The organism is Streptomyces sp. NBC_00075 (genome assembly GCF_045041225.1).
In the GTDB taxonomy this organism is placed as follows: Bacteria; Actinomycetota; Actinomycetes; order Streptomycetales; family Streptomycetaceae; genus Streptomyces; species Streptomyces adonidis.
Map to the genome: position 1 here is coordinate 7,114,082 of NZ_CP108243.1, position 57,317 is coordinate 7,171,398.

At 69.4% G+C, this 57,317-nt stretch carries 52 protein-coding genes (2 of these 52 running past the window's edge); 27 read left to right on the plus strand and 25 right to left on the minus strand.

What is annotated here, in order from left to right:
• Both speB and OG787_RS31185 read left to right on the plus strand, forming a co-directional pair.
• A protein-coding gene (gene speB / locus OG787_RS31180) for an agmatinase (RefSeq protein ID WP_405537311.1) crosses the window boundary here: on the plus strand, positions 1-779 show its 3' portion. 196 nt of this gene lie to the left of the window's left edge; only the last 779 of its 975 coding nucleotides appear in the window; its start codon lies beyond the left edge, outside the window; its stop codon occupies positions 777-779.
• Positions 776-2,467 (plus strand): thiamine pyrophosphate-binding protein, encoded by a 1,692-nt coding sequence (locus OG787_RS31185; RefSeq protein ID WP_369035971.1) that lies wholly within the window; start codon positions 776-778, stop codon positions 2,465-2,467. The genes speB and OG787_RS31185 overlap by 4 nt, the downstream gene beginning before the upstream one ends.
• 39 nt (positions 2,468-2,506) lie before the next feature.
• Here OG787_RS31185 and OG787_RS31190 read toward each other — a convergent pair whose 3' ends face one another.
• Entirely contained in the window at positions 2,507-3,226 is a 720-nt protein-coding gene (locus OG787_RS31190; protein ID WP_369035970.1) for a TetR/AcrR family transcriptional regulator, read from the minus strand.
• A 100-nt stretch (positions 3,227-3,326) separates the two neighbouring features.
• Positions 3,327-4,553: an FAD-dependent monooxygenase gene (locus tag OG787_RS31195; protein WP_405537312.1), complete on the minus strand. Its 1,227-nt coding sequence runs from the start codon at positions 4,551-4,553 to the stop codon at positions 3,327-3,329.
• A 156-nt stretch (positions 4,554-4,709) separates the two neighbouring features.
• Here OG787_RS31195 and OG787_RS31200 point away from each other — a divergent pair, with 156 nt between their 5' ends.
• Positions 4,710-5,474: an alpha/beta fold hydrolase gene (locus tag OG787_RS31200; protein ID WP_405537314.1), complete on the plus strand. Its 765-nt coding sequence runs from the start codon at positions 4,710-4,712 to the stop codon at positions 5,472-5,474.
• 30 nt (positions 5,475-5,504) lie between these two features.
• Positions 5,505-6,353, plus strand: coding sequence for a S1 RNA-binding domain-containing protein (locus OG787_RS31205; protein ID WP_405537315.1), 849 nt, complete (start codon positions 5,505-5,507; stop codon positions 6,351-6,353).
• 65 nt (positions 6,354-6,418) lie between these two features.
• Here OG787_RS31205 and OG787_RS31210 read toward each other — a convergent pair whose 3' ends face one another.
• Positions 6,419-6,877: an ATP-binding protein gene (locus OG787_RS31210; protein WP_405537316.1), complete on the minus strand. Its 459-nt coding sequence runs from the start codon at positions 6,875-6,877 to the stop codon at positions 6,419-6,421.
• Positions 6,878-7,072: 195 nt separating this feature from the next.
• Here OG787_RS31210 and OG787_RS31215 point away from each other — a divergent pair, with 195 nt between their 5' ends.
• The 3 genes from OG787_RS31215 (at position 7,073) to OG787_RS31225 (ending at position 9,810) form a co-directional block, all read left to right on the plus strand.
• Positions 7,073-7,831 carry a GntR family transcriptional regulator gene (locus OG787_RS31215; protein WP_405537317.1) on the plus strand — a complete coding sequence of 253 codons (759 nt, stop codon included), beginning with the start codon at positions 7,073-7,075 and terminating at the stop codon, positions 7,829-7,831.
• Between the two features lie 143 nt (positions 7,832-7,974).
• Positions 7,975-8,172, plus strand: coding sequence for a DUF397 domain-containing protein (locus tag OG787_RS31220; protein ID WP_405537319.1), 198 nt, complete (start codon positions 7,975-7,977; stop codon positions 8,170-8,172).
• 951 nt (positions 8,173-9,123) lie between these two features.
• Entirely contained in the window at positions 9,124-9,810 is a 687-nt protein-coding gene (locus OG787_RS31225; protein WP_405537320.1) for a hypothetical protein, read from the plus strand.
• Positions 9,811-10,141: 331 nt separating this feature from the next.
• Here OG787_RS31225 and OG787_RS31230 read toward each other — a convergent pair whose 3' ends face one another.
• Positions 10,142-10,489: a hypothetical protein gene (locus OG787_RS31230; protein ID WP_369035966.1), complete on the minus strand. Its 348-nt coding sequence runs from the start codon at positions 10,487-10,489 to the stop codon at positions 10,142-10,144.
• Between the two features lie 232 nt (positions 10,490-10,721).
• Between OG787_RS31230 and OG787_RS31235 the strand changes: the two genes are divergently transcribed.
• On the plus strand, positions 10,722-11,408 hold the full coding sequence (locus tag OG787_RS31235) for an SMI1/KNR4 family protein (protein ID WP_369035965.1): 687 nt from the start codon (positions 10,722-10,724) through the stop codon (positions 11,406-11,408).
• Positions 11,409-11,492: 84 nt separating this feature from the next.
• Positions 11,493-12,095 (plus strand): hypothetical protein, encoded by a 603-nt coding sequence (locus OG787_RS31240; RefSeq protein WP_405537321.1) that lies wholly within the window; start codon positions 11,493-11,495, stop codon positions 12,093-12,095.
• A gap of 235 nt (positions 12,096-12,330) precedes the next feature.
• Here the strand turns inward: OG787_RS31240 and OG787_RS31245 are convergent, their stop codons facing one another.
• The 3 genes from OG787_RS31245 to OG787_RS31255 all read right to left on the minus strand — a co-directional run bounded on the left by OG787_RS31245 (position 12,331) and on the right by OG787_RS31255 (position 16,482).
• Positions 12,331-12,867, minus strand: coding sequence for a hypothetical protein (locus tag OG787_RS31245; protein ID WP_405537322.1), 537 nt, complete (start codon positions 12,865-12,867; stop codon positions 12,331-12,333).
• Between the two features lie 260 nt (positions 12,868-13,127).
• The gene (locus OG787_RS31250) at positions 13,128-13,937 is read right to left on the minus strand and encodes an endonuclease I family protein (protein WP_369035962.1); all 810 of its coding nucleotides are present in this window, start codon (positions 13,935-13,937) and stop codon (positions 13,128-13,130) included.
• A 232-nt stretch (positions 13,938-14,169) separates the two neighbouring features.
• Complete coding sequence (locus tag OG787_RS31255; RefSeq protein ID WP_405537324.1) at positions 14,170-16,482, minus strand: ArnT family glycosyltransferase; 2,313 nt, start codon at positions 16,480-16,482, stop codon at positions 14,170-14,172.
• Positions 16,483-16,689: 207 nt separating this feature from the next.
• On the opposite strand from OG787_RS31255, the gene OG787_RS31260 reads away from it, so the two are divergent.
• The 5 genes from OG787_RS31260 (at position 16,690) to OG787_RS31280 (ending at position 24,659) form a co-directional block, all read left to right on the plus strand.
• On the plus strand, positions 16,690-17,562 hold the full coding sequence (locus OG787_RS31260) for a serine hydrolase (protein WP_405537326.1): 873 nt from the start codon (positions 16,690-16,692) through the stop codon (positions 17,560-17,562).
• 74 nt (positions 17,563-17,636) lie between these two features.
• Entirely contained in the window at positions 17,637-18,680 is a 1,044-nt protein-coding gene (locus OG787_RS31265; protein WP_405537328.1) for an esterase-like activity of phytase family protein, read from the plus strand.
• Positions 18,681-18,773: 93 nt separating this feature from the next.
• A complete protein-coding gene (locus OG787_RS31270; protein ID WP_405537329.1) occupies positions 18,774-22,532 on the plus strand; it encodes an ABC transporter ATP-binding protein in 3,759 nt (1,252 codons plus the stop codon).
• A gap of 221 nt (positions 22,533-22,753) precedes the next feature.
• Positions 22,754-23,077, plus strand: coding sequence for a hypothetical protein (locus tag OG787_RS31275; protein WP_405540644.1), 324 nt, complete (start codon positions 22,754-22,756; stop codon positions 23,075-23,077).
• Positions 23,078-23,207: 130 nt separating this feature from the next.
• Positions 23,208-24,659 carry a S28 family serine protease gene (locus tag OG787_RS31280; protein ID WP_369035957.1) on the plus strand — a complete coding sequence of 484 codons (1,452 nt, stop codon included), beginning with the start codon at positions 23,208-23,210 and terminating at the stop codon, positions 24,657-24,659.
• A 72-nt stretch (positions 24,660-24,731) separates the two neighbouring features.
• On the opposite strand, the gene OG787_RS31285 is transcribed toward OG787_RS31280, so the two are convergent.
• The 6 genes from OG787_RS31285 to OG787_RS31310 all read right to left on the minus strand — a co-directional run bounded on the left by OG787_RS31285 (position 24,732) and on the right by OG787_RS31310 (position 31,997).
• Positions 24,732-25,355, minus strand: coding sequence for an ATP/GTP-binding protein (locus OG787_RS31285; protein WP_369035956.1), 624 nt, complete (start codon positions 25,353-25,355; stop codon positions 24,732-24,734).
• Positions 25,336-25,725 carry a DUF742 domain-containing protein gene (locus tag OG787_RS31290; protein WP_369035955.1) on the minus strand — a complete coding sequence of 130 codons (390 nt, stop codon included), beginning with the start codon at positions 25,723-25,725 and terminating at the stop codon, positions 25,336-25,338. The genes OG787_RS31285 and OG787_RS31290 overlap by 20 nt, the downstream gene beginning before the upstream one ends.
• The gene (locus tag OG787_RS31295) at positions 25,722-26,150 is read right to left on the minus strand and encodes a roadblock/LC7 domain-containing protein (RefSeq protein ID WP_369035954.1); all 429 of its coding nucleotides are present in this window, start codon (positions 26,148-26,150) and stop codon (positions 25,722-25,724) included. The genes OG787_RS31290 and OG787_RS31295 overlap by 4 nt, the downstream gene beginning before the upstream one ends.
• Entirely contained in the window at positions 26,147-28,972 is a 2,826-nt protein-coding gene (locus OG787_RS31300; RefSeq protein WP_369035953.1) for a nitrate- and nitrite sensing domain-containing protein, read from the minus strand. Before OG787_RS31300 ends, OG787_RS31295 begins: the two co-directional genes overlap by 4 nt.
• Positions 28,973-29,143: 171 nt before the next feature.
• Positions 29,144-29,839, minus strand: a complete 696-nt coding sequence (locus OG787_RS31305) for a hypothetical protein (RefSeq protein ID WP_405537330.1) — start codon at positions 29,837-29,839, stop codon at positions 29,144-29,146.
• A gap of 355 nt (positions 29,840-30,194) precedes the next feature.
• Positions 30,195-31,997, minus strand: coding sequence for a glycoside hydrolase family 3 protein (locus tag OG787_RS31310; RefSeq protein ID WP_405537332.1), 1,803 nt, complete (start codon positions 31,995-31,997; stop codon positions 30,195-30,197).
• 513 nt (positions 31,998-32,510) lie between these two features.
• Here OG787_RS31310 and OG787_RS31315 point away from each other — a divergent pair.
• From OG787_RS31315 to OG787_RS31330, 4 genes are all read left to right on the plus strand, one after another.
• Entirely contained in the window at positions 32,511-33,434 is a 924-nt protein-coding gene (locus tag OG787_RS31315) for a peptidoglycan-binding protein (protein WP_369035951.1), read from the plus strand.
• 78 nt (positions 33,435-33,512) lie between these two features.
• Entirely contained in the window at positions 33,513-33,965 is a 453-nt protein-coding gene (locus OG787_RS31320; protein ID WP_405537334.1) for a VOC family protein, read from the plus strand.
• Between the two features lie 27 nt (positions 33,966-33,992).
• Positions 33,993-35,243, plus strand: a complete 1,251-nt coding sequence (aroA, locus tag OG787_RS31325) for a 3-phosphoshikimate 1-carboxyvinyltransferase (protein ID WP_405537336.1) — start codon at positions 33,993-33,995, stop codon at positions 35,241-35,243.
• 151 nt (positions 35,244-35,394) lie between these two features.
• A complete protein-coding gene (locus OG787_RS31330; protein ID WP_369035948.1) occupies positions 35,395-35,796 on the plus strand; it encodes a hypothetical protein in 402 nt (133 codons plus the stop codon).
• A gap of 22 nt (positions 35,797-35,818) precedes the next feature.
• Here OG787_RS31330 and OG787_RS31335 read toward each other — a convergent pair whose 3' ends face one another.
• From OG787_RS31335 to OG787_RS31345, 3 genes are all read right to left on the minus strand, one after another.
• Positions 35,819-38,578: an AAA family ATPase gene (locus tag OG787_RS31335; RefSeq protein ID WP_405537338.1), complete on the minus strand. Its 2,760-nt coding sequence runs from the start codon at positions 38,576-38,578 to the stop codon at positions 35,819-35,821.
• A gap of 405 nt (positions 38,579-38,983) precedes the next feature.
• Entirely contained in the window at positions 38,984-39,784 is an 801-nt protein-coding gene (locus tag OG787_RS31340) for a sugar phosphate isomerase/epimerase family protein (protein WP_369036035.1), read from the minus strand.
• A 31-nt stretch (positions 39,785-39,815) separates the two neighbouring features.
• Entirely contained in the window at positions 39,816-40,751 is a 936-nt protein-coding gene (locus tag OG787_RS31345) for a GNAT family N-acetyltransferase (protein WP_369036040.1), read from the minus strand.
• 261 nt (positions 40,752-41,012) lie between these two features.
• Here OG787_RS31345 and OG787_RS31350 point away from each other — a divergent pair, with 261 nt between their 5' ends.
• On the plus strand, positions 41,013-42,440 hold the full coding sequence (locus OG787_RS31350) for an alkaline phosphatase family protein (protein WP_405537340.1): 1,428 nt from the start codon (positions 41,013-41,015) through the stop codon (positions 42,438-42,440).
• Between the two features lie 88 nt (positions 42,441-42,528).
• On the opposite strand, the gene OG787_RS31355 is transcribed toward OG787_RS31350, so the two are convergent.
• Positions 42,529-43,554, minus strand: a complete 1,026-nt coding sequence (locus OG787_RS31355; protein WP_405537341.1) for a hypothetical protein — start codon at positions 43,552-43,554, stop codon at positions 42,529-42,531.
• Between the two features lie 37 nt (positions 43,555-43,591).
• Positions 43,592-44,428 carry an oxidoreductase gene (locus tag OG787_RS31360; protein ID WP_405537342.1) on the minus strand — a complete coding sequence of 279 codons (837 nt, stop codon included), beginning with the start codon at positions 44,426-44,428 and terminating at the stop codon, positions 43,592-43,594.
• Positions 44,429-44,594: 166 nt separating this feature from the next.
• On the opposite strand from OG787_RS31360, the gene OG787_RS31365 reads away from it, so the two are divergent.
• Positions 44,595-45,266, plus strand: coding sequence for a TetR family transcriptional regulator (locus OG787_RS31365; RefSeq protein WP_369036031.1), 672 nt, complete (start codon positions 44,595-44,597; stop codon positions 45,264-45,266).
• A 44-nt stretch (positions 45,267-45,310) separates the two neighbouring features.
• Here OG787_RS31365 and OG787_RS31370 read toward each other — a convergent pair whose 3' ends face one another.
• Entirely contained in the window at positions 45,311-45,700 is a 390-nt protein-coding gene (locus tag OG787_RS31370; RefSeq protein WP_405537343.1) for a nuclear transport factor 2 family protein, read from the minus strand.
• A 297-nt stretch (positions 45,701-45,997) separates the two neighbouring features.
• Between OG787_RS31370 and OG787_RS31375 the strand changes: the two genes are divergently transcribed.
• From OG787_RS31375 to OG787_RS31385, 3 genes are all read left to right on the plus strand, one after another.
• Positions 45,998-46,780 carry a hypothetical protein gene (locus tag OG787_RS31375; RefSeq protein ID WP_405537344.1) on the plus strand — a complete coding sequence of 261 codons (783 nt, stop codon included), beginning with the start codon at positions 45,998-46,000 and terminating at the stop codon, positions 46,778-46,780.
• Positions 46,781-46,788: 8 nt separating this feature from the next.
• Complete coding sequence (locus tag OG787_RS31380; RefSeq protein WP_369036028.1) at positions 46,789-47,799, plus strand: glycosyltransferase; 1,011 nt, start codon at positions 46,789-46,791, stop codon at positions 47,797-47,799.
• A 315-nt stretch (positions 47,800-48,114) separates the two neighbouring features.
• The gene (locus OG787_RS31385; RefSeq protein ID WP_369036027.1) at positions 48,115-48,738 is read left to right on the plus strand and encodes a hypothetical protein; all 624 of its coding nucleotides are present in this window, start codon (positions 48,115-48,117) and stop codon (positions 48,736-48,738) included.
• A 71-nt stretch (positions 48,739-48,809) separates the two neighbouring features.
• On the opposite strand, the gene OG787_RS31390 is transcribed toward OG787_RS31385, so the two are convergent.
• Positions 48,810-49,274 (minus strand): MarR family winged helix-turn-helix transcriptional regulator, encoded by a 465-nt coding sequence (locus tag OG787_RS31390; RefSeq protein ID WP_369036026.1) that lies wholly within the window; start codon positions 49,272-49,274, stop codon positions 48,810-48,812.
• Positions 49,275-49,337: 63 nt separating this feature from the next.
• Here OG787_RS31390 and OG787_RS31395 point away from each other — a divergent pair, with 63 nt between their 5' ends.
• On the plus strand, positions 49,338-49,706 hold the full coding sequence (locus OG787_RS31395) for a VOC family protein (RefSeq protein WP_369036025.1): 369 nt from the start codon (positions 49,338-49,340) through the stop codon (positions 49,704-49,706).
• A 174-nt stretch (positions 49,707-49,880) separates the two neighbouring features.
• Here OG787_RS31395 and OG787_RS31400 read toward each other — a convergent pair whose 3' ends face one another.
• The 3 genes from OG787_RS31400 to OG787_RS31410 form a co-directional block, all read right to left on the minus strand.
• Complete coding sequence (locus tag OG787_RS31400) at positions 49,881-50,276, minus strand: nuclear transport factor 2 family protein (protein WP_405537346.1); 396 nt, start codon at positions 50,274-50,276, stop codon at positions 49,881-49,883.
• 79 nt (positions 50,277-50,355) lie between these two features.
• On the minus strand, positions 50,356-50,886 hold the full coding sequence (locus OG787_RS31405) for a GNAT family N-acetyltransferase (protein WP_369036039.1): 531 nt from the start codon (positions 50,884-50,886) through the stop codon (positions 50,356-50,358).
• A gap of 363 nt (positions 50,887-51,249) precedes the next feature.
• Positions 51,250-52,296, minus strand: a complete 1,047-nt coding sequence (locus OG787_RS31410; RefSeq protein ID WP_405537347.1) for a LacI family DNA-binding transcriptional regulator — start codon at positions 52,294-52,296, stop codon at positions 51,250-51,252.
• A gap of 424 nt (positions 52,297-52,720) precedes the next feature.
• Between OG787_RS31410 and OG787_RS31415 the strand changes: the two genes are divergently transcribed.
• The 3 genes from OG787_RS31415 to OG787_RS31425 are packed head-to-tail and all read left to right on the plus strand — an operon-like array spanning position 52,721 to position 55,865.
• Positions 52,721-53,878, plus strand: coding sequence for a Gfo/Idh/MocA family protein (locus OG787_RS31415; RefSeq protein ID WP_405537348.1), 1,158 nt, complete (start codon positions 52,721-52,723; stop codon positions 53,876-53,878).
• Complete coding sequence (locus OG787_RS31420) at positions 53,875-55,032, plus strand: dihydrodipicolinate synthase family protein (protein ID WP_405537349.1); 1,158 nt, start codon at positions 53,875-53,877, stop codon at positions 55,030-55,032. Before OG787_RS31415 ends, OG787_RS31420 begins: the two co-directional genes overlap by 4 nt.
• Positions 55,033-55,067: 35 nt before the next feature.
• A complete protein-coding gene (locus OG787_RS31425; RefSeq protein WP_405540645.1) occupies positions 55,068-55,865 on the plus strand; it encodes a sugar phosphate isomerase/epimerase family protein in 798 nt (265 codons plus the stop codon).
• An 85-nt stretch (positions 55,866-55,950) separates the two neighbouring features.
• On the opposite strand, the gene OG787_RS31430 is transcribed toward OG787_RS31425, so the two are convergent.
• Complete coding sequence (locus OG787_RS31430; RefSeq protein ID WP_405537350.1) at positions 55,951-56,967, minus strand: hypothetical protein; 1,017 nt, start codon at positions 56,965-56,967, stop codon at positions 55,951-55,953.
• Between the two features lie 45 nt (positions 56,968-57,012).
• Positions 57,013-57,317 carry the end of a cytochrome P450 gene (locus tag OG787_RS31435; RefSeq protein ID WP_405537351.1) on the minus strand. It continues 1,102 nt past the right edge of the window, so 305 of the gene's 1,407 nt are visible here — the last part of the coding sequence; its start codon lies beyond the right edge, outside the window; it ends in the stop codon at positions 57,013-57,015.

Sequence of the window (57,317 nt, forward strand, 5' to 3'; positions counted from 1 at the left end):
GCGAGGCGTCGCGGCTGCTGCGCCCGTACAACCCGGCGCAGGACGCGTCCCCGTTCGCGCTGGCGCAGGTGGCGGACGCCGGGGACATCGCAGCCAACCCGTTCAACATCAACGAGGCCGTGGAGACGGTGGAGGCGGCGGCCGACGAACTCCTGGGAACGGGCGCGAGGTTGATGACCCTCGGCGGCGACCACACGATCGCGCTGCCGCTGCTGAGGTCGGTGGCGAAGAAGCACGGCCCGGTGGCGCTGCTCCACTTCGACGCCCATCTCGACACCTGGGACACCTACTTCGGGGCCGAGTACACGCACGGGACGCCGTTCCGGCGGGCGGTGGAGGAGGGCATCCTGGACACCTCCGCCCTCTCCCACGTCGGCACGCGCGGCCCGCTGTACGGCAAGCAGGACCTGGACGACGACGCGAAGATGGGCTTCGGCATCGTGACGTCGGCGGACGTGATGCGGCGGGGCGTGGACGAGGTCGCCGACCAACTCCGCCAGCGCATCGGCGACCGCCCGCTGTACATCTCCATCGACATCGACTGTCTCGACCCGGCGTTCGCACCCGGCACGGGTACGCCGGAGGCGGGCGGCATGACGTCGAGGGAGCTGCTGGAGACCCTGCGGGGCCTGGCGTCCTGCAACCTGGTCTCGGCGGACGTGGTGGAGGTGGCCCCCGCGTACGATCACGCCGAGATCACGTCGGTCGCGGCGTCGCACACGGCGTACGAACTGACGACGATCATGTCCCGCCAGATTGCAGAGGCCCGAGAACGATGACTCACGACCACGACCTGGTGCTGAAGCCGACCGCCGCACAGACGGAGGCCGCCCTCAACCCGCCCCCCGGCCGCAACGGCGGAGACCTGGTCGTGGAGACGCTGGCCGGCCTCGGCACGACGACCGTCTTCGGCCTGCCCGGCCAGCACGCCCTGGGCATGTTCGACGCGCTGCGCCGCTCGGACCTGCGGTACATCGGTCTACGGGTGGAGAACAACGCGGGTTTCGCGGCGGACGCGTACGGCAGGGTGACGGGAGAGGCGGCACCGCTGCTGCTGTCGACGGGCCCGGGCGCGCTGACGTCGCTGGCGGCGTTGCAAGAAGCCGCGGCGGCATCGGCCCCGGTGCTCGCGATCAGCAGCCAGATCCCGACTGCCGGGCTGGGCGGGGGCCGACACGGCTACCTGCACGAACTCCCGGACCAGCAGGCGTCGTTCAGGGGTGTGGTGAAGTCGGTTCACACGGTGCGTACGCAGTCCCAGATCCCGTCGGCGATCGCCGATGCCTGGAAGTCGGCACTCACGGTCCCGCACGGCCCGGTATGGGTGGAGATCCCGCAGGACGTACTACTGGCGGAGACCCCGGTCCCGGTGGTGACGGGCGGCGACGCGTTCCCCGAGGAGCTGCCCCCGCGCCCCGAACTGACGGCCCTGGCAGCCCACTTGCTGTCCAACGCCGAGCGCCCGGCGATCATCGCGGGCGGCGGAGTCGTACGGGCGGACGCGTCAGGCAAGTTGAGGGCGCTGGCGGAGCGACTCCAGGCGCCGGTGGTGACGACGTACGGCGGGAAGGGCGCGTTCCCGTGGACGCACCCGCTGTCGTTGCAGTCCTGGATGGAGGACCGCCACATGACGGACTTCCTCGAGGACGCGGACGTGTTGCTGGTGGTGGGCTCGGGGCTGGGCGAACTGTCGTCGAACTACCACACGTTCAAGCCGCGCGGCCGGGTCATCCAAGTCGACGCGGACCTCGGCAAGTTGGAGTCCAACCACCCGGCACTGGGCATCCACGCGGATGCGCGGTTGGCGTTGCAGGCGCTGCTGGAAACGGTGGTGGTGGCACGGGAGGACGAGTCGGCGGGGGAGCGGGTTCGGGGGGTGCTGGAGCGGGTGGGTGAGCGGATCGCCGCTCAGGAACTCACCCTGGAGCAGGGCTTGTTGGCGTCGGTCAGGGCGGCGCTGCCGTCTAGGTCTCCGTCCTTCTGGGACATGACGATTCTCTCGTACTGGGCCTGGGCGGGCTTCGACCCGCGCGGCACGAACACGATGCACTCGGCGCAGGGCGCGGGCGGTCTCGGCTACGCCTTCCCGGCGGCACTGGGAGCGGCGGTGGCGGATCCGACGTACCCGGTACTCGCGGTCTCGGGGGATGGCGGGGCGCTGTACGGGATCGCGGAGTTGGCGACGGCTCGGCAGTACGACCTGAACGTGACCTGGCTGATCGTGGATGACGGTGGGTACGGCATTCTGCGCGAGTACATGACGGACGCGTTCGGGGAGGCGACGGGGACGGAGTTGTCGCGGCCGGATTATGTGGCGTTGGCGGAGTCGTTCGGGGTGCCGGGGGTGCGGACGTCGGCGGAGACGCTGGAGGCGGACCTCGCGAAGGCGTTGGGGGAGCCGGGGCCTTCGGTGGTGGTGCTTCCGGCGGTGTTGCGGATGTTCGCGGCGACGCATCTGGACGACTGACGGCGCTCCGTGCGGCAGGCGGTCATCCGGTGCCGGGGATCACCTGGTTCCTGCGGCGCCCGTCGCGACGAGGTCCAGCAGGTTGTCGTGGATCTCGGTGAACCGGGCGCGTACCGCTTCCGCGGCCTTGGCGACATCGTGTGCGGCGGGGTCGCGAGGCCGTTCGAGCAGCAGTTGGACGGTGTCGGCCAGCGCGGTCTCGGGATCGTCGATGCTGAACGGGCCCGCGTCGTCGGCGTTGCTCATGACGGTGACGAACCCGACCAGCACGGCGTGCAGGGCGTACATCTGCCTGGGCAGCGGGAGGTCGTCGCGCACGATCCCGTGGTCGCGCAGGATCGTCAGGACCGCGTTGCCCATCGCGCTCGTCGTGGCCTCGGCGAAGCGCTGCTGGTCGGTGGGGCGGTGGAGCAGCTGGCGCATGGCGCTGTCGTCGCTCTGGAGCCACCGCAGCCACGGGTTGCTCAGTGTCGTACGGATGAGCAGCGGAGCGAGACGGCGGGGCAGGACGGACCGCGGGTCCTGGGCGATCCGGTCGTTGACGGTCTCGATCCAGGTCAGCACCTCGCGTGCGGCCAGCCCCACGAACAGGTCTTCCTTGGTCTCCCAGTACAGGTAGACCGTGCCCTTGCCCACGGCCGCGGCTGCGGCGATCTCGGCGATGGTCACCTTGCGGAGGCCGTGTTCGAGGGCCAGCTCGCGCGCGCTGTCGAGGATTCTGGCCGCCTTGACGGAGTCGTGTTCGATCAGCCGGCTCACCGTCGTGTTTCCTTCCGTGTCGCTCTTCGCAGCATGATGCCACGGGGGTTCACGTGGGTCCTCGGGGGTTCACGGAGGTGAGCAGGCCAGGGCGGACCGGTCAGGACAGGCCGAGGCCGATGTCGACCGTCTTCATCCGGGAAGCCTTGCTGCGGTGCTCCAGCTTCGAGATGACCGTACGGCCGACCGTCGTCCCCACCACGTGGTCGAAGAGGGACCGGATCTGGTACTCGGTGTGGTCGGCCGGGACGAAGAGCTTGCGCATGGCTATGCCGGTCTCCTGGTGGAACTCGATGAAGGGGCGGAGTTTCGCCTCCCAGGCCCGCAGCGCCCCCGGCACGTCTCCGGGATGCTGCTCCAGCATCGTGCCCAGCATGTCGGCCCCGGCCAGGCCGCTGGAGGCCCCCATCCCGGAGTAGAGGGTCAGGCACCAGGCCGAGTCGCCGACGAGGACCACCCTGCCCTGGTGCCAGGTGTCGAGCCGTACCTGCTCGGCGGTGTCGAACAGGTGGTCCGGTGCCTGCTCGAACTGGTCGAGCAGCCAGCCGAGCGTCGAGCCCGTGGGCTCCGGTCCGAACACGGCCCGCAGCGAGTCGATGGCGGGCCGGGTGAACTCGCCGTCCACATCGTCGGTGCGGTAGTTGAACAGCACCGTCGGGGGCCGGTCGGCGAAGGCGAACACCCATGCCGACCGGCCCTGTTCGGACATGACGATGCCGTCCGTGCCCCGGAAACCGGGGACCGAGCTGGGCAGGGCGCACGCCGCGAGCATGTAGCCGAGACGGTGGATGTGACCGTCATCGGGCCCGAAGGCGAGCCGCCGCACGGTCGAGCGCAGGCCGTCGGCGCCGACGACGAGGCCGAACTGTTCGGTGGTCACCGTCCCCGAGGCCCGGTTCTCGATGTCGACGTGCACGCCGTCCTCGTCCTGGCGCAGCGCCACAGGCACGGACGCGTACCGGATTTCGACGTCCTCGGGCAGGGCGTCGAACGCGGCCTGCTCGACGTCGCCGCGCACGACCGGGCGTGACTCGCCGGCCACGGCCTCGGCGAAGCCCATGCCACGCCGTCGCCTGCCCGCGCGATCGACGTTGTAGTAGGCGATGTCCTCCGAGAAACGGTCCGGCACCTCGATGCCCAGGCGCTCCGCCGCGGTGATCCCGGTGCCGAAGAGAGTGAGGAAGTACCCGCCGCGCCGACGTTCGGCTGCCTTCTCCAGGACGGTGACGTCCCATCCGGCCTTGTGGAGCCGCAGCGCGGAGGCGGTTCCACTGACGCCGAGTCCGACTACGAGGGCCCGCTGTCGCGGGTCGGTGTTCGTGTTCATGCCCCCAGACTATACTCACTGACCAGATTGGTCATTTGGTCAGTCATTGGTTCAGTCGTCTGATTCAGTCACTGCTTGGCCGCCTGGCCGGTCATCTGATCGGACGTGAAATCGGTCGCGAACCTGGTCGCGACCAACACGAAGGGACTTCCCGCCATGCCAACGGTCTTCGTCCACGGGTTCCCTGAGACGCAGGACGTCTGGGAGCCGCTGCTCGTCGAGCTGGAACGCGTCGCTCCCGCCCGCCCCGCCCCGATCCGCCTCTCCCCGCCCGGTTTCGGTGCGCCCTTGCCGACGGGGTTCGACGCGACCGTCGGTGACTACCGGGACTGGCTCATCGGCGAGTTGGAGCGTTTCGCCGAGCCCGTCGACCTGGTCGGACACGACTGGGGCGGCGCACACGCCCTCAACGCGGTGATGGCCCGCCCGGACCTCGTACGCAGCTGGGTCAGCGATGTGATCGGCCTGTTCGACCCGGACTACGTGTGGCACGAGTTCGCCCTGAGCCAGCAGGCGCCGGAGAGCACGGGCCCGGCCTCCGCCGTCCCGCTCGGACCCGACCCCGAGATGCGGGTCGCGATGCTCGTACAACTCGGCATGAGCGAGCCGGTGGCGAAGCGGGTCGCGGCGGGCCAGGACGAGGCGATGGGCCGAGCGGCGTACGCCCTCTACCGATCGGCCGCCCAACCGGTGATGGCCGAACTGGGCCGTGAGCTCGAACGCGCGGCGCAGCGACCGGGCCTGTCCCTGCTCGCCACCGAAGACCGCGTGGTCGGCACGGCCGAACAACGCACCCGCACGGCCCGCCGGGCCGGCGCCCGTACGGTGACACTCGACGGCCTGGGCCACTGGTGGATGACCCAGGACCCGGTACGGGGCGCCCAGGTACTCACCGATTTCTGGAACTCTTTGGACCGCTGACGCGCGGTTCTACATGAGAAGCTGCGCGGTATGGGTGGCGTGGGCGGAGGAGCGTCGGACGACCAGGCTTGCCGGGAGTTCCTGGAAGCGCTCCGAGTGGGCGGCCTCTGCACCGGAACCGTGACGGAGGTCGCGCGGTCTGCCGACGGGGTGACGGTCACTCTGGACGGCTTCCCCGCGCGCCCATTGGGGACGGTGGGACCACGGGACCTGTCCTGGCGCCGCTTCCCGGCTGCGGAGGTGGAAGTGGGCCAGCGGATCACGGCGAAGGTACTCGCCGTCGATCCGGACGAGGGTCGAGTCGAACTGTCCATGGCGGCCGCCGAGAACCCGGAACTCTGGGCGTTCCTCAGCTCACTTCGCTACGGCGAGATCCTCACCGGTACGATCGCGTCGATCGAACGCTACGGGGTCTTCGTCGCACTGGACGGGGGCCCAGACCACCCGGTGTTCCCCGGCGTCGGGTTCGTGTCGTTCCCCGAACTGTCTTGGCGGCGCTTCGAATCGGCCTCGGAGGTCGTCGAGGTCGGACAGCGGGTCTCGTGCGAGTTCCTCCAGTTCGACACGTGGAACGGCGAGGCCAGATTGTCCTTGCGGGCGATGGAGCAGGACCCGTTCCAGACATTCGCCGACGCCACCCCGGTGGGCCGGACCCTGGAAGGACGGGTCACCAGGCTGATCCCGTTCGGAGTGTTCGTCCAGGTCGCCGACGGGATAGAGGGCCTGGTCCCTCTCCGGGAACTCGCATGGACACCGGTGGCAGCTCCGGAGGAGGTCGTCGGGGTGGGCGACGCGGTCAAGGTGACGGTCACGGAGCTCGACCGAGCCCGACGCAGGCTGACTCTTTCTCGGCGACGGGTCTCTCCTGACCTCGGATGACTCTTGTGTCGTTCGCTCGTGTCGTTCGGTGGTGAGGAGAGGCGGTTGCGCGTCAGAGCGTCAGGTCAGCGGGCGGGCGGTGACTGTGGGGGCGTCGTCAGTGCCAGTTCCGCCCACGTCGCCTTTCCGATGCCGTGCAGTCGGGGACAGCATCCCCAACGCTCAGCGAGGGCTTGTACGAGGGTGAGGCCACGGCCTCCTACGTCCTCGGGGCCGGCCTGTCGGGGCGTGGGTCGGCGGTTGTTCGCGTCGGCGACCTCCACGCGCAGGCGCCTGTCGTACGTAGCGAGGCGCAGGCCGATCTTGCGGCCGGGTGGGGTGGAGGCGTGCCGGAGGGAGTTGGTGATCAGCTCCGAGAGCAACAACTCGGCGGTTTCGGCGACTTCTCCGTCGATCTTCCAGGTGATGAGCTGGGTACGGAGGAGTTCGCGGGCGCGGGGGGCGCTGCTGGGGGTGTGGGGGAGCTGCCAGGTGGTCTCCGACCTGCCGGTTGCAGGTTGCGGTGGTGCGGTGTGGGCGGGCATGAAGACCTCCGAGGCGCGGGACTAGGGAGGATCGGAATCCTCTCTAGAGATGCAGCCACTGAAGCGCTCACGACGAGCCTGCGCAATACATCTCTAGAGACGTGAGCGAAATTGCTCGGAGGTGATAGCTGACGGGTGGTGAGGGGGCGGTGAGCGGTGCCTAGGATGTCTAGAGATGATCGGAGGGAGACTTTGATGAGCGGCCGGGGCGCGGGGCGTCAGCCCAAGTACCAGCGCATTGCCGAGGAGCTGCGGGCGGCCATCGAATCCGGTGAGTACGGCCCGGGTGAGAGGCTCCCTGGCGAGAACGACCTCATGGACGCACACGGCGTTGCCCGTATGACGGCCCGGCAGGCTCTCGGTGTTCTTCAGGCGGAGGGCATAGTCGAAGCGCGCAAGGGGGCCGGGGTGTTCGTCCGGGACTTCAAGCCCATTCGGCGTCGGGGTATCCAACGGGTTGCCCACTCCGAGTGGGGCGAAGGCCGGTCCATCTGGGCGACCGACGCGGCAGGCCGTGAACTCGTCGTCGACTCGGTCGAGGTGAGCGAGGAGGAGGCCCCGGCTGTGGTGGCCGGCGTCCTGGACCTGGAGGAAGGGGCGCGGGTCTGCGTGCGGCGGCGCCGCTACGCCCTCGACGGCAAACCGGTGCTACTTGCTACGTCGTATCTGGCGGCCGATCTGGTCTCCGGTACGCCGATCACGCAGCCGGACACGGGCCCTGGCGGCATCTACGCGCGGCTTGAGGAACTGGGCCGCAAGCCTGTCCGCTTCCGCGAGGAGATCCGCTCCCGGATGCCGAGCGGCGACGAGGCCGGGCGACTGGAGTTGCCGTCCGGTGTGCCGGTCGTGCTGGTCGCCCGGACCGCGTTCGATGCCGAGGGCGTGGCCGTCGAGGTGAACGAGATGGTGTTGGACTCGGCCGCGTATGTGCTGGAGTACGGCTTCGAGGCCTGAATTGGTGCTGACGGGAACCCGGCGATTAGTGCTGGGAGGCGCCTTCGACCACCTCCGTGCCGCAGCCCTCGGCGCGATGGAATCCGAGTCCCGGATCATCGAGATCGCCGAGGGGCTGACCGACTCATAAGGAAGAGCAGCACATGTCGCCGCAGCGGACCACTTGGTTCAAGAGCAGCTACAGCGGCCAGAACGGCGAATGCATAGAAATCCGTCTCTGGACAGACGGTATCGACGTCCGTGACTCGAAGCACCTGTCTGGCCCTGTCGTTGTAGTCGGGGCGGCGGCGTGGCTGTCGTTTCTCGCCGGGATGGAACGGGTTGCGGTCGAGGGCTTGTAGCCCCGGTTGAAGCACGGGCCTGTCGCTCGGCGGAGCAATACTCGGTGCTGTCACGAGGAGATGTGGTTGCCCTGGCCACGACGGTGGCGACGTACCGGCGGGGCCTCAGCTTGGGAAGCTGCGGCGCTTTGGGGCTGGGCGGAGCGCTGACCTGGGCGAACGGCCGGGCTGCGGCCTCTGCGGGATGGTCTGCTTTCACCTTGGTTCCCCGCTGTTCTCTGTTGGATCTGGTGCGGTTGTGGTGCCGGCTTCCGAGCGTCGTTTTCTGGGGGCCACCACTCCCAGCCCAGCCGCAATGACGGCTGGCGCAAGGCTCAACAGGTCGGACATGACCACGACCGGGAATGAGGCGTCCAAGGCTCGGAGGAGCTTGCCCAGTGCTGCCACACCGATGACAAGGGGTACCCACACCCTGAAGAAGCGGAAGTGGAGGGGATCTGCTCCCAGACGTATCCGTTCTTGCTCCACGAGGCGCCAGTATCCAGCGGCTACGACAAAGAGGGCTCCTATGCCCACGACGCCCCAGGTCGGTGCTGCCACAATTCCCCCCCACGATGCCGCACGTGCCGCGAAGCTCATCGCGGGCCCTCCACCTGATGGTGACACGCGATGCCCCTGGAGAGTGCGCATGCTTCCCAACTGTGTTGATGGGGCCGTGGGCATCGTTCTGGGCCGTCCACCTGCGTTCATCGACGGTTGTGTCCTGTGCTGCTCCGGGCGGCGGGTCTCATGTGGACGACCGTGATCGGCCCCGAACGAGACGGAGACTGACACGGCCATGACCCTGCAGCCAGTGCTTCGCCTTTCGGGTCAGTGCATCGCCGGAGTCAGTCGCGCCAACTGTGCTCAAGGACACAGGACTTGAGTGCTGTTGAGTCCGGTTTCCCACCTCTGGGTGCCCTGCCTTCCGACATTATGGGACGCGCGTTTAGCCCAGCACGTGGAGTTTGTATGGCAACCGGAACCACAAGCGCCCTCAGCAGCGACGGCCCCGGCGCGCCGGACCACGGAACTCCAGACTCCGCACCCTCTGAGCCTGGCCGGCCGACACCTCAAGCCTCTGCAGATCACCGCCGCAGTGGGCTGAGGCAGCGCATGGAGGCAACGTCCATAGCGACCGCTTTGATAGGGGCGGTCGGTGGGTTGCTTGCCGCACTGATCACAGGAATGTTCACTCTCGCCGGGGCCGATCCTCGCCAGCCTGAAGCTCCTCCTAAAATCAGCCTCGACTCCTGGAGTGAGCGGCCTGGTACCGGCCCGTCAAGCAAGACCTACGAGTTCTCAGGAACTGTGACCCAGGTCCCGCAGGGCATGGTGGTTCACGTCATCGCCGAGGTGCCGCAACCGGACGCCGAAGCGATATCTCCTTCGGGCAGGTCTTACGAGTGGCTGGTCTCTCCCAGGGCAGACATCCTTCAGAACGGTCAGTGGAAGGTCACTTGGACCGTCAAGAGCCCACCGGAAAGTGCGCGCTGGAGGGCCGTTCTCGTCAACACCGAAACCCAGCAGCCCACGTCATGCAGAGACTGCATCATCGATATCCCGTCATACCTCGATGATCTCAAGTCTGAAGGCGTCTACTCCCAACGCGTGCTGGCAACGGCGCGGTCAAGGCAGCTAGACAGGAGTGATGAATAACGGCTCGGGGCAGGTATCGCCTTCGGCCGGCAAGCTGGGACTCAGGGCCAGCCAAGTTGCCAAGAGCCGGCCGATGCTGCCACTTCGGCTTGGGAAGCTGCGTCCTTCTCTGGTCGGTTGAGGCGCCGACCTGAGCGAGCAGTTGGTATCCAGCCTCATCAGACTCGGCGACCCTCACCGTGATTCCCTGCTGCTTCCGCCTGTTCTGGTGCGACCATGATGCGATGTGCTCAGGACTTGAGGATGGATGTCGGCTCGGTGGCGTCGCTCCAGACACGGTTGCTCCGTGGGGTGTCTTTTACCCTGAGGGGCCTTCTGGCCCGTAGCTTCACTACACAATCACCAGGAACAAAATCCACATGATCCCGGCCACAACCGGCATGAGGTACGCCAGAAGGAGTTTGGACTCCAAACCTGGCGAACTCGCGTGAGAGACCGATTCTGCATAGTCGGACATTCGGGACTTGGCGCGATCTTCCAGTCGTTGGGCGAACTGCAGTTGCCGGTGAGCCATGTAGCACCAAGCGGCTGACGTGATAAGGCCGAACGTCGCGAGCGCGCGCAGTATCGCCAGGATTTCGCTGGTTCGGTTGGCGTCGCTTGACGCCAGTAGGGCTGAGTAGGCGACAACGAGGAGTGACTCGGCCAACAGGAAGATGTTGCCGATCTGGAACACCATTCCGCCTTCGTATATGAGCTGTTCCCATAGGCGAGTTTCTTCGGCTCGTCTCTGCTCGTCATTTCCTGAGGCCGACATGCGCTGGGTTTGCCCACCTTGGCGAGGAATAGTCTCCTCCATATACGGTCGTGCGGCGCCTCTTGCCCTGCTGGCATCACTCGCCTAGTCAACCTCCCCTCGGCCTGGCTGGGGTGTGCGCCTGGAGCAAATGCCTCCGCCTACCCTTTGGTCCATGGGGGCGATGAACTGGAGCGGTGTCCGTCAGCGCGTAAAGGCTCTGGCTCGCGCTGACAAGGTGCGGGAAGTCTTCGGAGCATGGGATCGGTACGGCGGAGTGGGGCATCACTTCTGGCTTGCTGATCCGCTGTCGGAGTCGGAGGTCGCCGAGGCGGAGGCTCAGTGGGGTGTCTCGCTGCCCGCGGCCTACCGGGACTTCCTCCTCGAAGTCGGTGCCGGCGGTGCTGGACCGGGGTATGGGCTCACCGTTCTGAGCCGTACTGATGCCGGTGCCGGGTGGCTGTGGAGCGAGGTGGGCGGAGGTACGGTCCACGAGCGATTGCGCTTTGCCTTTCCAGGCGGGGAGGAAAGCGTGCGTGTTCAGGCCGAGCACGAGAGCAAGGAGCCGGTGGAGTCCGACTTCGAGGACGAAGCTGGGTTCCGTGAGGCATATCGCGCCTGGTTGGAACAGGACGAGAAGTTGTTCGACTGGTTCTCTTCCGGTGCCGTGTGCCTCAGCCACGAGGGTTGCGGTTGTTGCCACTGGCTTGTTGTGTCCGGTCCGCAGCGGGGGCAGGTGTGGCTCGATGACCGTCCGGGGGACGGAAGATTCCGTCCCCTCGGGGAGGTCGCATTTGCGGACTGGTATCTCGGCTGGGTCGAGAGGTCTGAGGCAGTCGTCCGGCGGTCTGAACGGTCGTGAACCGGGCTGAAAGACAGGGGAATTGGGGCAGCGTCGCTGCTAACTCAGATGCCGATGCGCCCTCCTTCGCGTTAGCGTGCGCCGGTGATCAGTGAAGAGGGGACGCGGCTGGGTGCGGATGCCGTGCGGCGGCTCGCGCAGACAGGGCTCTACGACTTCGAACCGGGGCTGACCGACGCCGAGTTCGCGCGTATCGAGCGCGAGTACGGCTTCGAGTTCGCCGACGATCACCGTGCGTTCCTTGCCGCCGGGCTTCCTGTCAATGTGCCGCCCGAGGAGGGGCAGACCTGGGCCAAGCCGTGGCCCGAGTGGCGCAGCGGGGATCCGGTCAAGCTGCGTGAGCGGCTCAACTGGCCGGTCGAGGGAGTCCTCTTCAGCGTCGAGCACAACAGGTTCTGGTACGAGGCCTGGGGTGAGCGGCCGGCCGATTACGTGGACGCCCTGGCCACCGCACGACTCCACCTTGCCGATGTTCCGGTGCTCGTGCCCGTCTATGCCCACCGCTACCTTCCCGCAGGCCAGGGGAGCTCCGGGCATCCGGTGCTCTCGATGTGGGGGACCGACATCATCTGCTACGGGCTGGACCTGGCCGACTACATCCACCAGGAGTTCGACGAAGCACGCGGCGACGTCGATGAGAGTTGGGAGCCGAGAGCGACGGTTTCCTTCTGGCGGGACCTTCTCTGACCCGGGGCTCGTGGGCAGCAAGTTGAGGGCATTCAGCCAGTGGCCCCATTGCTGTCCGTTGCCCGCCAGTCGGCAACGGAGGACGTTGACGCCCCCGATGCCCGTCTGCTGCTGCGCTTCCCGACGCTCGGCGATGCGCACCCTTCAATCCCGGCAGTGCTTTCGCTCTGCCCGAGGGCGATGAGGCTCCTTGACATCGGCCAGTCCCGCTCGACGCCGTCACTTGATCGCATGCTCAACCAGAGGTCGGCGGCTCACCGGGGAGGTCGGCGCCGAGTTCGCGCGCCGGGTACATCTGCAGACTGCTCAGCCGGTGCGGTGGTTCGGTCTCGGTCGCTGTCTCGATGCGCAGGTCGGCGAGGTGTGCGCGAAGGGACAGCGGTTCGGCCTCCACGTCTGTGAGGCCCTCGCGCAGTCGCTCGGCGAGCGTGGTGAACAGGTGGGTCACCCAGTCCGTCGGTACGAGGCTCAGGTAACGATCGTCGAAGTGCCGGCGCAGTTCCTCCTCGTCGGGGGGTGTCCATCCCGGGGTGCCGGCTGCCGTGAAGCGCGACATCACCCACCGCAGGTGCGTCAGGGCGTGGCTTGCTGGGTTCTCGGCCTCGATGCGTTCCTTGAGTGCGGTCCAGCTCGGCAGCCCGTGTTCGCGGGCGATGGCCAGCTGGGCTTCGTGAAGTGTCGCGAACTCCCCTGTGGAGAGGCGGCGTTTCGCCTCGATCTTCAGGTACCGGAGGCTGGGCCGGTCGGGGAGACGGCGCGGTTGATCGGACAAGGCAGTCCTTCCTCGGCGCCCGCGGGTCCGCGACATCGGGCTGGAAGATCTGCCAGTGATCCTCATACGCAACCGGTGAGCTTGCAGCTCTGCCCGCGGACCCAGAGGCGGCCGGGAAACCACCAGGACACGACCGTACACCGCCATCCCGGGGCCGCGGCAACGGATTCCGCACCGTCCCACGGCGCTGAATAGGGAGAACGCCCCGTGCATCACGGGGCGTTCAGGGTATGGCGTACGTCCGTCCGCTGCCGGACCGTCTACCAGATCGCCTCGACCCACTCAGGGTGGTCGATGAACGGGTTCCGATTGCCCTGGTAGTTGGTGTAGATGAGGTCGTTGCGGCGCTCCTCGAAGGCGTTGGGCGGGTCCGCCTCGTTCCAGGCCTTGAGGACGGCTAGCTTGCCCATGTACGGGTTGCTGCCGTTGCCCACCTTCTCGTTGGGCTCCAGGTCGGCCCAGCCGTCGTCGCCCTCGTAGCGGACGGTCATGTAGAGGATCATGCGGGCGACGTCGCCCCTGTCCGCGGCGCGCGGTGCGAAGGAGTCGGAGTCGACGGTGCTGCCGCCGCCGTTGGTGACCGTGCTGCCGCCGTTGTCGAAGTCCAGGTTGCCGCGGGTGCTGTTGACCTGGACGTCGCAGGCGCGCAGGTGGTGCAGGTCCGTGCCGGGGCCGACCGCCTCGCCGAAGTCGCCGTGGGACTTGGCCCAGGTGTGCTCGCGGTTCCAGTCGCCGACGTCGCCGCCGTTGAGGGACTTGCTGCGCGAGACACCGCTGTACAGCAGGAGCACGTTGCTGCTGTTGTTCGGGTCCTGGTCGGTCACCTTCAGCGCGTTCCAGACCGCGGAGTACGAGATCTTCGTCTGGCTGCTGATGATCGTGTGCAGCGAGGACTTGAGGCTCGTGCCGGTCTTGCCGATCGCGTTCTTGTAGTACGTGGCGTCGTACGCGGTCGTCGTCGCGCCGGCCGGAGTCGCGGCCATCGTGGGGATGGCGAGGGCGGCCATGACGGTCGACGTGGCGAGCGCCACGGCCTTCCAACGGCTGCGGCGTATCTGCGTCGCGGGCATCGGGGGTGTCCGTTCTACGCGTGTCGATTGAGCGGGACATCCGGGAGCGTGACATGGACATGCGTTTCAGGCAATGAACTGCGCGTGTCCGTTGGGTGACGGAGTCCGGCAACTCGGCTGATTTCGGCTCGATTTGACGCGCGTAGAGCCAAGGGGAGGGCAAGGGATCGTCTGGAAACGGGGTGGCCCCCGACCGGCGTTCCGGTCGGGGGCCACTCGTTGTCCTTCGGGCTCAGCTGACGTCCGACGCGTCCAGGCGGTAGATCGACGACGTGGATTGAGCGCTCGTCTGCGTGCCCGACTCGCTCTCCTCCGTCGTCGAGTTCGACGTCGAGTTCGACGACGTGCTGTACTCGCTCTCCTTCACCGCCGTGCCGTGCTCCTGCACCCACGCCGTGACCTCCGAGCTGAGGCTGGAGCCGCCCATGCCGCCCCCTCCGCCCATACCGCCGCCGAGCTGGATGTAGTGCAACTCGCCCTTCTTCACCAGCTCCTTGAGCTTGGCCAGGGTCATCGCCTTGTCGGTGCCGGTCCAGCCCCACATGGAGATCACCGGCTCGCCGCTGCTCATGATCAGCTGTGCCGCACCCTGCGAATTGGACACCGCCAGCAGCCACTTGGCGCCGTCCTGGTGCTTCTTCAGGTACGTGATCAGCTCGGTGCTGGCGCCGCCGCCCATGCCGCCACCGCCGCCCATACCTCCGCCGCCCATGCCGCCGGGCTGTCCGCTCTGCTGCTGGCCGCCGGCCTCGCCGGTCTCACCGCCGGTGCCGCTCGTGCCGCCCGGGGGCGTACCCATGCCACCGCCCTGCTGACCGGTGCCGCCGGGCGCCCCGCTGGGCATCCCGCCACTGGGCGGCGTACCCATCTGACCGCCCTGCTGGCCGCCCTCGGCCTGACCGCCCTGCTGTTGGCCGTTCTGCTGGCCCTGGCCGCCACCGCCGGGGAAGCCGCCGCCCGCACGATTGCCACCGCCCCCGCCGCCACCCGGACCACCCATGCCGCCACCCGTCGACGGGCCCGCCGTCGGGTTCGTACCGCCCATGCCGCCGCCCGTCGCCGACGTCTCCGCGAAGGAGTACGCGGCCGGGCCGGCCACCGCCGCGACGATCGCCGCCACCACGGAGGCTGCCAGGAGCTGGACTCGGCGTCCGGTACGGAAGACCAGCAGACCCGTGATCGCCAGTGCCATCAGCACCGCGATCGTCGGCCACAGCCACGCGTTCCAGTCGGACGTCCGGCGCAGGAGGACTACCGACCAGACCCCGGTGATGCCGAGGGCCAGCGGGAGTACCCACACCCAGCGCTTGTCCGTGCGGAACGCGCGCAGCAGGAGCACTCCGCCGCCACCGCACAGCGCCGCGATGCCGGGCGCGAGGGCGGTCGTGTAGTACGGGTGCATCGTGCCTTCGGCCATGGCGAAGGTCAGGTAGTGGAGGAGTGTCCAGCCGCCCCACATCAGGAGTGCGGCGCGGGTCGCGTCCGTGCGCGGGGCCCGGCCGATCAACACCAGGCCGCCCACCAGCGCGATGCCCGCGAAGGGGATCAGCCACGAGATCTGGCCGCCCAGGATCTCGTTGAACATCCGGCCGATGCCCGCGGTCCCGGAGAAGCCGCCGCCCCCGCCACCGCCGCCCCCGCCGTTGCCCTCGCCGCCGAAGACGCGGCCGAGGCCGTTGTAGCCCATGATCAGGTTCCAGGCGCTGCCGTCCGTCGAGCCGCCGATGTACGGGCGTTCGTCGGCCGGGACCAGGGAGACCGCCGTCGCCCACCAGAAGCTGGCCACCGCGAGCGCGACACCCGCGAGCAGCAGGTTCACGATCCGCTTCACGAGGCCCAGGTTGGCCGCGAAGAGGTACACCGCGAAGACGGCCGGCAGGGCGATGTAGCCCTGGAGCATCTTCGTGTTGAAGGCGAGACCGAAGCACACCGCCGAGCCGAGCAGCGGCAGCAGTTTGCCGTCACGCGTGGCGCGCAGGGCGAGGGCCGCGCCCGCCACCATCAGGCAGACCAGCAGCGTGTCGGGGTTGTTGTCCCGGTTGATGGCCACGGTGATCGGGGTGAGGGCCAGGACGAGTGCGGCCACGGTCGCCGCCGCGTGGCCGAACACCCGCTTCACGGAGGAGTGCAGGATCCAGATGGTGCCGAGCGCGGACGCGATCAGCGGCGCCATCATCTGCCACGTGCCGAAGCCGAACACCCGGCAGGACAGGCCCATGACCATGAGGACGAAGGGTGGCTTGTCGACGGTGAGGAAGTTCCCCGCGTCGAGCGAGCCGAAGAACCACGCCTTCCAGCTCTGCGTTCCGCTGAGCACGGCCGCGCTGTAGAAGCTGTTGAGGCCGGAGGAGGAGAGGTTCCAGGAGTACAGGACTCCGGCCAGCACCATGATCGCGAGCAGCGCGGGCAGCGACCAGCGCGGCGCCTTCTCGAGCGTGCCGGGCGTGCCTGGCGCGGTGGGGGCCGGTGGAGCCGCGGGGGCCGCGGGATCGGCGGCCGCGGGGGTTTCCGGGGCGTGGGGGTGTGGGTCGGTGGCAGATGTCACCATCGAATCGTCTGGACGGGGGGTGGGTGAGGGCTGTGGCGCACCTGGGGGCCACCTGTGAATACGGGCAACAGTGCGTTACGTGCGGTGCATGCTTTACCCAAAGGAAATCGGGCAGGCGTACAACCATTCGTACGTGCATGTGAGTCAAAGGAGACCAGCGTGCCGGGGGGCCGCTGACGTCTTTCACGGGGATGGGGAACCTCCATGACTCACCACATAGCCAGATCCGCGACATCCAGATCCGCGCGTGCCCGCGCACTCGGTGTCGTCGTCGGCGCCACCACCGCGATCTCGCTGCTCGCCACCGCCACACCCGCCAACGCCGCCACCGCGGCGGTCAGTTGTACGTCGGCCAAGCCCGCCCTCGCCACCAAGCTGAAGCGGGACATCACCTCCGCCCTCGCCGGGCGCCAGGGTTCCATCAGCGTCGGCGTCTTCGACCGCTCCACCAGAACCACCTGTGTGTACCGAGCGCAGACGGCCTTCGACTCCGCCAGTGTCGTCAAGGTGACCGTCCTCGCGACCCTGCTCTGGGACGCCCAGAAGACCGGCCGAGCCCTGACCGCCACGGAGAAGAGCCGCGCCACGGCCATGATCACCAAGTCGGACAACGCCGCCACCACCAAGCTGTGGAGCCAGCTCGGCGTGACGAAGATCAAGGGCTTCCTCGCCGCCGCCAACATGACCCAGACCAGGCCCGGCGCCAACGGCTACTGGGGGCTCACCCAGATCACCGCCCGCGACGAACAGAAGCTCCTCGCGCTCACCACCATCCACAACACGGTCCTGACCGACAACTCCCGTGCGTACATCCTGAAGTTGATGAACCAGGTCATCTCGTCCCAGCGCTGGGGTACGCCGAAGGGCGTGCCCTCCGGTGTCTCCGTGCACGTCAAGAACGGCTGGCTTCAGCGCGCCTCGCACGGCTGGCGGGTGCACAGCGTCGGCTCGTTCAAGGGCGGCGGCCACGACTACATGATCTCCGTGCTCACCCACGGCAACAGCACCTGGAACTACGGCATCACGACCATCGAACGCGTCGCCAAGGTCGTCCACAGGGACCTCGCAGCGAGCTGATCACAGAGCCGATCACAGGCCGACTTCACCGCAGCGCCTCCCGGCCGTCACCGACCCGACCTACGGTGACCGCCATGCGCCTGCGACCCCAGCGATCTCTGCGAACCGTACTCACCACCGTCACCGCCGGCCTGGCGGCGGCCACCTGCCTGACCGCCGCCGGACCGGCGGACGCCAACTCGCACATCAGCAACGCCTGTTCGCCGACCGTCTCCATCGACCGCTTCTCCGACGCCCTCGACAAGACGACGTACGACGGCACCTTCGTCGGCAACTTCTCCGCGCTCGCGGTCGACCGGAACGGCGACCTCGCCGCCCTCTCCGACCGCTCGTCCCTCTTCACCCTCGACCGGCGGACCCTGAGCCCGACGAGCGTCGTCCCCCTCGCCGACGAGACCGGCGCCGCGCTCGACTCCGAGGGTCTGGTCGTCGACCGCGACGGCACCCGGCTCGTCTCCTCCGAGACGGAACCCTCCGTACGCCGCTACTCTCGCGACGGCCGCATCCTCGACCGGCTCCCGGTACCGGACGCGCTCCAGGCCGCCCCGGCCGGCCGCGCCACCGCCAACCAGACCTTCGAGGGGCTCACCCTCCTCCCCGGCGGCCGTACGCTCCTCGCCTCCATGGAGTACGCGATCTCCGGCGACTCCACCGGCATCGTCCGCTGGCAGACCTGGGAGCGGAAGGGCGGCCACTTCGTCCTCGGCGCCCAGTACGCCTACCGCACCGACACCGGCCTGGGCGTCCCCGAGGTCGCGGCCACCCCCGACGGACGCCTTCTCGTCCTGGAGCGCGGTTTCACCTCCGGCGTCGGCAACACCGTCCGCCTCTACCTGGCCGACCCGCGCCACGCCACCGACACGAGCGGCGTCGAGAACGTCACCGGGCAGGACGGCGTACGCCTGGTCAAGAAGACCCTCCTCGCCGACATCGTGAACTGCCCGTCACTGGGAGCGACCGCGAAGCAGCCGCAGCCCAACCCCCTCCTCGACAACATCGAGGGCATGGTCATCACCGGCCGCACCCACGGCGGCCTGCGCGTCCTCCTGGTCAGCGACGACAACCAGAACGCCGTACAGACGACCCGTTTCTACTTCCTGCGGGTCCGTACGGCATAAGCCCTGTTTGTTGCGGAGGGATGAAATCCGCTTCCGCCCGCGTTGGTGCCTACCGGCGGAGTATGGACGTGTGGATCTACGGAAGGCACCGGAGTGACAGACCAGCGGGGGCGGGAGCCGAAACCGGAGCCGGAACAGGCGCAGGGATGGGCGCGGCGGCTGGTCGGATACGCCTGGCGGTATCCGAAGGACGTCGTGCTCTCCCTGGGCGCCTCCCTCGGCGGTATGGCCCTCATGGCGATCGTCCCGCTGATCACCAAGGTGATCATCGACGACGTGATCGCTGACAAGACCCGCTCGATGGCCCCCTGGGCGGGCGCGCTCGTCGTCTCCGCCGTCCTCGTCTACGTCTTCACCTACATCCGCCGCTACTACGGCGGCCGGCTCGCCCTCGACGTCCAGCACGACCTGCGGACGGAGATGTTCGGGACGATCACCCGGCTCGACGGGCGCCGCCAGGACGAGCTGTCGACCGGGCAGATCGTCGGGCGGGCCACCAGCGACCTCCAGCTGATCCAGAGCCTCTTCTACATGCTCCCGATGACCATCGGGAACCTGCTCCTCTTCCTGATGTCCCTCGCGATCATGGCCTGGCTGTCGATCCCGCTGACCCTGGTCGCCCTCGCGGTCGCCCCCGCCCTGTGGATCATCGCCAAGCGCAGCCGTACGAAGCTCCACCCGGCCACCTGGTACGCGCAGGCCCAGGCCGCCGCCGTCGCGGGTGTCGTCGACGGCGCCGTGACGGGCGTACGCGTGGTGAAGGGGTTCGGGCAGGAGGACCAGGAGACCGGGAAGCTCCGGGAGGTCGGGCGGCGGCTCTTCGCGGGGCGGCTGCGGACGATCCGCTTCAACTCCGTCTACACCCCGGCCCTCCAGGCCGTGCCCGTGCTCGGGCAGGTCGCGATGCTCGCCGTGGGCGGCTGGCTGGCCGTGGGCGGGCACATCACGCTCGGTACGTTCGTCGCGTTCTCCACCTATCTCGCCCAGCTCGTCGGCCCGGTGCGGATGCTCGCCATGGTGCTGACCGTCGGCCAGCAGGCGCGGGCCGGTACCGAACGCGTCCTCGAACTGATCGACACCAAGCCCTCCATCTCCGACGGCCACAAGGACCTGCCCGCCGACGCCCCGGCAACCGTCGAGTTCGACGACGTGTCGTTCGGGTACGACCCCGAGCGCCCCGTCCTCGACGGGCTCAGCCTGGAGATCCGGGCCGGCGAGACCCTCGCCGTCGTCGGGTCGTCGGGCTCCGGCAAGTCGACCGTCTCCCTCCTCCTCCCGCGCTTCTACGACGTGACGCGCGGCGCGGTCCTCGTCGGCGGCCACGATGTCCGCGAGCTGACCAGCGACTCGCTGCGGGCCGCGATCGGGCTCGTCCCCGAGGACTCCTTCCTCTTCTCCGACACCGTCCGCAACAACATCGCGTACGGCCGTCCGGACGCCACCGAGGAGCAGATCCTCACCGCCGCGCGCGCCGCACAGGCGGACCGTTTCATCGCCGAGCTGCCCCACGGCTACGACACCAAGGTCGGCGAGCACGGCCTCACCCTCTCCGGCGGCCAGCGCCAGCGCGTCGCACTGGCCCGCGCGATCCTCACCGACCCCCGCCTCCTCGTCCTCGACGACGCCACCTCCGCCGTGGACGCCCGCGTCGAGCACGAGATCCACGAGGCCCTGAAGCACGTCATGGAGGGCCGGACGACCCTCCTCATCGCCCACCGCCGCTCCACCCTCGGCCTCGCCGACCGCATCGCCGTCCTCGACGCCGGACGCCTCGCCGACATCGGCACCCACGAGGAACTCCAGGCCCGTTCCGCCCTGTACCGGCGGCTGCTGACCGACCCGGACGAGCTGGGCGGCGTCTCGCCCGGCCGTGCACTGCCCTCCCTGCCGCCCGAGGACACCTCCGTACGGGACGAGCTGGACGCCGAGTTCGACGCCGAGCGCGGGGTCACCCCCAGGCTGTGGACCGGTGACCGCGAGCGCAAGGACACGGCGTTCGACGGGATGCCGGCCACGCCCGAACTCCTCGCCCAGGTCGAGGCGTTGCCCCCGGCCGCCGACACCCCGGTCATCGACGAGGCCCGCGCGGTCACGCCCGAGGACTCGTACGGGCTGAAGCGGCTGCTGCGCGGCTTCGGTACGCCGTTGCTGGTGAGCCTCGGGCTCGTCGCCGTCGACGCGGGCATGGGCCTGCTCCTGCCGGTCCTGATCCGGCACGGCATCGACTCGGGCGTCTCCCAACTCGCCCTGGGTGCCGTGTGGGCGGCCTCCGCGCTCGCCCTGGTCTCCGTCGTCGTCCAGTGGGCGGCGCAGATCGGCGAGATGCGGATGACGGGCCGTACCGGCGAACGCGTGCTGTACGCACTCCGGTTGAAGATCTTCGCCCAGCTGCAACGCCTCGGACTCGACTACTACGAACGGGAGTTGACCGGCCGGATCATGACGAGGATGACGACCGACGTCGACGCCCTCTCCACGTTCCTCCAGACGGGCCTGGTCACCGCCTTCGTCTCCGTCGTCACCTTCTTCGGCATCATGGTCGCCCTGCTCGTGATCGACGTACAGCTCGCCCTCGTCGTGTTCGTGACCATCCCGGTGCTGGTCGTCGGCACGTTCTACTTCCGCCGGGCCAGCGTCAAGGCGTACGAACTCGCCCGTGAGCGTGTGTCGTTGGTCAACGCCGACCTCCAGGAGTCGGTGTCCGGGCTGCGGATCGTGCAGGCCTTCCGGCGTGAGCGGGCGGGTGGCGAGCGGTTCGCCGAGGGCAGCGACAGCTATCGCCGGGCGCGTGTCCGGGGCCAGTGGCTGATCTCCGTGTACTTCCCCTTCGTACAGCTGCTGGCCTCGGTCGCGGCCGCGGCGGTGCTGATCGTCGGCGCGGGGCGGATCGAGAACGGCACGCTGACGACGGGTGCGCTGGTGGCGTACCTGCTCTACATCGACCTGTTCTTCGCACCCGTGCAGCAGCTCTCGCAGGTCTTCGACGGGTACCAGCAGGCGACGGTCTCGCTGGGCCGCATCCAGGAACTGCTCCAGGAGCGGACCTCCACCGAGGCCGCCGAGGAGCCGCTGGAGGTGCTGTCCCTGCGCGGGGACATCGCCTTCGAGGGCGTGGACTTCGCGTACGGGGACGACGAAGAGGCCCTGAGCGAGGTCGAGTTGACGATTCCGGCGGGGCAGACCGTCGCCTTCGTCGGGGAGACCGGCGCCGGCAAGTCGACGCTCGTGAAGCTGGTCGCCCGCTTCTACGACCCGACCGGCGGCCGGGTCACCGTCGACGGCACCGATCTGCGCGCCCTCGACATCACCTCGTACCGGCATCGCCTCGGGGTCGTGCCGCAGGAGGCGTACCTGTTCCAGGGGACCGTGCGGGACGCCATCGCGTACGGGCGTCCGGACGCCACCGACGCCCAGGTGGAGGCGGCGGCGCGGGCGGTCGGCGCCCACGAGATGATCGCCACCCTCGACGGCGGCTACCTCCACGAGGTCGCCGAGCGCGGCCGTAACCTCTCGGCGGGCCAACGCCAGCTGATCGCACTGGCCCGCGCCGAACTGGTCGACCCGGACATCCTCCTCCTCGACGAGGCCACGGCGGCCCTGGACCTGGCCACCGAGGCCCAGGTCAACCAGGCCACGGACCGCCTCGCAGGCCGCCGTACAACCCTGGTGGTAGCCCACCGCCTGACCACGGCGGCCCGCGCCGACCGGGTCGTACTCATGGAACACGGGCGCGTCGCCGAGGACGGCACCCATGACGAACTCCTCCAACTGAACGGCCGCTACGCAGAGTTGTGGCGCACATTCGTAGGAACCCCGGACCAGGAGGAACCGGTCACATCCTCATCCCGCTGACTGAACGTTGAACGCCCCGCAGGGGCCGTTCTTCAGGGGCGCGGGGAACTGCGCGACCAGCCACAGCGGACCCGCAGCCGAAAGACCACGCAACCGTTCGACACACCCCTCGCGTCCGTACATCAGTACGGTAATCGGCGGTGACGGGAGAGACGACGGTGAGTGGTGGTTCCGTACGACGACGGATAGCCCTCGGGCTGGCCGTGTTGACCGCGTCCGGCATGCTCGCCCTCATGAGCCCGGGGAGCGCCGAGGCGGCCTCGGCGTGCTCAGGGCGCAAAGCACGCACACTCACCTTCTCCACCGGCGAGGTGCACATCTACCGCCGCAGCGGCTACGTCTGCGCAGTCACCCTCTCCAAGCGCCCCGGCGTCCGCCAGTGGATGTCGGTGAGCGTACGGGCGCGCGGCGGACGCCCGGTCGTCGACGAGGGCGAGTTCTCGAAGCGGGCCGGCCCGGTCACCGTGCACGCGGGACGGCGGCATGTGTGGGTGAAGGGGACGGTTGGGCGAGGATCGGTCAGTTCTGGCTGGATTCGGTGTTGAGCCCCTCCCGGCACTCTGCTCACACCCTATTTACCGATCCCCTGCCCGAGGGATTTCCCTATCTCCCCTGGTGCGTCCGGCAGTTGCTCCGATAGCTTCCGGCGCACAGATGTTTCATAGGGGAGGGTGCATGCGCAAGGCGCTCAGATGGCTGCTGGCGCTCACCGTGCTCATCGGCACGTTGAGTACGGCGGGAGCGGCGACCGCCGCTCAGCCGGAGGCCACCGGCACCACACAAACGACCAGTAGCGCGGACATCAAGGACCAGCTCCTCGCGATACCGGGCATGAGCCTGATCCAGGAGAAGCCGTACACCGGCTACCGGTACTTCGTCCTCAACTACACCCAGCCGATCGACCACCGGCACCCGTCCAAGGGCACGTTCCAGCAGCGCATCACCGTCCTGCACAAGGACGTCGCGCGCCCGACGGTGTTCTTCACCAGCGGGTACTTCGTCAACACGAACCCGAGTCGCAGCGAGCCGACGCGGATCGTCGACGGCAACCAGGTCTCCTTGGAGTACCGCTTCTTCACGCCGTCCCGGCCCGACCCGGCGAACTGGTCCAAGCTGGACATCTGGCAGGCGGCCAGCGACCAGCACCGCGTCTTCACGGCGCTGAAGAAGATCTACGCCAAGAAGTGGCTGTCCACGGGCGGTTCGAAGGGCGGCATGACCGCCACGTACTACGAGCGCTTCTACCCGCGTGACATGGACGGCGTCGTCGCGTACGTCGCCCCCAACGACGTGGTGAACAACGAGGACTCGGCCTACGACCGGTTCTTCGCCACCGTCGGCACCAAGGAGTGCCGCGACCGGCTGAACGGCGTGCAGCGCGAGGCGCTCGTCCGCCGGGAGCCGCTGGAGAAGCGGTACGCGGAGTTCGCCGCCGCCGAGGGCTTCACCTTCGACACCATCGGCAGCCTCGACAAGGCGTACGAGGCCACCGTGCTCGACTACGTCTGGGGCTTCTGGCAGTACAGCCTGCTCGCCGACTGCGAGTCCATCCCGGCCGACGCGAAGAACGCGACCGACGACGACATCTGGACATCGATCGACACGATCGCCGGGTTCTCCTTCTACACCGACCAGGGCCTGGAGCCGTACACGCCGTACTACTACCAGGCGGGCACCCAACTCGGCGCGCCCACCATCAAGTTCCCGCACATCGAGAAGAAGTACATCCGCTACGGCTACATGCCGCCGCGGGAGTTCGTCCCCCGGGACATCTCGATGAAGTTCCAGCCGCGGGCGATGCGTGACGTCGACAACTGGGTCAAGCACCGCGCCAACCAGATGCTGTTCGTGTACGGGCAGAACGACCCGTGGGGCGCCGAGCAGTTCCGTCTCGGCAAGGGCGCGAAGGACTCGTACGTCTTCACCGCCCCCGGCCTGAACCACGGCGCGAACGTCGCGGCTCTGGTCCCCGAGCAGAAGGCGTTCGCCACGGCCCGCATCCTGGAGTGGGCGGGCGTCGCCTCGACCACCGTCCAGTCCAACCCGTCGGCGGCCAAGCCGCTGGCGACGTACGACGCGAAGCTCGACAAGCGGAACATCGAGCGGGAGCCCACGCTGCGGCCGTAACGGCTGTGGAGAGCATGGGTAGTTGAATGCGACGCGGGCTCGACGGCGGCTGCCGTCGAGCCCGCGCTCGTGTCAGCCGCCGATCGCCGCCGGCGGCCGCCCCGCCATCAGCAGATTGACCAGGGCCAGCAACAGGTCCCGGCTGTCCAGCCGCTCCCGGAGGTCACCCATGACGACCGGGACCCCCGGGTCCAGGTCGAGCGCGTCCCGTACCTCCGCCACCGTGCGGTCCCGCATCCCGTGGAAGCAGTTGACGCCGACCACGAACGGCACGCCACGGCTCTCGAAGAAGTCGATCGACGCGAAGCTGCTCTCCAGCCGCCGGGTGTCCGCGAGGACGACCGCGCCGAGCGCCCCGTGCACCAGGTCGTTCCACATGAACCAGAAGCGTTCCTGGCCGGGCGTCCCGAACAGGTAGAGGACCAGCTGGCTGCTCACCGTGATCCGGCCGAAGTCCAGCGCCACGGTGGTCGTGGTCTTCCGCTCGACCCCGTCGAGGTCGTCGACCCCGAGGCCCGCGACGGTCAGCTGCTCCTCGGTGTGCAGCGGCGGGATCTCGCTCACGGAGCCGACCATGGTGGTCTTGCCGACGCCGAAGCCGCCCGCGATCAGTATTTTCACCGCGGCGGGCGCGGTGGGCGTCCCGGCCGCGGACGCCTGTGACCCGGCCTGTTCGTCAGAGTCTGAGTAGGGCATCCTTCACCGCCTGAAGAAGAGTCATGTCCGGTTCCTGGCCGACGGCCACCGCGAGCGGCGGCCGGGCAGTCACCCGGTCCAGCGTGATGAGGTCGCCGACGAGGATCTTCGTCACCGCCACGGGCAGATTCAGCCCGGCGGCGACCTCGGCGAGCGCCACCGGCGTACGGCACTGCCGCAGGATCACCCGGTGCTCGGGCTGTAGCCCCCGGTCGGCGGGCCGTTCGGCCGGCGAGACGGTGGCGATCACCGTGATGAGGGTGAGGTCGTCACGTACCGAGGCCGTACGCCCATGGGTGATCGTGTACGGCCGGACGAGACTCTCCTCGGCATCGTCGTCGTCCGGCGACGCGTCCGCCCAGTGGCTCACTCACGCCCCCCGCCCTCCAGGCGCTGGACCCGCACCTCGGTCCCCAGCCGCTGCCCCACCTGCTGTACGAGGGTGTCCATCGCCACGGCCATGATCTCGGCGTCGACCTCCTGGTCCGCCACGACCGCCAGGTGGGTGCCCCGGCCGGCCGAGCTGATGAACAGCCAGAGTTCGTCCAGTTCGATGATGACCTGGTGGACGGCACCGCCGCCGAAGACCTCACCGACACCGCGGGCCAGGCTCTGCTGACCGGTGGCGATGGCGGCCAGGCGTTCCGCGTCGACCCGGGCGATGCTGTTGGACTGGCTCACCACCAGCCCGTCGTCGGACAGCACGATGGCGTTCCGGGTGCCCGGAACCTGGTCGACCAGACGGTCGAGCAGCCAGTCGAGGTCGGAGTTGGTGGCAGTGGTTCGCAGAGTCATCGTCCGTCTTCCTTCCGGGCCCGGTCGGGTCCCGGTGAGGGGTGGGTGGGCTGGTGTTCGGTCTGGTGTCCGGGCTGACTGTCCGCGTCGGGCCTGAGCCGGGAGGCCCGCGACTGGCGCTGGAAGGCACCGACGGTGGCGCCGGACCTGCCTCCCTTCCGACGGGGCAGGGGCGGCGCGGAAGCGCCGGCGGGGCCGGTGCGCGGCTGTTCGGCGGCGGGGTACGAGGGCGGCTCCCGGAGTTCGGTGACGAGGCTCGCCTGCCGGACGCGCCGGGGGAGCGGATTCTGGCTGCCGTTGGACGCCTGGGCGGGGGCCTGCGGGGGGCGGGCCGACGGCGCCGCCGACCCGGACGCCGACCCGGACGGTGCCGACGGCGCGATCCAGGGGCCGATGAGCGGACGGGCGTACCCCTCCTGCTCACCGGCGTGCGCGCCGCGCGCCCGGGGTGCGGGGCGAGTGGGGGAGTCCGCCGGGCCGGAACGGTCGGGGGCTCCGCGGAGTGTGAGCGGGTCCGGGAAAGGGGCTGCCGGGGTGCCGGAATGGTCGGAGGTTCCGTGGAGTGGGAAGGGGGCTGCCGAGGTGCCGGGGCGGTCGGAGGTTCCGCGGGGCGTGAGCTGGTCCGGGAAGGGGGCTGCCGGGGGGCCGGAACGGTCGCGGGTTCCGCGGGGCGTGAGCGGGTCCGCGAAGGGGGCCGCCGACGGTGCGGGGGCGTCCGCCTGCCCGGGGTACGAGGGTGCGCCGTGGAGCGTGAGCGGGTCCTGGGCCTCCGGGTACGTGGGGCGGGCGGTCGAGGCGCGCAGCGCGAGGCGGTCCGGGACCGGTGCCGACGGGGAGGCCGGCAGCGAGGCGGGCCGCGCCGGGACCTGCTGGCCGCCCGTGATCAGCTCCGCGGGGACCAGGACGACGACCCGGGTGCCCCCGAACGACGAGGGCCGCAGCTCCACCTGGAGGCCCAGGTTGGCGGCGAGCCGGGCCACGACGTACAGGCCGAGCCGGGCGTCGTCGGCGCGGGACATCACGTCCATCCGGGGCGGGCTGGCCATCAGCTCGTTCGCCTCGGCGTACTGCTCCGGGTCCATGCCCATGCCGCGGTCCTCGATCTCGATCGCGATGCCGCGCCCCACCTGGGAGGCGGTCACCTCGACCGGGGTCGGCGGCCGGGAGAACGACACCGCGTTCTCCATCAGCTCCGCCAGCAGGTGCACCATCGGGCCGACCGCACGCTCCGACAGCCAGGTCTCGCCGTCGGTGTCGATCCGGATGCGCCGGTAGTCCTGCACCTCGCCCTGCGCCGAGCGCAGGATGTCCAGCAGCAGAACGGGCCTGCGCCAGCGCCGCTGCGGTGTCCCGCTGCCGAGGATGACCAGGTTCTCCTCGTAGCGGCGCAGCCGGGCCGCCAGGTGGTCGAGGTCGAACAGCCCTTCGAGGACCTCGGGGTCCTCGTGCCGCCGCTGCATCTCGCCGAGACGTTTCAGCTGCATACCGATCAGCAACTGGGTGCGCCGGGCGATACGTTGCAGCAGCCGCTCGAAACCGCGGTACAGCTCGATCTCCCGCACGGCGGTGTCCAGGGACGAGGTGCGGGCCTGGTTGAGGGCCTGGCCGAGCTGGCCGAGTTCGTCGTCGCCGTGCCGGATCTCGGGCAGTTCGGCGTCGGTGTCGACCTTCTCGCCGTTGCGCAGCCGCTCCACGATGTCGGGCAGCCGCTCCTGGAGCTGGAGTGCCTCGGCACGCAGCCCGAAGATCCGGCGGCGCAGCATGCCGGTGAGGCGCAGCGAGATGACCAGCATCAGCAGCACGGCCGCCGTGCTCACCGCGCTGTTGACCATCATGTCGGTCATCAGACCGCCGAGTTCGTCCTCGGTGGAGGCGACGAGGTCGTCGGAGTAGGCGCTGCTGGCCTGCAACAGCGCGGGGGTCATCCCGGCGAGGCTCTGCTGCCACTGCTTGCCCTGCGCGGCGGAGACGGCCGTCCGGCCGCTGCCGTCGGCGTCCGCCGTGTTCAACAGGCGCTGCTCGACCGAGGTCTTCCGCTTCCAGTCGGCGCCCGACAGCACGGCCCGGTAGGCCTTGGCCCGGTCGGCGGGCAGCTGCGGCACGACCTTGTCGCTGTAGATGTGCTGCTCGCTGCCGATCGTCTCGGCCAGCTGGAAGCGCTCCTCGGCGGTGAGCCGCCCGCTCGCCGCTCCGGCGGCGATGATCGCGTCCTCGCGCGAGAGCATCTCCAGGCCCCACTGCGCGTCGAGGGCCGGGCGGACGAGGACGGACGTCTCACCGAAGCCGACGTTGCTGAAGTCCTCCAGCAGATGCAGGCTCGACGCGATCACGCTCGTGTAGGCGTCGAACGTCTGCTGCCGGCCGGCGGACCGCCGGTCCACGGCGTCCCGGTAGTCGGGCAGCTTCTTCAGACCGAGGGTGACCTCCTGGAAGGCCTCGGTGAGAGAGGACGGGGCGGTGCCGACCGCTTCGAGGCTCTGTACGGACTTGTCGGTGCGCGTGCGCTGCCGGGTCAGCTCGGTCTCGTCGGCCTTGGGGTCCGCGAGCGCCGCCGCGCTGAGCCGCCGCTCCGCCTGGAGGTTGTAGAAGACGGTGACGATCGGGGTGCCGAAGCGTTTCCCCTCCTCGTTGCGGTCATGGACGGTCCGCCAGTCGCCGTAGAGCTGGGCCGAGTTCATCGCGCCCAGGGCCACCAGGGCGAGACAGGGCACCAGGGCCAGGACGAGCAGGATCGTCCGTAGCGACAACTGGCGCTTCGGAGCCGCCTGAGCCTTCGGAGCCCGGTCCTGCTGCTGTTGTGCCGTGCGTGCGTGGAGTGCCACAGAGGTTCCCGGCATGTAAGTGGTGGCGGACTGTCCGAAAAGAAGGGGTCCGCGCCATGACAGGGGGAGCCTACCGATTCACGAATTCATCACAACAGTTGTTCCAGTGAATGGGAGCGACTCGTTATTCGCCCGACATTCGTCCGACCTTGCCCGAAAAAATGGAATCTCTCACACCGCTTTCGCGCAGCCCACCGGCCGTTCCCCGCCCAGTTGTACGTAAAGGGCCGTGGAGGCAGGGCAGTTGACGCGTTTGACGACCGCCTCGGTCACCTCGTACTCCGGCTTCTTCTCGCCCGTCCCGTCGCACGCCGTCTCACGTACCTCCCCCTGCCCGGCGCTGTACACGCAGTCGCCGACGATCGTGCGCGGACCTCCGCCGCCGCCCGGGTCGCCGGGGTGCGGGGCCTGGAGGTTGCGCATGCAGGAGTAGCCCTGCGGGACGGCCCCGTCGCCGTCCTCGTCGGCGGCGGGCCGCTGTTCGCTGATGTGCAGCACGAAGTCGGTGGTCGCCGGGCACGCCGGACCGGCGCTCACCTTGCCGTCGTACCGGGCCACGACCCGGGCCGCCGCCCGCTCGCTGGTGCAGGGCACCTCGGTGAAGCTGGTGGTGCCGAAGGAACTGCACTCGTCGACGGAGAGGAAGACGGTGCCGTAGCCGGTGGGCCGGGGCGGCGCCGGCCGCTGGTCGACCGCCGTTCCGTCGGCGGCCCCGGAGGTCCCCGCCGCGGGGTCGTCCGCCGAATCGCCGTCCGACGCCAGCTGGCACCCCGTCCCCATGAACAGCGCGACCACGGCGAGCAACGCGCAGGCGAACACCCGCACGCGCACCACTTCCGTGGACCCCACAGAACGCCTCTTGCGCATCGCATCCCCCCGAGTACCCCCGCTCAGCGTGGCCCTCGCCGCCCGGGCCACGCCAGATGTCCAGAGGATTTGCGCCTATTGGGGGTGGTGCGCCGGTTGTGCGACGTACGACGTGTACGCCGCATTGCTTCTCTTTCCCGAGCGGGTTCGGCGAGATCAACTACGGTTCGGCAGCGGGCTGAAGGGGGGCGTTGTCGGCTGCGGGCCCGGTGGGGGCTGGTCGCGCAGTTCCCCGCGCCCCTTAAAAGCGATCGGTGCCGATCGCCTACCTGGGGGCGCGGGGCTGTATTGAATCTGCGGCTACCGCCGCGTGGGCGCGACCAGCCACGACGGCGCCGCAGTGCACCGACAACCGTCAGTACGACAGCCCGTGGCCGATCGGATACAGCACCCGCGTCGGATCCTCCGCGTCCAGCACCGGCACCGGCAGCTTGCCGCGCGGCCGGACCCGGCCCGCGATCACCCGTGCGGCGGCCCGGAGTTCGACGTCGGTCCAGGAGTAGGAGGCCAGGTAGGCCGGTACGTCGGGCAGTTGGGCCACGTCGTAGGGGTTGCGGACGGCGACACACACCACCGGCCGCCCGGTGGTGAGGAGTTGGGCGACCAGCGTCCGCTGACTGCTCGTGGCACCGACGTTGTACGTCCCGACGACCACCGCGTCCACCTCCCCGGCGGCGGCGACCGCCCGGGCGATGACGGCGGCGGAGGGCGCGGTGCCGGTCGAGAGGGCGGTCGCGGTGAAGCCCAGCTCGGTGAGAGCGCCCGCGAGGACGGTGGTCGGCGGCCCGGTCGTACCGGACGGCGAGGCGGGATCGGCCCCGACGACGAGCACGGTCTTCTGCGTGCTCCTCGAAAGGGGCAGCAGCTTCCGCTCGTTGACGAGGAGGGTGGTGGTCCGCTCGGCGATCCGGTCGGCGGCGGTGAGGTGGCCGGCGACCCCGACGGCCCGGTCGACGCCGGCATGGGTGACGTACGGCCGCTCCAGCAGCCCGAGCCGGTTCTTGAGCCGCAGGACGCGCAGGATCGACGCGTCGAGCCGCGCTTCGGTCAACTCCCCCTGCCGTACGGCCGTCAGCACGGCGTTCCAGGCGATGTCGAGGGAGGGCGGGTTGAGGAGCTGATCGACCCCGGCCTTGAGCGCCAGCACCGGAACCCGGTCGTCGCCGTACTTCTCCCGTACGCCCTGCATGCCCAGCGAGTCCGTCACCACGACCCCGTCGTAGCCGAGTTCCTCGCGCAGGATGCCGGTGAGGATCGGCCGGGAGAGGGTCGCGGGGTCGCCGGAGCCGTCGAGGGCCGGGACCATGATGTGCGCGGTCATGATCGAGTCGATGCCGGCGCGGACGGCGGCGCGGAACGGCGGAGCGTCGATGGCGTTCCATTCCTCCCGTGTGTGCCCGATGACGGGGAAGCCGTAGTGGCTGTCGACAGCGGTGTCCCCGTGTCCCGGGAAGTGCTTGGCGGTGGCGGCGACGGAGGCCCGCTGATAGCCGGTGACCTGCGCGGCGACCAGCCCCGCGACGGCGGCCGGATCGGCGCCGAACGACCGTACGCCGATCACTGGATTGGCCGGGTTGACGTTCACGTCGGCGACGGGCGCGTAGTCCTGGCGGATGCCGAGGGCACGCAGTTCGGCGCCGCTGATGCTGCCCGCCGTACGGGCGTCGGTGCGCGAGCCGTTCGCGCCGAGGGCCATGGCGCCGGGGAGGAGGGTGGCGGGTTTTCCGACGCGGGCGACGATCCCGTGCTCCTGGTCGGTGGAGATGAGCACGGGCAAACCACGGGGAAGGCCGAGGGAGGCCTTCTGGATCCCGTTGCTCAGATCGGCGATCTGATGTGGATCGCGGGTGTTGTGCGCCCAGGAGAAGTAGATGATCCCGCCGACCCGGTACCTGGCGATCAGCTCGGCCGCCGTCCGGACGCCGATCTCCGCGAGGTTGGCGTCGATGTCGGCCTGGTCGGGTGCGGTGGCGGAGTGCCCGTACACCCGCATGACGAACAGCTGACCGACCTTCTCCTCCAGGGTCATCCCGGCGACGATCCGCCGCAGCCGCGCGTCACTGTCGTACGGCTGTGCCTCACCCCCGAGGGCGAGCGCGGCGCCGGTGCCGGCGGTCGCGGCGAGAAGAGCACGTCTGGTGGTGCCGGAGTCGCGCACGGGGGCGCTCCTTCCCTCGTGAAGGAAACTTCCGAGAAGTTACGAATAACCGGGAAGTTTCTTCCAGTCAAGGGTGCGCACGCTAACGGGAGATGGCCGCTTTTCCCCGGAAGGGGGCCGTCACCGGCGCATCGGAGGGGGGCGCGCCGGTGACGGCTCGCTGCCGGCCGCAGGCGGCTGGAGAGGGTAGGTCAGCGATCGCAGCCAGCAGCGAGGCCGACACCGCACCACGGTGACTCATCCGGCAGTCGTGTCGGTTGGACGGGGGTGGGTCGGGGTGGGTTCCCGAATCCGGCCGAAAACGGGAAGTTGGTACGGGGGTGGACGGCGGGGCGGGTGCGATACCCACGCGGGGCAATCCGTAACCGGACCGACACGCGGGAATCGCGTCAACCCTCTTCCATTCCAAGCCGGTTGGGCGATGATCCCACCAACGCCCTGCATGCTCTCTCGCTTGCAGCAGCGCCTGTCGGGGGACCGGCCAGGGGGAAGCCGAGACACAGGAGACAAGGGATGGCAACGAAGACAGGACCTCAGAGATACCCGGGCGCCAGCCGGGCGAACTGGTACCAGGACGACTATCCGGGCGACCCGATGCAGGTCGACGTCGTCGTCCTGCACACCACCGAGGGGCGCAGCCTGCCCACGTACAGCGGTGGATCGATCGCGCCGAACCTGACGGCGGTGCCGGACCTCGCCGCGAAGAAGCTGAAGTGGTACCAGCACTTCGACATAGAGACCTCGTCCCGGGCCCTTGCCAACAAGCGGGGCGGTGTCGAGACCAACACGCTCAACGTCACCCAGGTGGAGCTGGTCGGCACCTGCGACCCCAAGACGCACAAGAAGTGGACGACGGCGGACCAGGCGCACATCTACTGGCCCGAGGCCCCCGACTGGGCGCTGAAGTCGGTCGCGCGGTTCCTGGCCTGGATGCACGAGGAGCACGGCGTGGCGCTGTCCGGCCCGAAGGCATGGCCGGACTACCCGACCTCGTACGCCGACGGCGGCGGCCAGCGGCTGTCCTTCGCCGAGTGGAAGGCGTTCAAGGGCGTCTGCGGACACATGCACGTCCCGGAGAACGACCACGGCGACCCGGGCGGGATCGACTTCTCCGCGATCGTCAAGCACGCCAAGGCCGAGCTGGACGTCGACGACGACACACCGACTCCGACTCCGACCGTGCCCAAGCCGGTCGTGGTGCCCGCCTACCCGGGCCGCAAGTACTTCAAGGAGGGCGCCGTGAACGACCACGTCCTCAAGCTCGGCAAGCAGCTCGTCAAGCGAGGCTTCGGCGACCACTACAAGGTCGGCCCGAGCCGCAGCTGGGGCGAGGCCGACCGCCTCAACGTCCGGGACTTCCAGAAGTCCCGCAAGGAACTACGCGGCGACGCGGACGGCTACCCGGGGCCACTGACGTGGCGCCTGTTGTTCTCGTAACACGATTCTCGTAGCCCGATGGGGCAGGGCTCTCCCGCACGTGGAGCGGCGGGGGAGCCCCTCCAGGAAGACCGCGTGATGCCGGAAGAGCGAGCTGCCCCGCCGGGCCATGGAACGCTGCACCACATCGAGATCTGGGTGCCGGACATCGACCGGGCGGTGGTCCAGTGGGAGTGGCTGCTGACGGCGCTCGGCCATACGCCCTTCCAGAGCTGGGAGCGCGGCCGGAGCTGGCGGCTCGGCCCCACGTACCTCGTCCTCGAACAGTCGTCCGCGCTGACCGGAACCCGGCACGACCGCCGTGCACCCGGCCTGAACCACCTCGCCTTCCACGTCCGGGACGACACGGCGGTCGACGCGCTCGTGGCGCAGGCGGTGCGCCATGGCTGGACGCTGATGTTCCCCGACAAGCACCCGCACGCGGGCGGCGAGCAGCAGTACGCGGCCTATCTGGAGAACACCGACGGGTTCGAGGTCGAGCTGGTGGCGCTCACCGTTCATGGTCCATTTCGCGGACGTTCCGGCGCGTGAGGCACAGGCCGGGCCAGCATAGGGGCCATGGCCGACGTACAGATCCCCGGTTCCAAGTCCATCACCGCCCGCGCCCTGTTCCTCGCCGCCGCAGCCGACGGGGTCACCACCCTCGTACGCCCCCTGCGCTCGGACGACTCGGAGGGCTTCGCCGAGGGGCTGGTCGGCCTCGGCTACCGGGTCGGCCGGACGCCCGGTGCCTGGCAGATCGACGGCCGTCCGCAGGGCCCCGCGGTCACGGAGGCGGACGTCTACTGCCGTGACGGCGCCACGACCTCCCGTTTCCTGCCGACCCTCGTCGCCGCCGGCCACGGCACGTACCGCTTCGACGCCTCCCCCCAGATGCGCCGCCGCCCCCTGGCCCCCCTGACCCGCGCCCTGCGCGACCTGGGCGTGGACCTGCGGCACGAGGAGGCGGAGGGGCATCACCCGCTGACCGTCGCGGCGGCGGGCGTCGAGGGCGGGGACGTCACCCTGGACGCCGGTGAGTCGTCCCAGTACCTCACCGCGCTCCTGCTCCTGGGCCCCCTGACCCGTAAGGGTCTGCGCATCCACGTCACGGACCTCGTCTCGGCCCCCTACGTGGAGATCACCATCGCGATGATGCGGGCGTTCGGGGTGGAGGTGCACAGGGACGGCGCCGATTTCGTGGTCCCGCCCGGCGGCTACCGGGCCACCACCTACGCCGTCGAGCCCGACGCCTCCACCGCCAGCTACTTCTTCGCTGCGGCGGCCCTCACCGGCGGCGAGGTGACGGTCCCCGGCCTCGGCACGGACGCGCTCCAGGGCGACCTGGGCTTCGTCGACGTACTGCGCCGGATGGGCGCACGGGTGGAGACCACCGCCGACCGTACGACGGTCACCGGCACGGGCGAACTGCGCGGCCTCACGGTCAACATGCGGGACATCTCGGACACCATGCCGACCCTGGCGGCCCTCGCCCCCTTCGCCTCCGGCCCCGTACGCATCGAGGACGTGGCCAACACCCGCGTGAAGGAGTGCGACCGCCTGGAGGCCTGCGCGGAGAACCTCCGACGGCTGGGGGTACGGGTGGAGACCGGGCCGGACTGGATCGAGATCCACCCCTGTCCGCCCGGTACGGCTCCCGCGCAGGGCACGGACATCAAGTCGTACGGCGACCACCGCATCGTCATGTCCTTCGCGGTGACCGGCCTGCGCGCCCCCGGCATCACCTTCGACGACCCGGGCTGCGTACGGAAGACGTTCCCCGGGTTCCACGAGGCGTTCGCGGAACTGAGCACCGGGCTGCCGCGCTAGGGCCGTGCCCGGGGTCGCCCCTGGGGTCTTCCCTGAGGCGTACCCCGAGGCGCGGCGGTCCGCGCTGTCCCTAATGTCCCTGTCGAGGGATGCGGAGAGCGCCCGGCAGGGGGCCGGGCGACACGCCTCCCGAACGAGGGAGATGATCGCTGTGGGACCGAACGACGTCGAGATCGTCCGGGTGTTCGCCCGGAACACGACCAGCCCGAACGCCGACCCGACCCTGGACCCCGACAAGAACGCCGAGATCGCCGTGGAAGCGGAGGCGGGCGACGCCGTCTTCCGGATCGGGGCGCCGTACGAGGTCGAGATCACCGTCAAGGACCTCTTCGACGGCACGAACATTCCGACGACCACGGCCAACGTGGTCAGCGGGCTGCTGAGCAAGGCCCCCTGGGACAAGCAGTCGGTCGAGTTCGTCTTCGGCATCGCCGCGGCCGAACTGGCCAAGCACCGGGGGCACCAGTGCGAGGTCTACGCCTCCGTGTACATGGGCCTGACGGACCCGGACGCGAGCTTCGCGACCAGCCCGCGCTTCCTCATCCAGCGCTGACGCGTAATCCAGCGCCGACGCGTCATCCGGTGCCGACCGGGCCGGGCGGGAGTCTCGTGGCCAGCCCGACCCGGGAGGAGATGCCGAGCTTCGTGTAGGCGTGGCCCAGGTGGTACTCGACCGTCTTCACGCTGAGCAGCAGTTCCCGGGCTACTTGGCGGTTGGTGAGACCGGAGGCGGCGAGCCGGGCGACGGCCAGTTCCTGCGAGGTCAGCACGGGGCCGCGGTCGGGTGGCGACGGGGGACCACCTGCCGCGCGGGCCGTTCCGCAGGCGGCGAGTTCGCGGGCGCAGCGCTCCAGGAGGGGAACCGCACCGAGTCCCGTCAGGGTCTCGTACGCGGCCTGGAGCGCCTGCGCTGCGGCGGCCCTGCGACCGGTCCGGCGCAGCAGTTCGCCCGACGCGAGCTGGAGCCGGGCCCGTTCGTACGGCGCGGTGACCCGGGCGGCGTGCGCGAGTCCGGTGGCGAACATGCCCTCGGCGGCCCCGGGTTCGTGCCGGGCGGCCAGCAACTCGCCCCGGATCCGGCAGCCGGCGGCCAGGGCGGCCGCGTGTCCACGATCGGCGGCCAGCGCCTCGAAGGCGGTCAGCGCGTGGTCCGCCTCGTCGAGACGCCCGAGCCCGATGAGCGCCTCGGCCAGCAGATCGCGCCACGGCCCGGTCATCGGCTCACAGAGCCCCTCGGCGGCGTCCGCCTCCAGAAGCGGCAGCAACTCCGCCTCGGCGGCGTCCGGTTGCCCCCGTAGGAGGGCGAGGAAGGCGCGGGTACGCCGGGACTCGGTCATGACCGTCCCCAACGTGACCGGTATGTCGGGCACTTGGCGCAGATGCCACTCCGCGCGCTCGTAGTCCCCGAGGGCGGCGACGACCCAACCGGCTGCCCCGTGCACCGCCGAGTGCAGCTCGTTGCCGGTGTCGTCGTTGAGGGAAGCGGCCGATTCCAGGCGCTGCGCGGCCTCCTCCCAGGCACCCAATGCGTACTGGGTGAGGCCGAGTTGGAACATCGCGACGATGCGCAGCATCATCGGCCCGTCCCGGCAGATGAACAGGGCTTCCCGCAAGTCCCGTTCGGCGTCCGCCAGTTCGCCGGACCACATCCTCAACAGGCCGCGTCCGCAGAGCAGATCCACATCGGCCGTGGTGACGAGCGAGGCGTCCGGCAGCCGCGCGGCCACGGCGAGTCCGCGCCCGATGTCACCGCTGAGGCCGTAGCCGGTCATCCGGGCGAAGCGCAGCATGGTGCTGGAGGTGCGCCGGCCGGACAGCCGCATGGCCTGTTCGGCCCATTCGGCGGCCTGCCGGCCGTGGCTGAGGGACAGCGCCATGACGCTGAGCTGGCCGGCGATGTACGAGGCCAGCTCCGGGTCCGCCGTGCGGTCGCAGCAGTTCCAGGCCTCGCGCAGCAGGGGTTCGATATGGCCGAGGTCGCCGCCGAACGGCAGTATCAGGGCCCGCGCGTACCGATGCGCGGCCGAGCGGCCGTCCCCCGGCAGCTCGTCGAACACCGCCTGCGCCTCGTCGCGCCGCCCCTCCCACAGCAGCGCCTCGACCGCCTCGACGCCGTACCGCTCACGGTCCCGCTCCGTACGGGCCAGCCGGGCGGCGTCGCGCAGCAGCGGGGCGGCGCTGCCCCAGCGCCGGGCGGCGGCCTCGGTGCGGGCGGCGTCGGCGAGCTGTCCGGCCAGTGTGTCGTCCGGGCCCTGCGCGGCGTGCACGAGGTGCTGGAGGCGGCCGTACGCCGAGTCCGACTGCCCGGCGGCGGCCTGGTGCAGCGCGTGCCGCCGTACGGGCCCGAGCGTTCGGTAGACGGTGGCGCGCAGCATGGGATGGGGGAAGGACACGCGAGGGCCGCCCGGCTCCGGTGTCTCGTCGAGCAGCCCGGCGCCGACCGCCTCGTCCAGCGCGGGCAGCGGATCCTTCAGCTCCGCGAGCCGGGCGGCGCTGTGCAGCGGGCAGGACATGCCGAGCACGCTCGCGGCGGCGGTCAGGGCCTGCGCCTCGGCGGTGCAGTCCGCCAGCCGCTGTTCGATCAGCCGCGCGTACCCGAGCGGCGCGGGCAGCGGGAACGCCGTGGACATCAGGCGGGCGGGCGGTACCTGTTCGAGCAGCGCCTTGACGTGCAGCGGGTTGCCGTCGGTGTGGTCGAGCAGCCGTACGACAGCGGTAGGCGGCAGCGACCCGCCGCGGGCGGCGGCAAGCTCACCGACCTCACCCGCACTCAACCCGCTCAACGACACCCGCAACGTCCCCTCACCGGTGAGCAGCCGCCGCAACCCCTCGGGCAGCGCCGGATCATCGGCCTCCCGTACGACGACGACCGTGAGCACCCGGTCGGCGCGCAGTCGGCGCAGGGCGAAGGTCAGCGCCTGGAGGGACGAGGAGTCCGCCCAGTGCGCGTCGTCCACGACGAGGATCAACGGCCCGGCGGTACGGGTCTGGAGTTCACCGAGTACGTCGAGCAGCCGGGCGCCGGCGGTCGGCGCGTCGGCCGCCGGGGGCCGGGGAAGGGCCTGCTCGTCATGCTCGGCGGGGGAGAGGAGCTGGTCGAGCAGCCCGAGCGGAAGCCCGGTCTCGTTCTCCTCCCCGCACGCCCTCAGCACCTCGGCGTCCGGGTGCGCGGCGACGAAGTGCCTGATCAGCGCGGTCTTCCCGATCCCGGCGGGCCCGTCGACCAGCACGATCCGGGACGCCCCGGCGACAACGTGCGCCAACTGCCCGTCCAGAGCCGAGAGATGACGGCCCCGCCCGACGAACGGACCGCCCTGATCCCCCAGTTCCCCCATACCGGTCACTCCCCCAAGCTCCCGCCGCCGCCCCTGCCACCCTCGCGTACGGGACACCACCGCTCAAGGGCCCACCTGGACCAATCCGGGGCGCTACGGACATGGAGAACACGGTCGGCCAGCAGACGTACCCCACACGGAGGCCGGCCAACTCCACGTCCCACAAGCCCAGTTGCTCCGGCACGCCTCCAGTACCGGATTTTCCTTCGCCCCCGCCGCCCCTACCCGTCCCATCCCTGGGGGCTGCGCCCCCAGACCCCCCTTTGTCCTCAAACGCCGGACGGGCTGAAATACCTAGCCTCTCCGGCGTTTGAGGAGCGGGGGTTCGGGGGCGGAGCCCCCGAGGATGGGACGGGTAGGGGCGGCGGGGGCGAAAAAGGTCCCGACCGAGGTGGACCAGGCAGCTCAGGCCGACTCGTTGAGCAGCCGGGCGAGGTGATCGTGGCCGGCGCCCAGCAGCCCCTCCAGGGGCGCGGCGGCCTCGTACCACCGCTTCTCGTACTCCCAGCACAGCCACCCGTCCCACCCGTGCCGGGAGAGAACCTCGACGCACTCGGAGAGCGGCAGGACACCGGCGCCCAGGGCCAGCGGGGTGGTGTCCTCGGCCGAGGCGATGTCCTTGACCTGGACGTATCCGAGGTGCGGGGCGAGCGCCGCGTAGCTCTCCGAGGGCTGCTCGCCGCCGAGCCAGGTGTGCATGACGTCCCAGAGCGCCCCCACCTGCCGGTGCCCGACCGGCCCCAGGACGCGGATCGCGGCGGCGCCCGTGCGATGCGAGTCGTGGGTCTCCAGGAGGATGCGTACGCCGAGGTCGGCCGCGTACTCGGCGGCCGTACCGAGCCTGCGGGCCGCCGCCGCGTCGGCCTCCTCGGGGCTCTGCTCCGTACCGCCGCCCGGGAACACCCGGACGAAGGGGGCACCGAGGTCACGGGCCAGTTCGAGGAGCGCGCGGAGGTCGGCGAGCACGGGCTCGTCGGCACCGGGGGCCGCGACCCGGACGTACCCGGCGAGACCGAGGATCTCGACGCCGGACGCCTTGAACTCGGCGGCCACATCGGCCCGTTCGGCCAGGGTGAGACCGAGGTGGACGGGCTCTTCGGGGTGCGTGCGCAGCTCGACGCCGTGGTAGCCGTGGGCGGTCGCGAGACGGAGGACATCGGGGAGGGGGAGACCGGGGACGCCGAGGGTGGAGAACGCCAGTTTCATGTCCACGGACCCTACCCGTCGCTCCGCCACTTCACCGGTCCGTCGCGCCGTGCAGGTCGAGGCGCCAGTCCTGCCCCAGCAGATCCTTGCCGAAGGAACGGTGGGGCTTCTCGGTGGTGAGGACGAAGCCGTGGCGCTGGTAGATGTGGCGGGCGGCGGTGAGTACGTCGTTGGTCCACAGGACGACGTCGCGGTAGCCGACCTCGCGGGCGAAGCCGACGACGGCCGCGACGAGCCGGTCGCCGATACGCAGGCCGCGCGCGTCCGGCTCGACGAGCAGCAGCCGCAGCCGGGCGGTCCCGGGCGCCTCGTCCCGTACGCACATCACGCACCCGACCGGCCGCCCGTCCAGCTCGGCGATCCACACCCGCTCCAGATGCGGGTCGTGGTCCTCGGCGAAGTCGGCGACGATCCGGGCGACCAGCCCCTCGTAGTCGGTGTTGAAGCCGTACTCGGACGCGTACAGCGCCGCGTTGCGCTGCACGATCCAGCCCAGGTCGCCGGGGGCGGGATCGCGCAGCAGGACGTCCTCGCGGCGCGGCGGCCGGCCGTCGGAGAGGAGCGAGCGGACCGTGTGCAGTGCCTCCGCGAGCCGGGGCCGGTCGGCGGCGGGCACGGTGGCGAGGAGGGAGGCGATGGCCTCCGTGGAGCGCTCGTTCAGCAGGTCGGCGGTCTCGCGGCCCCGGCTGGTGAGCGTGACGCGCCGCCGCCGGGGGTCACGGTCGGAGGGCGCCCGCTCGATCAGCCCGTTCTCCTCGAACTTGTTGAGGATCCGGCTCAAGTACCCGGCGTCCAGGGTGAGTTCGGCACGGAGATCGGCGGCGTCGGTACGGGGGGAGTGCGCGAGTTCGTAGAGGACGCGGGCCTCGGTGAGGGTGTAGGGGGCGTAGAGGCTGCTGCTGTAGTCGAGCGCGCCGATCACGTTCGTGTAGAAGCGGTTGAAGGAACGGATGTCCTGGACGGTCACGAGCCACCTCACCGACGGAATGATCGATATCCGATATCTGACTCAGTCAGAGATGTTGCCGCTTCGAGGGTAGAGCGCGGGCGATGTGTTCCTCAAGGCCCGGCAACGGAGCGGCAATGCCCTTCTCCGGCATCCCATGGCTTGGCCAACCCCATGCCACTCGTTGCTCACTTGTTCATCCGCCGCCCCTGACGCCCCTCGCCGCCCGCGGCGAAGAGTGAAGCCGAAAGCTAGGCCTACCAGGCTCAAGAAGGGGCAATCATGGCCGAGTTGACCCGTCGTAGACTCCTTGGCTCCGCCGCCGGCACCCTCGGTGGCGCCGCGGCCCTCTCCCTCCTCCCGCCCAGCGTCCAGCAGGCCGTCGCGGCCGGACCGCCGCGGCACGGCTCGCTCGACGACATCGAGCACGTGGTGATGCTCATGCAGGAGAACAGGTCCTTCGACCACTACTTCGGCACCCTGTCGGGCGTACGGGGCTTCGCGGACCCGCACGCGCCGAAGCTGCCCGACGGCCGCCCGGTCTTCTACCAGCCGGACGCCGTGAACCCGAAGGGGTACCTCCTCCCCTTCCACCTCGACACCCACACGTCGAGCGCGCAGGCGATCCCGTCCACGAGCCACGCCTGGTCGGTGCAGCACGAGGCGTGGAACGGCGGGAAGATGGACCAGTGGCTGCCGGCCCACCGCAAGGCGGACGGCGTCAACGGCCCCTATGCGATGGGCTATTACACGCGCGACGACATCCCGTTCCAGTTCGCGCTCGCCGAGACGTTCACGATCTGCGACAACTACTACTGCTCGGTGTTCGGCCCGACCTGGCCGAACCGCCTGATGTGGATGACGGGGACGATCGACCCCGGCGGCAAGCAGGGCGGCCCGATCACCAGCAACGTGGCACCGACCCCGTACCGCTGGACGACGTACGCCGAGCGCCTCCAGGCGGCGGGCGTCAGCTGGAAGGTGTACCAGCAGGACGACGACTACGGCTGCAACATGCTGGAGCAGTTCGCGACGTTCAAGCAGGCGGCGCCCGGATCGGAGCTGTATGAGCGGGGCGTACGTCCGCAGCCGGAGGGCACGTTCGAGGACGACGCCCGCAACGACCGTCTCCCGACGGTGAGTTGGATCATGCCGACGAGCTTCCAGTCGGAGCACCCGGACTACCTTCCGGCGGCGGGCGCGGACTTCGTGGCATCGAAGATCGAGGCGATAGCGTCGAACCCCAAGGTGTGGAGGAAGACGGCCTTCATCCTCAACTACGACGAGAACGACGGCCTGTTCGACCACGTGGCCCCGCCGACCCCGCCGGAGGGCACGGCGAACGAGTTCATCGGCGGCCTGCCGATCGGCGGCGGCTTCCGCGTCCCGGCGATCATCATCTCGCCCTGGACGGTGGGCGGTTGGGTGGCCTCGGAAGCCTTCGACCACACCTCGGCACTCCAATTCCTGGAGCGCTTCACGGGAGTCGAGGAACCGAACATCACCGACTGGCGCCGTGAGACCTTCGGCGACTTCACCTCCGCCTTCCGCTTCCGCGACTCCCGCCCCCGCCCGCCACGCCTGCCGCACGACACGGCGGAGCAGCTGGAACGGGCGAAGGAGGAGGTGGCAACGTTGCCGAAGCCGACGCTTCCCGGGGCCGCGCAGTCGTTCCCGAGGCAGGAGCGGGGGAGGCGGCCGCACGTGTGAGGTGAGGTGATGGGCGGGGCGTCCGAGTCGTCGTCGGGGCGCCCTGTCCCACTTCGGCGAGAGTGGGGCCGAAGGCGGTCCGGCGGAGTCACGTGGCCGTGCGGGTTCGCCGGGCCGTGGTGATCCGGACGAGGTGTTCGGTCTGGGCGTCGACGGCCTGGGGTCCGTTGCCGGTCAGCAGAGTGTGCGCGTCGTCCCAGACGACCTTGGCGGCGGCGGGGTTCAGGGTGAGGCCGACGTCGTACCCGGCCGCGTCCAGGGCGACATCGACGTAGTAGGGCAGACGGGTGGCTTCGCCGGGCACCTTGGGGTACTGCACCTCCAGCATCATCCGCTCGCCGTGGCGGGGGACCGTGGTGACGCGTGCGCCCTTGTACAGGTGCTGTTCGTCGGTGGTGACGGCGCCTTCGTCGTCGACGCGGTAGCGGGCGGAGGTCAGCGCGACGGGCGCGTGGCAGATGAGGGAGACCGGCACGGCACTCTCCCGGAGGGTGCCCAGCAGCTCGCCCATCCACGGGTTGTCGTGGAAGTCGACCATCGGCGCGTGTCCGCCGGGCATGTGGACGAACGCGAGGTCGTCGAGGGAGAAGTCGTCGCCCGAGTCGCGGTGCCGGCGGATCAGTTCGGGGATCGAGTGGTACTTGCGCTCCGGCAGGGATGCGAAGTCCGCGGCGACCTCGTCCCTGATGGAGGCGGCCTCACGGTCGGTCCTGGGCAGGGCCTCGGAGACCGGGATACGTCCGAGATGCCGCCGGGCGAGGGCCAGTTCGGCGTTACGTCGTTCCAGCAGGGCGGGGTTCTTGGCGCGCAGCGTCTCGGGGTCGGCGTGCTTCGCCGCGCTCTGGATGGTCGTACGAGCGGTGGCACTGCCCAGGCTGCCGGCCGCGTGGAAGTTGAGGGCGAGGCCGTTGATGTCGAGCTGGGGCGGGTTGCCGTCGGGAGTGGCGAGGACGAAGTCGTAGTCGTTCTCGAACTCCGCCATGACCGCGGCGAGTTCGACCAGGAAGAAGCCGGTGGGGAGGCCTGGGTGACCGGCCGGCCTGCTCAGCGGCAGGGTCCGTGCGGAGGACAGGACGAACAGGGCTTGGGGGCGGGGCTCGACGGGACTGGACACCAGGGTTCCTTTCCTTGCGGTTGGTGTGGGTCGAGGGTCAGGCCGGTACGCCGGAGCCGCGCTTGATGAGGGCGTCGAAGGCGCGGGCGGGCAGCAGCCGGCTGAGCAGGATCAGCGGGCGGGCGCCGAAGCCGACGCGGTAGCGGATGTGCGGACGGCGGCTCGTGGCGGCCTTGACCACCGCGTCCGCGATCACGGAAGGGGGAGAGGTCATCCGGGCCCCGTCCCGGGAGCTGCTCTCCAGGGACTTGGCCATGGCCTCGGCCTGTTCGGCGTACGGCCCGTGACCGGAGGTGACGCGCAGCTTGTCGGCCGCGATGGCGCCCCACTCGGTGTGGATCGAGCCGGGCTCGACGAGGACGACGTCGACGCCGAACCGCTTCAGTTCGAGCCGGAGCGCGTCGCTGAGCCCTTCCACGGCGAACTTGCTGGCGTGGTACCAGACCCCCAACGGCGTGGCGAAGCGCCCGCCCATGGAGCTGATGTTGACGATCGTGCCGCTGCGCCGGGTGCGCATGTGGGGCAGCACGAGCTGGGTGAGGTGGGCCAGACCGAAGAGGTTGACGTCGATCTGGGCCCGCGCCTCGTCCAGGGGTACGTCCTCCAGGGCGCCGTAGGAGCCGTAGCCGGCGTTGTTGACCAGGACGTCGATACGCCCCTCGTCCTCGATGATCCTGTCGATCGCGGCCTTCGCCGAGGCGTCGTCGGTGACGTCCAGGGCCAGGGTGCGTACGCCGGCGGCGGCGAGGGCGCCCATCCGGTCGACGCGCCGCGCGGCGCCGTAGACGACGAACCCGGCCTTCCGCAGCCGGAGTGCGGTGGCTTCACCGATACCGGAGGAGGCGCCGGTGACCAGTGCGACTTTGTTCGACATGAGAGTTCCCTTGTTCGTGGCAGGCCCGCTGTGCGGGCCGTCGGCCGGGTGGGCTTCGCGTTGCCACAAACATAAGAGACCGTCGGTCTAAAAACAAGAGACCGGCGGTCTGAAATTTGAGGACTGCAAGGGGCTGCAAGAGACTGCCAGTCTGTAGACTCCGGGCATGACCACGTTCCAGCGGGCGAGGAGTGAGGAACAGCGCCTGGCGCGCAGGCAGACGATCCTCCAGACCGCCGCGGCGATGCTCGTCGAGATGCCGGTCTCCGCGATGAGCCTCAATGAGCTGAGCCGCCGTGTAGGGCTCGCCAAGTCCAACGTGCTGCGCTACTTCGAATCGCGCGAAGCCGTGCTGCTCGACCTGCTCGACCAGAGCGCCCGCGACTTCCTGACGGAATCGGGCGGACAACTCCGCTCACTGGTCGACGAGCGCGACCCTCTGGACGTGAGGACCGAAGCGGTGGCATCCGGGCTGGCCGCGTCCTTCGCCGCCCGGCCGATGCTGTGCGAACTGCTCAGCGCGCAGGCCGGCGTACTGGAGCACAACATCTCCGTCGAGGTCGCGACCCGATACAAGGAGGGCGCCCGCGACAGCCTGCTGGGCCTGGCCGGGTTGCTTCGTGACCTCTTCCCCGAGTTGGACCGACCGCGTTCCGAGCAGGGCGCCAACCTGATCATCGTCCTGATCAGCGGCCTGTGGACCCACACCCACCCCGCGCCCGCGGTACGCGCGGTCTACGACGCCGACCCGAGCTTCGCGTTCATGGACTCGACTTTCGCGGACGCCTTGCATCAGGCGTTGTACGTACTGCTCACGGGCCTGCTGGCCCGTAGATGACTGCCCCCCGGTGGCCCGGAGGGTTCGGAAGACGGGCCTCAGGCTCAGAACTCGTTGCTGCGGTCGATGTCCTCAAGGCACTCGTCGAGGTCGGTGATCCTGTCCCCGACGACCCGGAAGACGATGGAGGCGATCTCGTCGATCCGCCTGCCCTGGCGCTCGGCGGTGAACCGGTGCACGGAGACCGCGTGCCCGCGCCCGTCGACAAGGACGTTCAGCAGTATGGCGCGCAGGGTGCCGTCCGTCTCCTCGGCGAGCCGACGGTACAGGCCGATGATCGCGTCCTGCCCCTTGAAGTCCCCGGAGAGCGGGTGACTGCCAGGGACATGCTGAGCGGCGTCCTCCGCCAGCAGGGTCCGCATGGTGTCCATGTCCCCGCGCGAGAAGGCGTCGTACCCCTTGCGCACGAGGGCTGCGTGCGGGTGCTCAGTCATGGTGATCGCCACCTTTCGGCGTGTGGGCGATGTCCGACTGACGGGGACCATTCTCCTCGGGTTGGGGGTGGTGCGCAGGTCAGGGGCGGGGCCCGCACTGGAGGGGAGAACCAGGGCAAGGCCGGGCGCGGCTTGCGGCACGTCGTTTGCCGGCGTACGCGCGTCCACCGCCGCGGACTTCTCGCCGAACGCCAACTCTCCGTCGGCCACCTGGAAGCAGCATGCGCCACATGGAATCTCGCCCTGGACGACTATCCGTTCGTTCGGCCAGGGCGCGTGGATCAGCGACTACGGAACATGTTCAAGCTGATCCGTCCGCACAGGGGTAATTCGGCGGCGCGGGAACTCTACGAACACGCACGGCTGGTGACTCCCTGCGGCAAGTGCATGCCGGCCGACCAGCTCAGTTGGGGAATCGGTCGAGACACACTAGAGCGATTCGTGCAGCGCCGCTACAGTTGCCGGGTGGCTGAATCCGAGCGGACAACGGACACCAGCGACCTCGGTGAAAACGCACTGGTCGCGGCAGAATACGTGAGTCTACGTTCTGAAATCGTCAAACTCATCGAGCTGCAAGCGCAGTTGGTCTCCCTCACGGTGATCTCAGTGGGTGCCGTGCTCGGCGTCGCGGTCCAGGTCAACAACGCCAGTCTCGCCTTCGTCTACCCGGTACTGGCGCTCATACTGGGCATAGCCTGGCTCAACCATGCGCTCGCCATCCACCGATGCGCCAGATATCTCTCCCAGGATTTCGAACCACGCTGGGGCGACGGCGTGTTGGGGTGGGAGAGGTTTGTCCGCAGGAACCCACTGAGGTTCGGCATGTTCGGTTACTGGGGCATACGGTCAGTATTCATGGGTAGCTCGGTGGTGGCCACCATGATTGGCTGGAGCATGATCGAGGCGGACGCCCTGCAGTTGACCATCGGAGTCATCTCTACTCTTGTGACCGTTGCTACATTGGTCATGTTTGTGATCTGGCGAGAGGATTCACCACAGGATCTGCTCGCCCAAGAGATCGATGTAACCGGTCTGGACACCCCAGTCACACGTGACGATCTGGAACTCGACAATGGTTGAGAATTGATGTGATCGGCTACTACGTTCACCACCTCGGTTCCGGGCATGTGAATCGCGCTGCCGCGATCGCCGCAAGAACCGAGACCACCGTGGCCGCGTTCTCGACCAGCCCCCCGCCGGTGGACTGGGCGGGCCCGTGGATCGCCCTTCCCGACGACGCCGCCGTCCCGGATCAGTTGCTGTCCGACGTCACCGCAGGTGGCACGTTGCACTGGGCTCCACGGCGGCATGAGGGTCTTCGAACCCGGATGGGGATTTTGGGCGACCACCTTGCCCGTGGCGAAATTCGGCTCATGGTCGTCGACGTCTCGGTAGAGGTTTCCATGTTTGCTCGGTTGTACGGAATTCCCGTCATCGTGGTGGGCCAACCCGGCGATCGAAGTGACAGGCCGCATCGAGTGGCTTACGACATGGCCGAGCGACTGCTCGCCCCGTGGCCCGAGTTCGTCGCATCGAACTGGCCCAAGAGGTGGCAGGAGAAGACCGTCCATCTGGGCGCCTTCTCCCGCTTCGACGACAGGGCTGCTGTGCGGACGGAGAGCGGTCGCCGGATCGTGGTGATGTGGGGTTCCGGAGGTTTGGACATCGGGATCGATGACATTCGCCGTGCCGCCAAGGCCAACCCCGACTGGCAGTGGGACGTCCTCGGCCCGTCTGTCACCGGCGCCGGTCTGCCAAACCTTGTCTGGCATGGCTGGGTGGACGATGTCTGGTCGCGCCTCGGCGCAGCCGACATCGTCGTTACCCACGCCGGCCAGAACGCGATCGCAGAAGTCGCCGCCGCCCGGCGTCCAGCCATCGTGGTCCCGCAGAATCGCCCCCACGACGAGCAGCACGCCACCGCTACCGCGCTTCACGACAGCGGAATCGGAGTTGTCGCCACAACGTGGCCGCAGCCGGAGGAGTGGCCGAGCCTGCTGGATCGAGCAATTGCCGTGGGAGGTGCCGGGTGGAGCCGGTGGTCACCCGGTGACGGCGCCCAGCGAGCGGCCACCGTGCTCGACGAACTGGCCGCGTAGCTTTGTGAACGGGCGGCCGTACGAGGCTGCTCCGGTTTCCTCGGCCAGGGCACCGACCCTGAGGCCGAGAGGCCGAGAGGCCGAGAGGCCGAGAGGTCGCGAAGTCCGGCCGAGCGCCGAAAGGCCGGCCAGGGAAACAGCGTCAGAGGGCGGGTAGCGGCCAGGCCGGTTCCAACTCGTGGGCGGTCGGCGAGGCTGTCTCGCGGAGTTGGCCGGCCTCGGCTCCGGGGCCCAGTTCACCATCCCGCTCGGTCGGCAAGCGTGATCCCTTAATGCAGAAGCCCCTGACTCCGAGGGGTTGTAGCGTCAAGCACCGTGAGTACGGATATCCACGGCGCTATCGAGTTCCGCCATCCCGGCGTCGGTACGGACTACTACGAGGACGAGCCCTGGGTCTGTGCAATGGATCTTTGGCCCCTGTACGACCAGACCGACTATGCGGCCTTCGGATGCCTTTTCGGGGTGCGCAACTACGCGGGTTACCGGCCCCTGGCCGCGGAACGTGGCCTGCCCGACGACTTGTCGAGCGGACTGCGCGAGCGACTCCAACCCTGGGTCGCAGAGGGCCACATGTCAGATGCCACCTGGGTCATGTGGGCCGAGATCGCGAGTCTGGATCCCGCAATTGCTCCAGAGCACTACGTTGGCCGGCTCGCATGGTCGTCCCTGGCCATGCCCTCAATTCTCCATCAGCAACTCGTCCCGGCTGAATGGCCCCCCGAGCTGATTGCCACGGTGGGTCCACGACCAGAGCAACTCGAACGAAGCGACCACCATGGCGAGTGGATCAGCGGAGACCTGCTCTGCCGGTACGAGTCGTTGACAGCCGGTTCCATCCTGGGGCCCAGGTCTCATTGGCCGCATGTGTTTGCCGTGATGAAGGCTCTGGCGGATCGCTTCGGTGAGGACGCCGTTCGACTTGTCGTGGCCTTCGACTGACCAAAAGCTCGTGATGGCGCGAAGCGGCACCGCAGGCTCCCTTGAGTGGCTCATCACAGAGATCGCACGAGCTACGCACCCTCGTTGTCACCGTCGCCGCGCAGGGAACGGATCATGCTCTGGAGGATCCGGAACGCGTCCGACTGCTCGGTCTCGGTCAGGCCGGCCAGCATTCCGGCCTCGACGGACCGGACGGCCGCGCTCGCCTTCTCCAGGCTTCGCCGGCCGCGAGGTGTGAGCCGCGTGGGAAGCACCTTCCCGACGGGTGCCGCCGCGGGCCTGGTCACGTAGCCGTCTCGTTCCAGGGCCTGGAGCAGCACGTTCATCGTCTGCCGTGTCACGAACGCGCCCCGCGCCAGCTCGGAGTTGGACAAGCCCGGTCGCTGCGCCAGCAGTTCGAGGCAGGAGTAGTGCGTCACGCTCATCCCGAGCGGGCGCAGCACTTCCTCCATGGCCGCGCGGAGGGCGCTCGACGCCTCTTTGAGCAGGTAGCCCAGTGACGTCTCCAGGTCGACGCCGACACCTTCTTGACTCATGTCAGTATTCTGACATAGCTTGCTGCGTGTCAGGAAACTGACACGACAAGAAGGAGCGTCATCATGCCCGCCACCGGTCCCGACTTCATCTCGCTCCAAGTGCGCGACCTCGACGCTTCGCAGGCGTTCTACGAGCGGTACCTGGGCCTCGTCCGTTCGCCGGCCGGACCTCCGCACGCCGTCGTCTTCGAGACGAAGCCGATCGCGTTCGCACTCCGCGACATCATTCCCGGCACCGACCTCGCATCCGTCGCCCAGCCCGGCATCGGCGTCGCGATCTGGCTCCACGCCACCGACGTCCAGGCCATCCACGACGCGCTCGTCGCCGACGGCCGCACCATCGTCTCCGCACCGATCGACGGCCCCTTCGGCCGGACCTTCACCTTCGCCGACCCCGACGGCTACCAGGTCACGCTCCACGACCGCGCCTGACTGACCCGACGCCACTGGGCGACCGTCGGCGGTTGCGCCCGCGACAGGGTCGACGCGCTGGATGATGGGCGCGCGATGTGCCGTCCGACGGGCAAGGCGCCCGCAAGCATGGCTCGGCTCGGGCTCGGGCACCCCACCCGGACAGTCCGGAAGTCGGAAGAGGGGGGCGGGGACTCAGGCCCAGAACTCGTTGGCCCGGTCGATGTCCTCGACACACTCGTCGAGGTCGGTGACCTTGTCCCCGACGATCCGGAACACGATGGCGCCGGGCTCGTCGATCCGCCTGCCCTGACGCTCGGCGGTGAAGCGGTGCACGGCGACCGCGTGCCCCCGGCCGTCGACGAGGATGTTCATCAGCACGACACGCATACTCCCGGCCGTCTCCTCGGCGAGCCGACGGTACATGTCGATGATCGCGTCCTGCCCCTTGAAGTCCCCGGAGAGGGGATGGCTTCCGGGCACGTGCTGGGTACAGTCCGCCGCCATCAGGCCGCGCAGTGTGTCCATGTCACCGCGCGAGAAGGCGTCGTAGCCCTTGCGCACGAGGGCTGCGTGCGGGTGCTCAGCCATGGTGATCGCCACCTTTCGGTGTGTGGGCGATGTCCGACTGACGGAGACCATTGTCCTCGGGTTGGGGGTGGTGTGCAGGTCATCCCTCACGAACGGCCGGCGGTGCACCGTACAGAGGAGCGACGAATTCCGCGAGATCGCGGAGATACGACAGACCTGGGCGCCCTGAGAGCTGCCTCTCGCCGACGACCGCGAACCCCGAACGGGCCAGCACAGCCCGCGACGCCGCGTTGTCGAGCGTGGTCGCGGCACGCAGGGTGGTCAGCCCGTAGCGATTGGCGGCGAGACCGCACAGTGTCCGTACGGCCCAGGTGGCCAGCCCTCGACCGGCGGCGCGCTCTGCGATCCGGTACCCGAGATCGGCACCGCCGTCCGCCACATCCACGAGATTGACCCGCCCCAGCACCTCACCCTCGGCACCGACGAGCACGTGGAAGTAACAGACCCCGGCCTCCTGCTCGGCGAGCAGCGCACGATGCCGCTCATCGAACCGGGCGAAGTAGTCGTCCCCTCGGTCAGGGATGGACGCGGCGAAATAGCCCCGGTTCTCCTGCTCGAAGGCGAGCAGCGCGGGGGCGTGACCGGGTCGGAGCAGCTGGATCTCGGGCATGGACACGCTCAGGAATATAGGCACCCTGACCACCAGCCGGCCTTCGCTTTTTCCGACACTCCCCCCAGCGTCGACCGCCACGATCCAGCCGGTCCGGCATCTGAGGACGAGCGAGTTCGGCCCGCCTCTTCCCGCCGACCCACCCCACCGCACTTCAGCTCCGGCCGTCACCCTCCAGCCGGTCCGGCGTTTGAGGACGAGCGAGTTCGGCCCGCCTCTTCCCGCCCACCCTGCCGCACCACCCACTCAGCCTGTCCGGCGTTTGAGGACGAGCGCGTTCAGCGCGACAAGGGGGGTCTGGGGGCGCAGCCCTCAGGGATGGGATGGGACGGGTAGGGGCGGCGGGGGCGAAAAACCCACCCCTTACCCCCGAGGCACCCCCGAAGACCCCCGAACCATCAACTCCCCCCGAACCGTCGCGATCCCCCCAGGCGGCGGCTCCTCCCGCCCCATCGCGATCCGCCCCGCCCGAGCCCCCGCCTCCGACAACGGCAACCGCACAGTCGTCAACGAAGGCACCGCATCCACACTGAACGGCAGATCATCGAACCCGGCGACGGACACGTCGTCCGGAATCCGCCGCCCCGAGTCCCGCAGCGCCGCACACGCCCCGATCGCGACGGAGTCGTTCGCGGCGACGACAGCAGTCAAAGAAGGATCCCGCCGCAGCAGCTCCAGCGTGGCCTCGTACCCCGACCGCCGGTCGTACCGCCCATGAACAGTCCACCGGGGATCTTCGGCAATCCCATGGCCGGCCAGCGCCGCCCGGTGCCCCTCCAGCCGATGCCGCGTCGTCGTCCGCTCCTCCGGCCCCGCGATGTACCCCAGCCGCCGATGCCCCAGCCCGATCAGGTGCTCGGTCAGCTCCTGACCCCCACCCCGGTTGTCGAACGTCAGCGCGATGGCGGACGTGTCCGGCGCCGGCGGACGCCCGCACAGCACCACCTTCGTGCCCGCCTCCTCCAGCCGCCGCAGTTTCGCCGAGACCGCCGCGAGGTGCGGCTGGTTCTCCACCGCGCCGCCGGTCAGGACGACTGCCGCCGCACGCTGCCGTTGCAGCAGGGTCAGATACGTCAGCTCACGCTCCGGCGAGCCGCCTGTGTTGCACACCACAGCCAGCCGCTCGCCGCCCGCACGCCCGCCCGGCCCCGACACCTCCGACTGGATCGCGCTCGCCATGATCCCGAAGAACGGGTCGGCGATGTCGTTGACCAGAATCCCGACCAGGTCGGACGTGGCCGCGGCGAGCGCGCTCGCGGGCCCGTTGAGCACGTAGTCCAGCTCGTCCACGGCCCGCAGCACCCGCTCGCGGGTGGTTGCGGCCACGGGGTAGTTCCCGTTCAGTACGCGCGACACCGTCGCGGGCGAGACCTGCGCGCGGGCCGCCACGTCCGCCAGGGTCACCGTCATCTCGTCGTCCTCCGGTCGCGCATCTTGTGATCCGTCGCGTCGCTCACCGCGTCGCTGTAAGTTGTCGTATTTTGCGTCTTCGCGTCCATACAGATGCAGACCCTATGACCTTCGAAGGACCGCCGACGGACTTCGACGGACCTTCGAAGGACCGCCGACGGACCTTCGGCGGAGCCTCGACCGGCCGTCGAGGAACCTGCGGCCCCCCGATTGTTCGCACCCCCGAACAATTCGGCCTCTCTGTGCTCTTGTCCAGACCGCTGCACAGAGGCTAGCTTCTCCCTAGATAGAAAGCGCTTGCTGTAACGCTTGCCAGTAGAGCTGCCGGGGGCGGCTCTCCCACCGGGCGTACGCGGCGCGTCGGCGCGTACAACCGGGTAACCCCGCTAACCCCGCCCCCTGTGGCACCTACGAAGGGAAAGACGTGACACGCAAGACGGTGCGTATCGCCATGAACGGCGTGACCGGGCGCATGGGCTACCGCCAGCACCTGGTCCGCTCCATCCTCGCCATCCGCGAACAGGGCGGTCTCGACCTCGGCGACGGCACCGTGCTGTGGCCGGAACCGATCCTGGTCGGCCGCCGCGAGCATGTGCTCAAGGGCCTCGCCGAGCAGCACGGCCTGGACCCCGCGAACGTCTCCACGGACGTCGACGCGGTCCTCGCCGACCCGACCGTCGAGATCTACTTCGACGCCCAGGTCACCTCCGCCCGCGAGGAGTCGATCAAGAAGGTGATCGCCGCCGGCAAGCACATCTACACCGAGAAGCCGACCGCCACCGGCCTCGACGGCGCCCTCGAACTGGCCCGCCTCGCGAACGCCGCCGGTGTCCGCCACGGCGTCGTCCAGGACAAGCTGTTCCTGCCGGGCCTGCTGAAGCTCAAGCGCCTCATCGACGGGGGCTTCTTCGGCCGCATCCTCTCCATCCGGGGCGAGTTCGGCTACTGGGTCTTCGAGGGCGACTGGCAGAGTGCCCAGCGCCCCAGCTGGAACTACCGTTCCGAGGACGGCGGCGGCATCGTCGTCGACATGTTCCCGCACTGGGAGTACGTGCTCCACGAGCTGTTCGGCCGCGTCAAGTCCGTCCAGGCCCTGACCGCCACCCACATCCCGCAGCGCTGGGACGAGAACGACAAGCCGTACGACGCCACCGCCGACGACGCCGCCTACGGCATCTTCGAGCTGGAGGGCGGCGCGATCGCCCAGATCAACTCCTCCTGGACCGTACGGGTCAACCGCGACGAACTGGTGGAGTTCCAGGTCGACGGGACCGAGGGCTCGGCCGTCGCCGGGCTCCGCAACTGCCGTGTCCAGCACCGCAGTTCCACGCCCAAGCCGGTCTGGAACCCCGACATCCCGGCGACCTACTCCTTCCGCGACCAGTGGCAGGAGATCCCGGACAACGCCGAGTTCGACAACGGCTTCAAGGCCCAGTGGGAGCTGTTCCTCAAGCACGTCTACGCCGACGCGCCCTACCAGTGGGACCTGCTGGCCGGCGCCCGTGGCGTCCAGCTCGCCGAACTGGGCCTGAAGTCCTCCGCGGAGGGCGTCCGTCTCGACGTACCGGAGATCGCGCTGTGACCATCCAACTCCCGGACACCAGTGGAGCGTTGAGCGCGTACGAGCCGCGCTCGACCCCCCTCGCCCTCAGCCCAGGCACCCCCTTCACCTCTCGTACGGTCTACTCGGCGGCCCACGTCGTCGCCGACCCGTACGCCGACGTGTCCCCGGACTCCCCGGCCGCCGTCGACTGGGACGCGACCCTCGCCTTCCGCCGCCACCTCTGGTCCCACGGCCTCGGCGTCGCGGAGGCCATGGACACCGCCCAGCGCGGCATGGGCCTCGACTGGGCGGGCGCGGCCGAGCTGATCCGCCGTTCGGCGGCTGAGGCGAAGGCCGTCGGCGGGCTCATCGCCTGTGGTGTCGGCACCGACCAACTCACCGCCCCCGGCGCCTCCTTGGCGGACATCCGCAAGGCGTACGAGGAGCAGCTCGCCCTCGTCGAGGAGGCGGGCGCCAAGACGATCCTGATGGCGTCCCGGGCCCTCGCCGCCGCCGCGAAGGGGCCCGAGGACTACCTCGACATCTACGGCCACCTGCTCCGGCAGTCCGCCGAGCCCGTGATCCTGCACTGGCTCGGCCCGATGTTCGACCCGGCCCTGGAGGGCTACTGGGGGACGAGCGACCTCGACGCGGCCACCGACACCTTCCTGGACGTCATCGCCGCCCACCCCGACAAGGTCGACGGCATCAAGGTGTCGCTGCTCGACGCCCAGCGCGAGATTGACATCCGGCGCCGCCTTCCGCAGGGCGTGCGCTGCTACACGGGCGACGACTTCAACTACCCCGAGCTGATCGCGGGCGACGAGAAGGGCTTCAGTCACGCCCTGCTGGGGATCTTCGACCCGTTGGGGCCGCTGGCGGCGGAGGCGGTGCACGTCCTCGACACCGGGAACACGGCCGGCTTCCGTGAACTCCTCGACCCCACGGTCGAGTTGTCCCGCCATCTCTTCCAGACGCCGACCCGCTTCTACAAGACGGGGGTCGTGTTCCTGGCCTGGCTCGCGGGCCACCAGTCGCACTTCACCATGGTCGGCGGATTGCAGTCCGCCCGCTCCCTCCCGCACTTCGCCCGCGCCTACCAACTCGCCGACGGCCTGGGCCTGTTCCCCGACCCGAAGCTGGCGGAGGAGCGGATGAAGAACCTGCTGTCCCTGTACGGAGTGGCCCAGTGAGCACCGACGACCTCGCCCGCTTCAGCATCAACCAGATGACGGTCAAGCAGCTGTCGATGCCCGAACTGGTCGATGCCTGCGGCCAGTTGGGCATCGGCAACGTCGGCCTGTGGCGGGAGCCCGTCCAGTCGTACGGCCTGGAGGCGACGGCCAAGCTGATCCGCGACGCGGGCCTGACCGTCACCACCCTCTGCCGCGGCGGCTTCTTCACGGCCATCGACCCGGAGGAGCGGGCCAGGGCGCTGGACGACAACCGCCGCGCCGTCGACGAGGCGGCGACGCTCGGCACGGACACCCTGGTCCTGGTCTCGGGCGGTCTCCCGGCCGGTTCCAAGGACCTGTACGGCGCCCGCGAGCGCATCGCGGACGCCCTGGCGGTCCTGGGCCCGTACGCCGAGAGCCATGGAGTGAAGCTGGCCATCGAGCCGCTCCACCCCATGTACGCCGCCGACCGCTGCGTCGTCTCGACGCTCACCCAGGCCCTCGACCTCGCGGAGCGCTTCCCCGCCCACCAGGTCGGCGTCACGGTGGACACGTACCACATCTGGTGGGACGACAACGCGCCCGCGCAGATCGCCCGCGCCGGCGCCGGTGGCCGTATCCACACCTTCCAACTCGCCGACTGGACAACTCCGTTGCCGGAGGGTGTCCTCAACGGCCGGGGGCAGATCGGCGACGGCTCGATCGACATGCGGGAGTGGAAGACGTATGTCGAGGCCGCCGGTTACACCGGTGCCATCGAGGTCGAGCTGTTCAACGACGCGCTGTGGGCCCGGGACGGGCGCGAGGTGCTTGCGGAGACCGCGGCGCGGTTCGTGGAGCACGTGGCGTAACGGTACGGCCGTCCGTGCCCGGTGAACAGGCGGATCACCGGGCGCGGACGGTTCCCTCTGCTGATGACAACCGCCGCCGACGACTTCAGGCGCGGATCTCGATGCCGTGGGACCGGTCGTCGGTCAGGATCTCCATCAGTGCGCGGTGTTCGGTGCGCAGCCGGTCCACCTTGCCGGTGACCTTGTTGCGGACCTCCAGTTCACAGCTGGTGATCTTGGTGTTGAGGCAGTGCTTGATGCCCCCGGGCGGGTTGTAGTAGTTGAGCCCGACGAACTGCTCCTTCGTGGCGAGGAAGCGGCCGTTGACCGTCACGGTGTCGTCGCCCGTGCTGAAGTCCCAGTGGAAATAGCTGAATTGGGCCTTCGCCGTCAACGCCCGCCGCATCGAGACGAGTTGGTACTCACGGTCGTCGTGACGCAGGACTAGGAAGGTCGCCAGCGGGGTCCGTACCGGGCCGATCTTCGCCCGCGCTGTGACGATCTCCAGGAAGCTGTCGGGGGCGTCGTCGAACCCGGCGACCTGCCCGAAGGCGTAGTAATCCGTGTGCTGGCTCCCCCAGTTGTGGTTCTGGCTGCCGGTCCAGCCGTCCACCTCGACCGTCTCGCCGTCGACCGTCAGCGATCCGTCGAAGCGGGCCAGCGGCATCCCGACCAGGCTCTTGGCCTTGGGGAAGCCGCCCGCGTACATCTTCTGCGGCAGCAGGAACAGCGGCGGCTCGGTGCCCTCGTACGTCAGGTCCCAGCCGATGCCGCCGTTCGGTCCCGTCGCCTCGCCCTTGAGCCGGCCCGGTTCCAGGACGCGGTCGGCGACGCGCGCGCCGAATGCCCCGCGCCGGAAGTCGCATTCGGCGATCGGATGCTCCTCCTTGGCGACCACGTGCCGGCCCGTCACCCCGTCGAAGTACACCGCCCACAGCTCACCGATGGCCGCCTCCGGCATCCCGGCCGGGCTGAAGACGGTGTAGCGGATCCAGAAGGCGCGCGGCTCGGTGGGATGGTTTCCACGCTGGTAGAAGCTCTCGTAGTGGCCCTGCGGCCGGGCCGGGTCGTACTGGACCGTGTTGAGCGGCAGGGTGTGCGGATCGTCCTGGCGCGGCACCATCAGAGGCTCCAAATGCGTTGCTGTGGAAGGGGGGTCGGGGCTGCACTAATGAACGGGATGGCGTGGGCGTCGGTCGTGCAGGGTCATCACCATGCCGTAGCGGGGGCGCAGGGTGATCGTCGCGTGGTCGACGACCCGGTGGGACGGGACGTGCCGGAACTCGTAGCGCTGTAGCAGCGCGGCGAGCAGGAGGTGCGCCTCCATGAGCGCGAAGTGCTTGCCGATGCAGAGGTGCGGGCCCGCGCCGAAGGGCATGTAGGCGAACCGGTGCCGTTTCGGACCGGAGTTCTCCCGGGCCCGGAAGCGGCCGGGGTCGAAGCGTTCCGCGTCGGGCCAGTGCGCCGGATGGC

Excerpts from the sequence above, each read along its gene's own strand:
- OG787_RS31390 (WP_369036026.1), bottom strand. The coding sequence starts at position 49,274 with ATGAGTCAAGAAGGTGTCGGCGTCGACCTGGAGACGTCACTGGGCTAC.
- OG787_RS31285 (WP_369035956.1), bottom strand. The coding sequence starts at position 25,355 with ATGCCCTACTCAGACTCTGACGAACAGGCCGGGTCACAGGCGTCCGCG.
- OG787_RS31230 (WP_369035966.1), bottom strand. The coding sequence starts at position 10,489 with ATGGTGTTCCAGATCGGCAACATCTTCCTGTTGGCCGAGTCACTCCTC.
- OG787_RS31225 (WP_405537320.1), top strand. The coding sequence starts at position 9,124 with ATGGCAACCGGAACCACAAGCGCCCTCAGCAGCGACGGCCCCGGCGCG.
- OG787_RS31250 (WP_369035962.1), bottom strand. The coding sequence starts at position 13,937 with ATGCCCGCGACGCAGATACGCCGCAGCCGTTGGAAGGCCGTGGCGCTC.
- OG787_RS31220 (WP_405537319.1), top strand. The coding sequence starts at position 7,975 with ATGTCGCCGCAGCGGACCACTTGGTTCAAGAGCAGCTACAGCGGCCAG.
- OG787_RS31425 (WP_405540645.1), top strand. The coding sequence starts at position 55,068 with ATGACGGTCAAGCAGCTGTCGATGCCCGAACTGGTCGATGCCTGCGGC.
- OG787_RS31210 (WP_405537316.1), bottom strand. The coding sequence starts at position 6,877 with ATGCCCGCCCACACCGCACCACCGCAACCTGCAACCGGCAGGTCGGAG.
- OG787_RS31295 (WP_369035954.1), bottom strand. The coding sequence starts at position 26,150 with ATGACTCTGCGAACCACTGCCACCAACTCCGACCTCGACTGGCTGCTC.
- OG787_RS31375 (WP_405537344.1), top strand. The coding sequence starts at position 45,998 with ATGTTCAAGCTGATCCGTCCGCACAGGGGTAATTCGGCGGCGCGGGAA.
- OG787_RS31395 (WP_369036025.1), top strand. The coding sequence starts at position 49,338 with ATGCCCGCCACCGGTCCCGACTTCATCTCGCTCCAAGTGCGCGACCTC.
- OG787_RS31275 (WP_405540644.1), top strand. The coding sequence starts at position 22,754 with ATGCTCGCCCTCATGAGCCCGGGGAGCGCCGAGGCGGCCTCGGCGTGC.
- OG787_RS31260 (WP_405537326.1), top strand. The coding sequence starts at position 16,690 with ATGACTCACCACATAGCCAGATCCGCGACATCCAGATCCGCGCGTGCC.
- OG787_RS31350 (WP_405537340.1), top strand. The coding sequence starts at position 41,013 with ATGGCCGAGTTGACCCGTCGTAGACTCCTTGGCTCCGCCGCCGGCACC.
- OG787_RS31400 (WP_405537346.1), bottom strand. The coding sequence starts at position 50,276 with ATGGCTGAGCACCCGCACGCAGCCCTCGTGCGCAAGGGCTACGACGCC.
- OG787_RS31360 (WP_405537342.1), bottom strand. The coding sequence starts at position 44,428 with ATGTCGAACAAAGTCGCACTGGTCACCGGCGCCTCCTCCGGTATCGGT.
- OG787_RS31320 (WP_405537334.1), top strand. The coding sequence starts at position 33,513 with ATGCCGGAAGAGCGAGCTGCCCCGCCGGGCCATGGAACGCTGCACCAC.
- OG787_RS31335 (WP_405537338.1), bottom strand. The coding sequence starts at position 38,578 with ATGGGGGAACTGGGGGATCAGGGCGGTCCGTTCGTCGGGCGGGGCCGT.
- OG787_RS31410 (WP_405537347.1), bottom strand. The coding sequence starts at position 52,296 with ATGACGGTGACCCTGGCGGACGTGGCGGCCCGCGCGCAGGTCTCGCCC.
- OG787_RS31305 (WP_405537330.1), bottom strand. The coding sequence starts at position 29,839 with ATGCGCAAGAGGCGTTCTGTGGGGTCCACGGAAGTGGTGCGCGTGCGG.
- OG787_RS31265 (WP_405537328.1), top strand. The coding sequence starts at position 17,637 with ATGCGCCTGCGACCCCAGCGATCTCTGCGAACCGTACTCACCACCGTC.
- OG787_RS31200 (WP_405537314.1), top strand. The coding sequence starts at position 4,710 with ATGCCAACGGTCTTCGTCCACGGGTTCCCTGAGACGCAGGACGTCTGG.
- OG787_RS31195 (WP_405537312.1), bottom strand. The coding sequence starts at position 4,553 with ATGAACACGAACACCGACCCGCGACAGCGGGCCCTCGTAGTCGGACTC.
- OG787_RS31370 (WP_405537343.1), bottom strand. The coding sequence starts at position 45,700 with ATGACTGAGCACCCGCACGCAGCCCTCGTGCGCAAGGGGTACGACGCC.
- OG787_RS31315 (WP_369035951.1), top strand. The coding sequence starts at position 32,511 with ATGGCAACGAAGACAGGACCTCAGAGATACCCGGGCGCCAGCCGGGCG.
- OG787_RS31365 (WP_369036031.1), top strand. The coding sequence starts at position 44,595 with ATGACCACGTTCCAGCGGGCGAGGAGTGAGGAACAGCGCCTGGCGCGC.
- OG787_RS31405 (WP_369036039.1), bottom strand. The coding sequence starts at position 50,886 with ATGCCCGAGATCCAGCTGCTCCGACCCGGTCACGCCCCCGCGCTGCTC.
- OG787_RS31185 (WP_369035971.1), top strand. The coding sequence starts at position 776 with ATGACTCACGACCACGACCTGGTGCTGAAGCCGACCGCCGCACAGACG.
- OG787_RS31430 (WP_405537350.1), bottom strand. The coding sequence starts at position 56,967 with ATGGTGCCGCGCCAGGACGATCCGCACACCCTGCCGCTCAACACGGTC.
- OG787_RS31215 (WP_405537317.1), top strand. The coding sequence starts at position 7,073 with ATGAGCGGCCGGGGCGCGGGGCGTCAGCCCAAGTACCAGCGCATTGCC.
- OG787_RS31280 (WP_369035957.1), top strand. The coding sequence starts at position 23,208 with ATGCGCAAGGCGCTCAGATGGCTGCTGGCGCTCACCGTGCTCATCGGC.
- OG787_RS31340 (WP_369036035.1), bottom strand. The coding sequence starts at position 39,784 with ATGAAACTGGCGTTCTCCACCCTCGGCGTCCCCGGTCTCCCCCTCCCC.
- OG787_RS31205 (WP_405537315.1), top strand. The coding sequence starts at position 5,505 with ATGGGTGGCGTGGGCGGAGGAGCGTCGGACGACCAGGCTTGCCGGGAG.
- aroA (WP_405537336.1), top strand. The coding sequence starts at position 33,993 with ATGGCCGACGTACAGATCCCCGGTTCCAAGTCCATCACCGCCCGCGCC.
- OG787_RS31235 (WP_369035965.1), top strand. The coding sequence starts at position 10,722 with ATGGGGGCGATGAACTGGAGCGGTGTCCGTCAGCGCGTAAAGGCTCTG.